This window comes from Mycobacterium talmoniae (genome assembly GCF_001854525.1).
Lineage (GTDB): Bacteria > Actinomycetota > Actinomycetes > Mycobacteriales > Mycobacteriaceae > Mycobacterium > Mycobacterium talmoniae.
The window spans coordinates 1-52,026 of the sequence record NZ_MLQM01000013.1 but is presented as its reverse complement, the minus strand read 5'-3'; the positions used below and the strand labels follow the sequence as shown (position 1 = coordinate 52,026).

At 69.8% G+C, this 52,026-nt stretch carries 51 protein-coding genes and 2 tRNA genes; 35 read left to right on the top strand and 18 right to left on the bottom strand.

Features of this window, described 5'->3' with window-relative positions; all coding sequences use genetic code 11:
• The 8 genes from BKN37_RS04780 to mnmA all read left to right on the top strand — a co-directional run.
• Window positions 1-1,562 (top strand): helix-turn-helix transcriptional regulator (locus BKN37_RS04780; RefSeq protein WP_131823521.1); only part of this gene is annotated, 1,562 nt, incomplete at its 5' end.
• Window positions 1,563-1,653: 91 nt separating this feature from the next.
• A complete protein-coding gene (locus BKN37_RS04775) occupies window positions 1,654-2,397 on the top strand; it encodes an SDR family oxidoreductase (protein WP_071022399.1) in 744 nt (247 codons plus the stop codon).
• Entirely contained in the window at window positions 2,394-3,119 is a 726-nt protein-coding gene (locus BKN37_RS04770) for an SDR family NAD(P)-dependent oxidoreductase (protein WP_071022396.1), read from the top strand. The genes BKN37_RS04775 and BKN37_RS04770 overlap by 4 nt, the downstream gene beginning before the upstream one ends.
• A gap of 144 nt (window positions 3,120-3,263) precedes the next feature.
• Window positions 3,264-4,082 carry a GNAT family N-acetyltransferase gene (locus BKN37_RS04765; RefSeq protein WP_071022417.1) on the top strand — a complete coding sequence of 273 codons (819 nt, stop codon included), beginning with the start codon at window positions 3,264-3,266 and terminating at the stop codon, window positions 4,080-4,082.
• On the top strand, window positions 4,079-4,921 hold the full coding sequence (locus BKN37_RS04760) for a lysophospholipid acyltransferase family protein (RefSeq protein WP_071022393.1): 843 nt from the start codon (window positions 4,079-4,081) through the stop codon (window positions 4,919-4,921). The genes BKN37_RS04765 and BKN37_RS04760 overlap by 4 nt, the downstream gene beginning before the upstream one ends.
• The gene (locus tag BKN37_RS04755; RefSeq protein ID WP_071022389.1) at window positions 4,872-5,432 is read left to right on the top strand and encodes a sugar O-acetyltransferase; all 561 of its coding nucleotides are present in this window, start codon (window positions 4,872-4,874) and stop codon (window positions 5,430-5,432) included. Before BKN37_RS04760 ends, BKN37_RS04755 begins: the two co-directional genes overlap by 50 nt.
• Window positions 5,433-5,485: 53 nt before the next feature.
• Window positions 5,486-6,664, top strand: a complete 1,179-nt coding sequence (locus BKN37_RS04750) for a cysteine desulfurase family protein (RefSeq protein WP_071022386.1) — start codon at window positions 5,486-5,488, stop codon at window positions 6,662-6,664.
• Window positions 6,661-7,737, top strand: a complete 1,077-nt coding sequence (mnmA, locus tag BKN37_RS04745; RefSeq protein WP_071022382.1) for a tRNA 2-thiouridine(34) synthase MnmA — start codon at window positions 6,661-6,663, stop codon at window positions 7,735-7,737. The genes BKN37_RS04750 and mnmA overlap by 4 nt, the downstream gene beginning before the upstream one ends.
• 61 nt (window positions 7,738-7,798) lie before the next feature.
• Here mnmA and BKN37_RS04740 read toward each other — a convergent pair whose 3' ends face one another.
• A complete protein-coding gene (locus BKN37_RS04740) occupies window positions 7,799-8,752 on the bottom strand; it encodes an aldo/keto reductase (protein WP_071022378.1) in 954 nt (317 codons plus the stop codon).
• Between the two features lie 90 nt (window positions 8,753-8,842).
• On the opposite strand from BKN37_RS04740, the gene BKN37_RS04735 reads away from it, so the two are divergent.
• From BKN37_RS04735 to BKN37_RS04695, 9 genes are all read left to right on the top strand, one after another.
• Window positions 8,843-9,418 carry a TetR/AcrR family transcriptional regulator gene (locus BKN37_RS04735; protein ID WP_071022374.1) on the top strand — a complete coding sequence of 192 codons (576 nt, stop codon included), beginning with the start codon at window positions 8,843-8,845 and terminating at the stop codon, window positions 9,416-9,418.
• An 86-nt stretch (window positions 9,419-9,504) separates the two neighbouring features.
• Entirely contained in the window at window positions 9,505-9,780 is a 276-nt protein-coding gene (locus BKN37_RS04730) for a type II toxin-antitoxin system Phd/YefM family antitoxin (RefSeq protein WP_071022371.1), read from the top strand.
• On the top strand, window positions 9,777-10,058 hold the full coding sequence (locus BKN37_RS04725; protein WP_242657079.1) for a type II toxin-antitoxin system RelE family toxin: 282 nt from the start codon (window positions 9,777-9,779) through the stop codon (window positions 10,056-10,058). The genes BKN37_RS04730 and BKN37_RS04725 overlap by 4 nt, the downstream gene beginning before the upstream one ends.
• Window positions 10,059-10,129: 71 nt before the next feature.
• The gene (locus BKN37_RS04720) at window positions 10,130-11,143 is read left to right on the top strand and encodes a uroporphyrinogen decarboxylase/cobalamine-independent methonine synthase family protein (protein ID WP_071022361.1); all 1,014 of its coding nucleotides are present in this window, start codon (window positions 10,130-10,132) and stop codon (window positions 11,141-11,143) included.
• A 75-nt stretch (window positions 11,144-11,218) separates the two neighbouring features.
• On the top strand, window positions 11,219-11,992 hold the full coding sequence (locus tag BKN37_RS04715; protein ID WP_071022358.1) for a hypothetical protein: 774 nt from the start codon (window positions 11,219-11,221) through the stop codon (window positions 11,990-11,992).
• A gap of 459 nt (window positions 11,993-12,451) precedes the next feature.
• The gene (locus tag BKN37_RS04710; RefSeq protein WP_071022354.1) at window positions 12,452-12,940 is read left to right on the top strand and encodes an SRPBCC family protein; all 489 of its coding nucleotides are present in this window, start codon (window positions 12,452-12,454) and stop codon (window positions 12,938-12,940) included.
• Window positions 12,937-13,257 (top strand): ArsR/SmtB family transcription factor, encoded by a 321-nt coding sequence (locus BKN37_RS04705; RefSeq protein ID WP_071022350.1) that lies wholly within the window; start codon window positions 12,937-12,939, stop codon window positions 13,255-13,257. Before BKN37_RS04710 ends, BKN37_RS04705 begins: the two co-directional genes overlap by 4 nt.
• Window positions 13,258-13,309: 52 nt before the next feature.
• Window positions 13,310-15,388 (top strand): NAD-dependent DNA ligase LigA, encoded by a 2,079-nt coding sequence (ligA, locus tag BKN37_RS04700; protein ID WP_071022347.1) that lies wholly within the window; start codon window positions 13,310-13,312, stop codon window positions 15,386-15,388.
• 137 nt (window positions 15,389-15,525) lie between these two features.
• Window positions 15,526-16,692 (top strand): DUF4878 domain-containing protein, encoded by a 1,167-nt coding sequence (locus tag BKN37_RS04695; protein ID WP_071022413.1) that lies wholly within the window; start codon window positions 15,526-15,528, stop codon window positions 16,690-16,692.
• Window positions 16,693-16,696: 4 nt separating this feature from the next.
• Here BKN37_RS04695 and BKN37_RS04690 read toward each other — a convergent pair whose 3' ends face one another.
• Window positions 16,697-17,365 (bottom strand): ACT domain-containing protein, encoded by a 669-nt coding sequence (locus tag BKN37_RS04690; protein ID WP_083341569.1) that lies wholly within the window; start codon window positions 17,363-17,365, stop codon window positions 16,697-16,699.
• 103 nt (window positions 17,366-17,468) lie between these two features.
• Between BKN37_RS04690 and gatC the strand changes: the two genes are divergently transcribed.
• From gatC to BKN37_RS04670, 4 genes are all read left to right on the top strand, one after another.
• Window positions 17,469-17,768 carry an Asp-tRNA(Asn)/Glu-tRNA(Gln) amidotransferase subunit GatC gene (gatC, locus tag BKN37_RS04685; RefSeq protein WP_071022340.1) on the top strand — a complete coding sequence of 100 codons (300 nt, stop codon included), beginning with the start codon at window positions 17,469-17,471 and terminating at the stop codon, window positions 17,766-17,768.
• Window positions 17,765-19,255, top strand: a complete 1,491-nt coding sequence (gene gatA, locus BKN37_RS04680; RefSeq protein WP_071022336.1) for an Asp-tRNA(Asn)/Glu-tRNA(Gln) amidotransferase subunit GatA — start codon at window positions 17,765-17,767, stop codon at window positions 19,253-19,255. Before gatC ends, gatA begins: the two co-directional genes overlap by 4 nt.
• 104 nt (window positions 19,256-19,359) lie before the next feature.
• On the top strand, window positions 19,360-20,391 hold the full coding sequence (locus tag BKN37_RS04675; RefSeq protein WP_071022333.1) for an ATP-dependent 6-phosphofructokinase: 1,032 nt from the start codon (window positions 19,360-19,362) through the stop codon (window positions 20,389-20,391).
• Window positions 20,392-20,508: 117 nt separating this feature from the next.
• On the top strand, window positions 20,509-21,498 hold the full coding sequence (locus BKN37_RS04670; RefSeq protein ID WP_242657078.1) for a MinD/ParA family ATP-binding protein: 990 nt from the start codon (window positions 20,509-20,511) through the stop codon (window positions 21,496-21,498).
• On the opposite strand, the gene BKN37_RS04665 is transcribed toward BKN37_RS04670, so the two are convergent.
• Window positions 21,499-21,885: a DUF2237 family protein gene (locus BKN37_RS04665; protein WP_071022329.1), complete on the bottom strand. Its 387-nt coding sequence runs from the start codon at window positions 21,883-21,885 to the stop codon at window positions 21,499-21,501. It lies immediately after the preceding gene.
• 61 nt (window positions 21,886-21,946) lie between these two features.
• Between BKN37_RS04665 and tenA the strand changes: the two genes are divergently transcribed.
• Window positions 21,947-22,615, top strand: a complete 669-nt coding sequence (tenA, locus tag BKN37_RS04660) for a thiaminase II (RefSeq protein WP_071022327.1) — start codon at window positions 21,947-21,949, stop codon at window positions 22,613-22,615.
• Between the two features lie 20 nt (window positions 22,616-22,635).
• Here tenA and BKN37_RS04655 read toward each other — a convergent pair whose 3' ends face one another.
• Both BKN37_RS04655 and BKN37_RS04650 read right to left on the bottom strand, forming a co-directional pair.
• Window positions 22,636-23,088 (bottom strand): hypothetical protein, encoded by a 453-nt coding sequence (locus BKN37_RS04655; RefSeq protein WP_071022324.1) that lies wholly within the window; start codon window positions 23,086-23,088, stop codon window positions 22,636-22,638.
• Between the two features lie 59 nt (window positions 23,089-23,147).
• Window positions 23,148-23,786 carry a hypothetical protein gene (locus BKN37_RS04650; RefSeq protein ID WP_071022321.1) on the bottom strand — a complete coding sequence of 213 codons (639 nt, stop codon included), beginning with the start codon at window positions 23,784-23,786 and terminating at the stop codon, window positions 23,148-23,150.
• A 68-nt stretch (window positions 23,787-23,854) separates the two neighbouring features.
• On the opposite strand from BKN37_RS04650, the gene gatB reads away from it, so the two are divergent.
• Window positions 23,855-25,357 (top strand): Asp-tRNA(Asn)/Glu-tRNA(Gln) amidotransferase subunit GatB, encoded by a 1,503-nt coding sequence (gatB, locus tag BKN37_RS04645; protein ID WP_071022320.1) that lies wholly within the window; start codon window positions 23,855-23,857, stop codon window positions 25,355-25,357.
• A 121-nt stretch (window positions 25,358-25,478) separates the two neighbouring features.
• On the opposite strand, the gene gjpA is transcribed toward gatB, so the two are convergent.
• The 4 genes from gjpA to BKN37_RS04625 all read right to left on the bottom strand — a co-directional run bounded on the left by gjpA (window position 25,479) and on the right by BKN37_RS04625 (window position 30,963).
• Complete coding sequence (gene gjpA, locus BKN37_RS04640) at window positions 25,479-26,522, bottom strand: outer membrane porin GjpA (protein WP_071022318.1); 1,044 nt, start codon at window positions 26,520-26,522, stop codon at window positions 25,479-25,481.
• A 417-nt stretch (window positions 26,523-26,939) separates the two neighbouring features.
• Complete coding sequence (locus tag BKN37_RS04635; protein WP_071022315.1) at window positions 26,940-27,695, bottom strand: glutamate racemase; 756 nt, start codon at window positions 27,693-27,695, stop codon at window positions 26,940-26,942.
• A complete protein-coding gene (locus BKN37_RS04630; protein WP_071022311.1) occupies window positions 27,692-29,614 on the bottom strand; it encodes a methyltransferase domain-containing protein in 1,923 nt (640 codons plus the stop codon). The genes BKN37_RS04635 and BKN37_RS04630 overlap by 4 nt, the downstream gene beginning before the upstream one ends.
• Window positions 29,615-29,835: 221 nt before the next feature.
• On the bottom strand, window positions 29,836-30,963 hold the full coding sequence (locus BKN37_RS04625) for a PQQ-dependent sugar dehydrogenase (protein WP_083341568.1): 1,128 nt from the start codon (window positions 30,961-30,963) through the stop codon (window positions 29,836-29,838).
• 160 nt (window positions 30,964-31,123) lie between these two features.
• Here BKN37_RS04625 and BKN37_RS04620 point away from each other — a divergent pair, with 160 nt between their 5' ends.
• Window positions 31,124-31,957: a DoxX family protein gene (locus BKN37_RS04620; protein WP_071022305.1), complete on the top strand. Its 834-nt coding sequence runs from the start codon at window positions 31,124-31,126 to the stop codon at window positions 31,955-31,957.
• A 4-nt stretch (window positions 31,958-31,961) separates the two neighbouring features.
• Here BKN37_RS04620 and BKN37_RS04615 read toward each other — a convergent pair whose 3' ends face one another.
• Window positions 31,962-32,351 (bottom strand): PH domain-containing protein, encoded by a 390-nt coding sequence (locus BKN37_RS04615; RefSeq protein ID WP_071022302.1) that lies wholly within the window; start codon window positions 32,349-32,351, stop codon window positions 31,962-31,964.
• Between the two features lie 290 nt (window positions 32,352-32,641).
• Here BKN37_RS04615 and BKN37_RS04610 point away from each other — a divergent pair, with 290 nt between their 5' ends.
• The 4 genes from BKN37_RS04610 (at window position 32,642) to BKN37_RS04595 (ending at window position 37,829) form a co-directional block, all read left to right on the top strand.
• Window positions 32,642-34,486: an acetolactate synthase large subunit gene (locus tag BKN37_RS04610; RefSeq protein WP_071022299.1), complete on the top strand. Its 1,845-nt coding sequence runs from the start codon at window positions 32,642-32,644 to the stop codon at window positions 34,484-34,486.
• Window positions 34,486-34,992: an acetolactate synthase small subunit gene (gene ilvN, locus BKN37_RS04605; RefSeq protein ID WP_071022296.1), complete on the top strand. Its 507-nt coding sequence runs from the start codon at window positions 34,486-34,488 to the stop codon at window positions 34,990-34,992. Before BKN37_RS04610 ends, ilvN begins: the two co-directional genes overlap by 1 nt.
• A gap of 32 nt (window positions 34,993-35,024) precedes the next feature.
• Window positions 35,025-36,026, top strand: coding sequence for a ketol-acid reductoisomerase (gene ilvC, locus BKN37_RS04600; RefSeq protein WP_242657080.1), 1,002 nt, complete (start codon window positions 35,025-35,027; stop codon window positions 36,024-36,026).
• A gap of 321 nt (window positions 36,027-36,347) precedes the next feature.
• Window positions 36,348-37,829 (top strand): biotin carboxylase, encoded by a 1,482-nt coding sequence (locus BKN37_RS04595; protein WP_071022284.1) that lies wholly within the window; start codon window positions 36,348-36,350, stop codon window positions 37,827-37,829.
• Between the two features lie 74 nt (window positions 37,830-37,903).
• Here the strand turns inward: BKN37_RS04595 and BKN37_RS04590 are convergent, their stop codons facing one another.
• The 3 genes from BKN37_RS04590 to BKN37_RS04580 all read right to left on the bottom strand — a co-directional run bounded on the left by BKN37_RS04590 (window position 37,904) and on the right by BKN37_RS04580 (window position 40,521).
• Window positions 37,904-39,337: a phytoene desaturase family protein gene (locus tag BKN37_RS04590; RefSeq protein WP_071022281.1), complete on the bottom strand. Its 1,434-nt coding sequence runs from the start codon at window positions 39,335-39,337 to the stop codon at window positions 37,904-37,906.
• The gene (locus tag BKN37_RS04585) at window positions 39,315-39,818 is read right to left on the bottom strand and encodes a DUF4262 domain-containing protein (protein ID WP_071022277.1); all 504 of its coding nucleotides are present in this window, start codon (window positions 39,816-39,818) and stop codon (window positions 39,315-39,317) included. The genes BKN37_RS04590 and BKN37_RS04585 overlap by 23 nt, the downstream gene beginning before the upstream one ends.
• Window positions 39,819-39,909: 91 nt before the next feature.
• Complete coding sequence (locus BKN37_RS04580) at window positions 39,910-40,521, bottom strand: TetR/AcrR family transcriptional regulator (RefSeq protein ID WP_194074165.1); 612 nt, start codon at window positions 40,519-40,521, stop codon at window positions 39,910-39,912.
• 70 nt (window positions 40,522-40,591) lie between these two features.
• Here BKN37_RS04580 and BKN37_RS04575 point away from each other — a divergent pair, with 70 nt between their 5' ends.
• The 3 genes from BKN37_RS04575 to BKN37_RS04565 all read left to right on the top strand — a co-directional run bounded on the left by BKN37_RS04575 (window position 40,592) and on the right by BKN37_RS04565 (window position 44,425).
• Window positions 40,592-41,716, top strand: coding sequence for an FAD-dependent monooxygenase (locus BKN37_RS04575; protein ID WP_071022273.1), 1,125 nt, complete (start codon window positions 40,592-40,594; stop codon window positions 41,714-41,716).
• Window positions 41,717-41,778: 62 nt separating this feature from the next.
• The gene (serA, locus tag BKN37_RS04570; protein WP_071022402.1) at window positions 41,779-43,365 is read left to right on the top strand and encodes a phosphoglycerate dehydrogenase; all 1,587 of its coding nucleotides are present in this window, start codon (window positions 41,779-41,781) and stop codon (window positions 43,363-43,365) included.
• Between the two features lie 49 nt (window positions 43,366-43,414).
• On the top strand, window positions 43,415-44,425 hold the full coding sequence (locus BKN37_RS04565) for a 3-isopropylmalate dehydrogenase (RefSeq protein ID WP_071022270.1): 1,011 nt from the start codon (window positions 43,415-43,417) through the stop codon (window positions 44,423-44,425).
• 87 nt (window positions 44,426-44,512) lie between these two features.
• Here BKN37_RS04565 and thpD read toward each other — a convergent pair whose 3' ends face one another.
• The 5 genes from thpD to BKN37_RS04540 all read right to left on the bottom strand — a co-directional run bounded on the left by thpD (window position 44,513) and on the right by BKN37_RS04540 (window position 49,237).
• On the bottom strand, window positions 44,513-45,415 hold the full coding sequence (gene thpD / locus BKN37_RS04560; protein ID WP_071022266.1) for an ectoine hydroxylase: 903 nt from the start codon (window positions 45,413-45,415) through the stop codon (window positions 44,513-44,515).
• Window positions 45,412-45,825, bottom strand: a complete 414-nt coding sequence (locus BKN37_RS04555) for an ectoine synthase (RefSeq protein WP_071022262.1) — start codon at window positions 45,823-45,825, stop codon at window positions 45,412-45,414. Before BKN37_RS04555 ends, thpD begins: the two co-directional genes overlap by 4 nt.
• Entirely contained in the window at window positions 45,825-47,099 is a 1,275-nt protein-coding gene (ectB, locus tag BKN37_RS04550) for a diaminobutyrate--2-oxoglutarate transaminase (RefSeq protein WP_071022260.1), read from the bottom strand. Before ectB ends, BKN37_RS04555 begins: the two co-directional genes overlap by 1 nt.
• Window positions 47,100-47,418: 319 nt before the next feature.
• Window positions 47,419-47,916: a diaminobutyrate acetyltransferase gene (gene ectA, locus BKN37_RS04545; protein WP_071022257.1), complete on the bottom strand. Its 498-nt coding sequence runs from the start codon at window positions 47,914-47,916 to the stop codon at window positions 47,419-47,421.
• 58 nt (window positions 47,917-47,974) lie between these two features.
• Window positions 47,975-49,237 carry an MFS transporter gene (locus BKN37_RS04540; RefSeq protein WP_071022252.1) on the bottom strand — a complete coding sequence of 421 codons (1,263 nt, stop codon included), beginning with the start codon at window positions 49,235-49,237 and terminating at the stop codon, window positions 47,975-47,977.
• 97 nt (window positions 49,238-49,334) lie between these two features.
• Between BKN37_RS04540 and BKN37_RS04535 the strand changes: the two genes are divergently transcribed.
• The 4 genes from BKN37_RS04535 to BKN37_RS04520 all read left to right on the top strand — a co-directional run bounded on the left by BKN37_RS04535 (window position 49,335) and on the right by BKN37_RS04520 (window position 51,933).
• Complete coding sequence (locus BKN37_RS04535) at window positions 49,335-50,114, top strand: fumarylacetoacetate hydrolase family protein (protein ID WP_071022249.1); 780 nt, start codon at window positions 49,335-49,337, stop codon at window positions 50,112-50,114.
• Window positions 50,111-51,574: a glutamate--tRNA ligase gene (gltX, locus tag BKN37_RS04530; protein ID WP_071022244.1), complete on the top strand. Its 1,464-nt coding sequence runs from the start codon at window positions 50,111-50,113 to the stop codon at window positions 51,572-51,574. The genes BKN37_RS04535 and gltX overlap by 4 nt, the downstream gene beginning before the upstream one ends.
• 142 nt (window positions 51,575-51,716) lie before the next feature.
• Window positions 51,717-51,788: transfer RNA gene (locus tag BKN37_RS04525), tRNA-Gln, on the top strand.
• Between the two features lie 72 nt (window positions 51,789-51,860).
• A tRNA-Glu gene (locus BKN37_RS04520) sits at window positions 51,861-51,933 on the top strand.
• The last annotated feature ends 93 nt before the right edge of the window (window positions 51,934-52,026 follow it).

Here is a 52,026-nt window from a genome sequence, read left to right as displayed (position 1 = left end):
CCGAACTGACCCCGGACGCGGCCGTGCGCGGCGCCCGCGCCCTGGACGCCGCCGAGGCCAACCGGGCGGCCGCCGAACTCGAGACCGCGGGCGAGCTGCTGGCCACCGCGGACCTTGCACCGCTGAACGACCTGCAGCGCGCTCGGCTGGCGCGCACCCGGGCGCAGCTGGCTTTCACCCGCGGCCGCAGCACCGGCCAGGCGCCCGCGCTGATCGAGTCGGTTCACCAATTTTTCGGTGCCGCAGCTTCTTTGGAGTCTCTTGCGCCGGCGATGGCGCAGGAGACGCTGCTGGAAGCGGTCAGCGCGGCGATGTACGCCGGCCGGCTGTTCGGGACCGGGGTGCGCGACCACGTCGCGGCGGCGCTAGCGGCCGGCCCGGATGCGGACCCGAGCCGGCCGACCGACCTGCTGCTGCGGGGTTTGACCACCCGCATCAGCGCAGGGTGTGCCGCTGGGGTGGCGCCACTGCGGACGGCCGTCGCGGCAATCACACCCGAAACGTGGTCGTGGCAGGCGTTTCCCATCGCGCACGAGGCCGCGGTGCACGATCTGTGGGACGACGAATCCTGGCACCGGATCGCTACTGCCGCGGTGCGGGTCGCTACCGACACCGGTGCGCTGGCGATGCTGCCGATGGCGCTGACCACCCGGGCCGGGGTGCACGTGCAGGCCGGCGAGTTCGCGTCCGCGCGGGCGCTGATCGCCGACGCCGGGGCGATCTCGGCGGCCGCCGGCCACACACCGGTGCGGTATCACGAGCTGGCGTTGGCGGCCTGGGCGGGCGACGAAGCCGAGGCGACGGTGTTGGTCGAGGCCGCCGTTCGGGACGGCGCCGCCCGCGGGGAAGGGCGGGTGACCGCCCTGGCGGGGTATGCCACCGGGGTGCTGCACAACGGCCGGGGCCACTATCCGGTCGCGCTGGACGCGCTGCGCCGCGCCTGCGAGTACGAGGATCTGGGCTTGTACGGGTGGAACCTGGTGGAGCTGGTGGAGGCCGCGACCCGGTCCGGGGACCATTCGACCGCCGCCGACGCCGTCGCGCAGCTCGAGGAGCGCACCGCGGCCGCCGGCACCGACTGGGCGCTCGGGGTGCGGGCCCGCTGCCGGGCTCTGCTCAGCGACGGAAACGACGCCGAGGCCGGCTACGTCGAAGCGATCGAGCGGCTGGGTCGTACCCGCATCGTCGTGCAGCTGGCCCGTACCCACCTGCTGTACGGGGAGTGGCTGCGCCGGGAGCACCGCCGCGCCGACGCGCGGGTGCAGCTGCGGACCGCGCACGAGGCGTTCACCCGGATCGGCGCGCAGGCGTTCGCCGAGCGCACCCGCCGCGAGCTGCAGGCCACCGGGGAGAAGACCGGCAAGCGGCCGTCGTCCGCGGGTGACGCGCTGACCCCGCAGGAGCGGCAGATCGCCGAATTGGCCGGAGCGGGCCTGACCAACGTCGAGATCGGCGCGCAGCTGTTCATCAGCGCCCACACCGTCGAATGGCATCTGCGCAAGGTGTTCGCCAAGCTGGCGATCCGGTCGCGCCGGGAACTGCGCACCGCGTCCCTGGGCTGAGCCCGTAGCAGACCACGGACTTTCCGGGGTTCGATTGCGGCCACCGGGGTGCCAGGGTTGTCCCATCACCACTACGACTGGGAGGCAGGCAATGAAAATCACCGTGATGGGCGCCAGCGGGCAGATCGGGTCCAAGGTGGTGGCGCTGCTGGGCGCCGCCGGGCATGAGACGGTCGCCGCCTCGCGCAACTCGGGGGCCGACGTGCTCACCGGTGACGGTCTGGCCGAGGCGCTGGCCGGTGCCGACGTGCTGGTCGACGTGGTCAACTCCCCGAACTTCGACGACGACCCGGTGCTGGACTTCTTCACCAAGTCCACCACCAACCTGGTGGCCGCGGCCAAGGCCGCCGACGTGGGCCACTACGTGGCGCTGTCCATCGTGGGCTGCGACGGCCTGCCCGACAGCGGATACATGCGCGCCAAGGTCGCCCAGGAGCGGATCATCGCCGAATCCGGGCTGCCCTACACGATCGTGCGCGCCACCCAGTTCCACGAGTTCGCCGACGGCATCACCGCATCGCTGACCGTCGACGGGACCGTGCGGGCACCCGAGGGGCTGATCCAGCCGATCGCCGGCGCCGAGGTGGCCGCCGAGGTGGCCCGCGCCGCCCAGGCCGCTCCGGTCGACGGCATCGTCAACATCGGCGGCCCGGAGAAGATGACCTTCGCCGAGCTGGCCGAGTTGGTTCTGGCGCACCGCGGCGAGAGCCTGCCGATCGCCGTCGACCCGTCGGCCGTCTACTTCGGCACCAAGGTCGGCGACGCCGGCCTGGTCACCGGCGAGGGCGCCGTGCTGGCCAAAACCCGCCTGGCCGACTGGCTGGCCGCGCAGTGACCGAACTGCACGGCCAGACCGCGTTGGTCACCGGGGGCACCGCCGGCATCGGGTTCGAGTCCGCCCGGCTGCTGGCGCGGCACGGCGCCGCGGTGATCATCACCGGTCGTTGCCGTGACCGCGGCGCCGCGGCGGTCGCCGAACTCGGCGCCCGGGTGCGGTTTGTCGCCGCCGACCTGGCCGACCTGGAGTCGGTGAAATCCCTTGCGCAGCAATGCGGGGAGGTCGACATCGTGGTGAACAACGCCGCCGCCTTTCCTGGGGCCCTGACCGTCGAGCAGGACGTCGCGTCGTTCGAGTCGACCTTCGACACCAACGTGCGCGGCGCCTACTTCCTGGTCGCCGCGCTGGTGCCCGGCATGCTGCGGCGCGGACGGGGCAGCATCGTCAACGTCACCACCATGGCCGCCTTCAAAGGCATTCCCGGCGCGTCGAGTTACAGCGCGTCGAAGGCCGCGCTGGAATCGCTGACCCGCACCTGGGCCGCCGAATTCGGGCCGCACGGCGTGCGGGTGAACAGCGTCGCACCCGGACCGACCGCCACCGCGGGGGTGGCCGCCGAATGGGGTGACACCAACGACGAACTCGGCCGGGCGCTGCCGCTGGGCCGCACCGCCGATCCGGCCGAGATCGCGCAGGCGGTGCTGTTTTTGGCCTCGCCGCGATCGAGCTTCATCACCGGCTCGACCCTGCACGCCGACGGCGGCGGCGCCGCCGCCTGACCGTTCCGCTTTCCCGCACGAGCAGACGCAGAATCGCATTCGCGGGGGTTCCCGCATGCGATTCTGCGTCTGCTCGGCCACTATTCACCCACCCGTCACGCGGTGATTGCCGTCGCGCCCAACGGCTGCGTCACCGTGCTGGCTATGAGCACTGGTTCTGTACTCATCGCCGCCGATCCCACCCCCTCCACCGACACCCCGCGTTACTCGCTGCTGCTGTCCACCGACCCCGCGTTGATCGAGGCCGCGCAGCGGCTGCGCTACGAGGTGTTCAGCACCGAGCCGGGCTTTGCCCTGACCGACACCGCCGACGGCGTCGACGCCGACCGGTTCGACGAGTACTGCGATCACCTTTTGGTCCGTGACGACAGCACCGGGGCCCTGGTCGGCTGCTACCGGATGCTGCCCCCGACCGGCGCGGTCGCCGCCGGCGGGCTTTACACCGCAACCGAATTCGACGTCACCGCACTGGACCCGCTGCGCCCGTCGCTGGTCGAGATGGGCCGCGCGGTGGTGCGGACCGGCCACCGCAACGGCGCGGTGGTGCTGCTGATGTGGGCCGGCATCCTGGCCTACCTGGACCGGTGCGGCTACGACTACGTCACTGGCTGCGTGTCGGTCCCGGTCTACGGCGACGGCCCGCCGGGCAGCCAGCTGCGCGGGATCCGCGACTTCGTGCAGCGCCGCCACGCGTCGCCCTACCGGCTGACGCCCTACCGGCCGGTGCGCATCGACGGGCGCAGCCTCGACGACATCGCGGCGCCGCCGCGCCCGGTGCTGCCGCCGTTGCTGCGCGGCTACCTGCGGCTGGGCGCCCGGATCTGCGGGGAACCGGCCCACGACCCGGCATTCGGGGTGGGCGACTTCCCGGCGCTGCTGGCCAAGAGCGACGCCGACACCCGGTATCTGCGCCGGCTGCGGTCGGTGGCCGCGGCCGCCGATATCGCCGCCCCGGCGATATGAGCCCGGCGCTGGACCACCCGTGGCTGCCGCGCGCGACCTGCACCACGACCGGCTGCGTGTGCACCGGCGCCGACCGGTCGACCCCGCTGGTGGTGGCGGCCCGGATCGCGCTGGCGGTGCTGCTGGTGCCGGTGCTGCCGCTGCTGGCGGTGCCGATGCCGGGCCGCGCCCGGCTGCAGCGCGGCTGCTGCCGGGCGGTGCTGCGCTGTTTCGGGGTCCGAATCGCGGTGTCGGGTGGGCCGATTCGCAATCTGCGGGGTGTGCTGGTGGTCAGCGGGCACGTGTCCTGGCTGGACGTCTTCGTCATCGGCGCGGTGTTGCCCGGCTCCTTTGTGGCCCGGGCCGATCTGCTCAGCTGGCCCGCGCTGGGGCCGCTGGCCCGGCTGATGCGGATCATCCCGATCGAGCGGGCCAGCCTGCGGCGGCTGCCGGGTGTGGTCGCTCTGGTGGCGGCCCGGCTGCGGGCCGGGCGCACCGTGGTGGCGTTCCCGGAGGGCACCACCTGGTGCGGGCGCGCCGCGGGCCGGTTCTATCCGGCGATGTTTCAGGCCGCCGTCGACGCGGCCCGGCCGGTGCAGCCGTTGCGGCTGAGCTATCACCACACCGACGGTTCGCTCTCGACGCTGCCGGCCTACGTCGGCGATGACACGCTCGGAGCCTCGATGCGCCGGCTGATCGTCGCGCGGCGCACCGTGGCGCGGGTGCACGTCGCGTCGCTGCAGCTGCCGGGCGCCGATCGCCGCGACCTGGCCGGGCGCTGCCAGGCCGCGGTGCGCGACGATCGAGGGCATGGACACTCAGCGCGAGCGGATGCTGCACGGGGAGTGGTACCGGCCTGACGACCCGGATCTGGTCGCCAGCCGCGCCGCATGCCAACGGGTCCTGGAGACGTTCAACGCCACCGGCGCCGAGGAGGAGCAGCGCCGCCACCAGCTGCTCGCCGACCTGCTCGGGTCGCTGGGGGCCGGGACGTCGGTCCTGCCGCGCTTGCAGTGCGACTACGGGACCTACATCCACCTCGGCGCCCACAGCTTCATCAACTACGACGCGATCCTGCTGGACTGCGCGCCGATCCGCATCGGCGACCACGTGCAGATCGGCCCGCGCGCGCAGCTGCTCACCGCCCTGCACCCCATCGACGACCACGACGCCCGACGCCACGGGTGGGAGTCGGCGTCGCCGATCACGATCGGCGACAACGCCTGGCTGGGCGGGGGAGTGATCGTGTGCCCCGGGGTGCGCATCGGCGACAACGCGGTGATCGGGGCGGGCAGCGTGGTCACCCGGGATGTGCCGGCGTCGGTGCTGGCCGTCGGCAACCCGTGCCGGGTGATCCGGGCGCTTCCGTAGCGACCATCGGCCCAGGTGGGGCCCGCGAGCTGCGCCGGTATCCTAGGCAGGTCATGGTCTACCTGGATCACGCTGCCACCACCCCGATGCACCCCGAAGCCATCGAGGCGATGACGGCCGCGCTGGGGACCGTCGGTAATGCGTCCTCCCTGCACACCGCCGGGCGGGCGGCGCGGCGCCGGATGGAGGAATCCCGCGAGACCATCGCGGCCCTGCTGGGGGCGCGCCCCTCGGAGGTGATCTTCACCGCGGGCGGCACCGAAAGCGACAACCTGGCCGTCAAGGGCATCTACTGGGCCCGCCGCGACGCCGACCCGCGGCGGCGTCGCATCGTCACCACCGCGGTCGAACACCACGCGGTGCTCGACGCGGTGACCTGGCTCGTCGAGCACGAAGGCGCCGAGGTGACCTGGCTGCCCAACGCCGCCGACGGGTCGGTGTCCCCGGCCGCGCTGCGGGCGGTGCTGCAGGACAACGACGACGTCGCGCTGGTGACGGTGATGTGGGCCAACAACGAGGTGGGCACCGTGCTGCCGATCCCCGAACTCGCCGCGGTCGCCGCCGAGTTCGCCATTCCGATGCACACCGACGCCGTGCAGGCGGTGGGCCAGCTGCCGGTGTCGTTCGCCGCCAGCGGCTGCGCGGCGCTGAGCGTGACCGCACACAAGTTCGGCGGCCCGCCCGGCGTGGGCGCCCTGTTGCTGCGCCGCGACGTCGCCTGCGTGCCGTTATCCCACGGCGGCGGTCAGGAACGCGACATCCGTTCCGGCACACCCGATGTCGCCGGTGCCGTCGGAATGGCCGCGGCGCTGCGGGTCGCGGTGGACGCCCTGGAGGTCAACGGGGCGCGGCTGCGCGGGCTGCGGGACCGGCTCATCGACGGGGTGCTGAGCCAGATCGACGACACCGTGCTCAACGGTGCCCGCGAGCCGCGGCTGCCCGGTAACGCGCACTTCACCTTCGCCGGCTGCGAGGGTGATGCGCTGCTGATGCTGCTGGACGCCAACGGGATCGAATGCTCGACCGGATCGGCCTGCACCGCCGGGGTGGCGCAGCCGTCGCATGTGCTGATCGCGATGGGCGCCGACCCGGCCAGCGCCCGCGGGTCGCTGCGACTGTCGTTGGGGCACACCAGCGTCGACGCCGACATCGACGCGGCGCTGGCCGTGCTGCCCGCGGCGGTGGCCCGCGCCCGGCAGGCCGCCCTGGCCAGCGCGGGGGTGTCCCGATGAAGGTGCTGGCCGCGATGAGCGGCGGCGTGGACTCCTCGGTGGCCGCCGCGCGCATGGTGGACGCCGGTCACGACGTGGTCGGCGTGCACCTGGCGCTGTCCAGCGCGCCCGGCACGCTGCGCACCGGATCGCGGGGCTGCTGCTCCAAGGAGGACGCCGGTGATGCCCGCCGGGTCGCCGACGTGCTGGGAATCCCCTTCTACGTCTGGGATTTCGCCGACAAGTTCAAAGAGGACGTGATCGACGACTTCGTGGAGTCCTACGCCCGCGGGGAGACCCCCAACCCGTGTGTGCGGTGCAACGAGAAGATCAAGTTCTCCGCGCTGGCCGCCCGCGCGTTGGCGCTGGGCTTCGACACGGTGGCCACCGGCCACTACGCCCGGCTGTCGGACGGGCGGCTGCGCCGGGCCGTCGATACCGACAAGGACCAGTCCTACGTGCTGGCGGTGCTGACCGCCGAGCAGCTGCGCCATGCCGCGTTCCCGGTCGGGGACACCCCCAAGCCGGCGATTCGGGCCGAGGCCGCCCGCCGCGGCCTGGCCGTCGCCGACAAGCCCGACAGCCACGACATCTGCTTCATCCCGTCCGGGGAGACCCGGGCGTTTCTGGGCGCCCGGATCGGGGTGCGCCGCGGCGCGGTCGTCGACTCGGCCGGTGCCGTGCTCGCCGAACACGACGGGGTGCACGGCTTCACCATCGGCCAGCGCAAGGGGCTGGGCATCGCCGGGCCCGGACCGGACGGCCGGCCCCGCTATGTGACCGACATCGACGCGCAGACCGGCACCGTGACCGTCGGCGCCGCCGCCGACCTGGAGGTGTGGCGCCTGGTCGGGGATCGGCCGGTGTTCACCTCGGGCACCGCGCCGTCCGGGCCGATCGACTGCCAGGTGCAGGTCCGCGCCCACGGGGACACGGTGCCCGCGGTCGCCGAATTGGCCGGCGAGCGGCTGGTGGTGCGGTTGACCGACCCGCTGCGCGGGGTGGCCCGCGGCCAGACGGTGGTCTGCTACCGCCCCGACATGTTGGCCGGCGACGAGGTGATCGCCAGCGCCACCATCGCCGAGACGGGTTGACCTACCCGCCTCATCGTCGCCGAGCGTGCGCTGGTGGCGGCTCTTCTCGCCGAGCGTGCACTCAGGACGAACATTCGCCGCAAAAGTCGGTCTGAGTGCACGTTCGGCGCGGATCGGCCAGCCCATCCAGCGTCGCGAGCGTGTCGGCGTCCAGGTGCAGCTCGGCGGCGGCGACATTCTCGGCCAAGTGCTCGGCGTTGGCGGTGCCCGGGATCAGCAGCACCCGCGGGTCGTGCGCCAGCAGCCAGGCCAGCCCGACCTGCGCGGGGGTGGCGTTCTGGGCGGCGGCCGCCGCGATCACCGCGGGATGGTCGGTGACCTTCTTGAGGCTGGCGAAGGCCTCGGCCGCTTGCGGGTTGGTCGCCGGCCCGGTTCCGACAAAGCCCGAGCCGAGCGGAAAGAACGGCACCCACGCCAGCTCGTGCGCGCGGCACACCTGCAGCAGCGGTTCGTCGGAGCGCTGCAGCACGTTGTAGTAGTTCTGTACGCACACGATGCCGGCGGGCAGCGCCTGATGCAGCTGGTCCAGGCTGACATGGCTCAGGCCGATCGCCGCGATCTTGCCCTCGTCGCGCAGCGCCACCAGCTCGGCGAGTTGCGCCGCGAGATCGACGCGCTGCTCGGCGGTGGCCAGCAGGCCGGGGCCGGCGTCGGCGCGACGCAGGTTCACCACCGGCAGCCGCTCGATGTCCAGTCGGCGCAGGTTGGCGTCCACCTGGGCGCGCAACTGCTCGGGCCGCTGGGCGAGCACTAGCCCGGTGTGCCCGTCGTGCACGGCGCCGACCTTGCTGACCAGCACCAGCTGCTCCGGGTAGGGGTGCAGCGCTTCACGGATCAGGCCGTTGACCACGCCGTCGCCGTAGAACTCCGCGGTGTCGATGTGGTTGACGCCCAGCTCGATCGCGCGGCGCAGCACGGTCAGCGCCGCCTGCCGGTCGGTGTGTTCCAGCTGCATGGCGCCGTAGCCGACGCGGGCCACGGTGTGGCCGGCCAGCTGACCGGTCCTGAAGTCCATCACTGGTGCGCTCCCGTCGTAGCATGTTCGTCAGTGATGCGGAGGATCCTCCGCATCAACACCGTAGCAGAAGCGGAGGTCCCTCCGGATATGGTTCGGGAGCGTGCCGACGCGCGGCGCAACCGCGAACGGCTCATCGAGGCCGCCGTCGCGGCGTTCTCCGGCGGGCAAGACACCGTGGCCCTGGAGGCCATCGCGCGCGACGCCGGCGTCGGTATCGGCACGCTGTACCGGAACTTCCCGTCCCGTGAGGCGCTGGTCGAGGCGGTGTACCGCAGCGAGCTGGCCCGGCTGTGCGACGGCGCCGGCGACCTGGTCGCGACGCTGGCACCCGATCGCGCGCTGCGCACCTGGATGGGGCGCTACCTGGAGTTCGTGGCGACCAAGCGCGGGATGGCCGAGGCGCTGCGCGCGGTGATCGCCGCCGGGGCGATCACGTCGCTGCAGACCCGGGAACGGCTCAACGCCGCGATCCAGACCCTGCTCGACGCCGGGGCCGCGGCCGGCAGCCTGCGCGCCGACGTGCCGGCCGACGACGTCACCGCCAGCCTGGTCGGTGTCGTGCTGGCCGCCGGTGCCCCGGATCAGCGCGAGCAGGCCAACCGGCTGCTGGATCTGCTCGTTGACGGGTTACGGGCCCGGGACGGACAGGGGGCGCGGCGGTGACGGCTCCGGCACGCATTGGGCCCGCCGCGACCACTGAGCATGGAATTTGGCTATAAGTATGGCTAAACCAGGGCTATTATCGGGATATGCGCTGCGTACCGCTGGGTGAGGCCAAAGACAAGCTCTCCGCTCTTGTCGACGACGCCGAATTGACGCACGACATCATCACGATCACCAAGCACGGCCGTCCGGCCGCGGTGCTGATGTCGGCGGACGACCTGGAATCGTTGCAGGAGACCGTCTATTGGCTCTCCCGGCCGGGGATCCTGTCCGACATTGCTCAAGGGGAGCGCGAATACGCCGAGGGGGCGACCGCCAGTGGTGAGGAGCTCCGCGAGCAATTTGGATTACCGCCACGGTGACTCCTCCGGCGGGTCGGTACCGCATCGAGGTCGACGCATCCGCGCAGCGCGATCTGGCACGACTCCCGCCCAAGATCGCCACGGCCATCGTGGAGTTCGTCACCGGCGCCCTCGCGGATAATCCGCACCGGCTCAGCAAGCCCCTGCGCGCCGAACTGGCGTCGTACCGCAGCGCCCGCCGTGGCGACTACCGGGTTCTGGTCCGCATCGACGACGATCACCACGTCGTGCTCGTCGTCGCTATCACGCATCGGGCGCACGTCTACCGGCCGCGCTGACCGGGGCGCCCTGCGCGACGCAACCCCGCCCGGCTCACCGCCGGTCACCGTGGTTCCAATACGGTTGCTCGGTGAGTGTTTTCGCAACCGCGACCGGCATCGGCTCCTGGCCCGGCACGTCGCCTCGGCAGGCCGCCGAAATCGTCGTCGGTGAGCTGGCCGGCACGCTGGCCCACCTGGTCGAGTTGCCCGCCCGCGGGGTGGGCGCCGACCTGATCGGTCGTGCGGGGGCGCTGCTGATCGATGTGGCGCTCGACACCGTGCCGCGCGGCTACCGCATCACCGCCCGGCCCGGCAAGGTGACCCGGCGCGCGAAAAACCTGCTCGACGAGGACCTCGACGCGCTGGAGGAAGCCTGGGAGACCGCGGGTCTGCGCGGCAGCGGACGCCCGGTCAAGGTGCAAGCGCCCGGCCCGCTGACCCTGGCCGCCGAGCTGGAATTGTCCAACGGACATCGGGCGGTCACCGACCCCGGTGCGCTGCGCGACCTGGCGGCATCGCTGGCCGAGGGGATCGCCGAGCACCGGGCGACGCTGTCGCGCCGGCTGGATACCCCGGTGGTGGTGCAATTCGACGAGCCGTCGCTGCCCGCGGCGGTGGCCGGTCGGCTGGCCGGGGTGACCGCCTTGCCCCCGGTGCCGCCGGTGGACGCGGCGGTGGCCAGCGGGCTGCTCGACGGGTGTGTGCACGCCGGCGGCACCGACGTCCTGGTGCATTCCTGCGCCCCCGATCTGCCGTGGAAACTGTTGCAGCAGAGTGCCGTTGGTGCGGTGGCGGTGGATGCGACGAGCTTGCGGCCCGCCGATCTCGACGGGATCGCCGAGTTCGTCGACTCCGGACGCACCGTCGTGCTGGGCGTGCTGGCCACGACCGCGCCGGCGCGCACCCCGTCGGTCGAACAGGTCGCCCAGGCGGTGGCCGCGGTGACCGACCGGATCGGGTTTCCCCGCGCGGTGTTGGCCGACCGCATCGGGCTCACCCCGGCCTGCGGCCTGGCCGGGGCCACCCCGGGCTGGGCGCGCACCGCAATCGAGCTGGTGTGCAAGGCTGCCGAGGCCATCGCCGCCGACGTCGACGCGGTGTGAGAAAGCCCACCGGCGGCCGGTTAGATTGAGGCCATGATGACGCGAGGCTGGCGGGTCGCTTGGATCCTCGGATGTGTGGGTCTCCTGATCGTGGGCTGCGGGGGTGCTGCGGGGCACGGATCGTCGGCCGCGCATTCCAAATCGGGCGGGGCGAATTCCGCGACCGGCGGGGATCCCAAGGAAACGCTGTTGGCCGCGCTGAAGAAGATGGACGGTCTCGACACCTACCAGGCCGAGCTGTCGATGCCGAACATGGACCTGGGCGGCGGGAGTCAAATGACGACCTCGAGCCACATGGAGGTCTCGGTCAAGGACAACGTCATCTATCAGGTGATGGAGATCAGCGGCGGGCCGATCGGGCCGACCAAACAGGAATCGTTGCTGCGCGGCTCGGAATACCTGGTGCGCGGGGGCATCTACAATCAGGCGTTCGGCGAATCCGATCCGTCGGTGACCGCCGACACCTGGTTCCGCGCCCCCGGCGGCGGTCAGGGCGGCACCATGGTCGTCTCGATGTACTTCGCGCCCGCGGCCCAGGCGATCACCACGGTCTCCGACCAGGGCAGCCAGACCGTGCGCGGCACCGAGGTCACCGTCTACCGCGCCGAGTTGGATCCCGCGAAGTTCCGCTCGGCGCTGTCGTCGGAGAACATCCCGGGTGGGATCCCCGCCGATAAGATCCCGCTGCCGACCACGATTGATTACGGCGTCGGCGCCGATGGTTACGTCCACAGCGTCGCGCTCGCGCTCGGTGATGCCGCGCCGCGCACCACATTTGAGCTGCACGACTACAACACGCCGTTGAACCTGCCCAATCCGACCCACGTCGCGGACCTGCCGACGAGCTGACCCGGCGCGGCCGTCGAGCCTGCGGTGGCGGCATCGAGTCTGCGGTGGTGGCATCGAGTCTGCGGTGAGGGCATCGACCCTGCGGTGAGGGCATCGAGTCTGCGGTGAGGGCACCGACCCTGCGGTGAGGCCGTGTTTTCGCGCCGATACTGGGCCTGAGCGCAGGCTCGGTGCCGTGAGCGCAGGCTCGGCGCCCTGGACGCAGGCTCGATGCCGTCACTGCAGACTCGGTGCCGTGAGCGCAGACTCGACGCCCTCACCGCAGGTTCGGTGCCATACGCACAGGTTCGATACCCGCCGCAGCGTTGAGATTGCGCCCCGGGGCTGTGCACTAGCGGCTGGGCGCAACCCCGAGCGCCGTCGCTACGCGGCAACCGCCGCGCCACCCACTTAGCGCAACCAAAAGGTTGCGCATCTACCGGAAGCGTGTTGTACTGATAAGCAACCAGGAGGTTGCGTATGAGTACCGATCGGATCGAGAAGCGGGTGGTGTTGCGGGCGCCGCTGGACCGCGTGTGGCGCGCGATCAGCGACGCGGAACAGTTCGGACGGTGGTTCGGTGTCCGGTTCGACGGGCCCTTCGTCGCCGGCACATCGGTGACCGGCACGATCACCCCGACCAGCGTCGACGCGGAGGTCGCCAAGCTTCAGCAGCCGCATGCCGGGAATCGGAGCACCTGGCAGATCGTGGCGCTGGAGGAGCCGCGGCGATTCGCCTACCGCTGGCACCCGTGCGCGGGCGAGCCGGACTTCGACGACGAGCCGACCACGCTGGTGGAATTCACCCTGGCCGAAACACCCGACGGGGTGCTGCTCACCATCACCGAATCCGGGTTCGACGCGCTGCCCGAACCCCGTCGATCGTCCGCCTTCGAGGCCAACAGCGGCGGCTGGGCCCACCAGGTCGAGCTGGTGGCCAAGTACCTGGCATCGGGGCAGCGAGTGTGACGGCGACGCTGGAACCGGCCCCGCTCTTCGATGCGCTCGGGGACCCGAACCGGCTGCGTATCGTGAGCCGGCTGTGTGACGGCGGCCCCTGCTCGACATCCCAAGTCACCCAGGCGATTTCGGTGAGCCGCCAGGCCGCCACCAAGCACCTGCAGCTGATGGAGGCGGTCGGCCTGGTCAGCAGCCACCGCCGTGGCCGCGAGCGCATCTGGACCGTGCAGACTCGGCAACTCGCCGAGGCCAGCGACTACCTCACCGGGTTGTCGCGACGGTGGGACGCCGCGATCGACCGGCTGCGCGCGTACGTCGAGGACTGACGCACGCGGGCATACCCCGCGGCCCGTCGGCGTCCAGCGATAACCTGCGGAGGTGAGCACCTCAGAGGCGGACAGCGTCGCACCGCAGATCCGACGGCAGTGGCAGGAACTGGCCGACGAGGTCCGCGAGCACCAGTTCCGCTACTACGTGCGCGATGCGCCGATCATCTCCGACGGCGAATTCGACGAGCTGCTGCGTCGGCTGCAGACCCTCGAGGACGAGCACCCCGAACTGCGCACCCCCGATTCGCCGACCCAGCTGGTCGGCGGCGCCGGGTTCGCCACCGATTTCGCCGAGGCCGCCCACCTGGAACGGATGCTGAGCCTGGACAACGTGTTCAGCGCCGACGAACTCACCGCCTGGGCGGCGCGGATCGCCGACGAGGTGGGCGCCGACGCGCACTATCTGTGCGAGCTCAAGATCGACGGCGTCGCGCTGTCGCTGGTGTACCGCGACGGTCGGCTCACCCGGGCCGCCACCCGCGGCGACGGCCGCACCGGTGAGGACGTCACGCTCAACGCCCGCACCATCGACGACATCCCGGAGCGGCTGACCCCCAGCGACGACTACCCGATCCCGGCCGTGCTGGAGGTGCGCGGCGAGGTGTTCTTCCGGCTGGCCGACTTCGAGGCGCTCAACGCCAGCCTGGTCGAGGACGGCAAACCCCCGTTCGCCAACCCCCGCAACAGCGCCGCCGGGTCGCTGCGGCAAAAGAACCCCGCGGTGACCGCGCGCCGGCGGCTGCGGATGATCTGCCACGGCGTCGGGCACACCGAAGGGTTCCGGCCGAGCACGTTGCACGACGCGTATCTGGCGCTGAAGGCGTGGGGTTTGCCGGTCTCCGAGCACACCACCCAGGTCGATTCCATGGCCGCCGTCCAGCAGCGCATCGACTACTGGGCCGAGCACCGCCACGACGTGATCCACGAGATCGACGGTGTGGTGGTCAAAGTCGACGAGATCGCGCTGCAGCGTCGGCTGGGCTCCACCTCGCGGGCGCCGCGCTGGGCGGTGGCCTACAAGTACCCGCCCGAGGAGGCCACCACCAAGCTGCTCGACATCCGGGTCAACGTCGGGCGCACCGGCCGGGTCACCCCGTTCGCCTACATGACTCCGGTCAAGGTGGCCGGGTCGACGGTGGGCCTGGCCACCTTGCACAACGCCGCGGAGGTCAAACGCAAGGGCGTGCTGATCGGCGACACCGTGGTGATCCGCAAGGCCGGCGACGTGATTCCGGAGGTGCTGGGGCCGGTGGTCGACCTGCGCGACGGCTCCGAGCGCGAATTCGTCATGCCCACCCACTGCCCGGAATGCGGTGCCACCCTCGCCCCGGCCAAGGAGGGCGACGTCGACATCCGCTGCCCCAACTCGCGGTCGTGCCCCGCGCAGCTGCGGGAGCGGGTATTTCACGTCGCCGGCCGCGGCGCCTTCGACATCGAGGCGCTGGGGTATGAGGCGGCCACCGCGCTGCTGGCCGCCGGGGTCATCACCGACGAGGGCGACCTGTTCACCCTCACCGAGGACGACCTGCTGCGCACCGACCTGTTCACCACCAACAAGGGGGTGGTGTCGGCCAACGGCAAACGGCTGCTGGCCAACCTCGACAAGGCCAAGGGCCAGCCGCTGTGGCGGGTGCTGGTGGCGCTGTCCATCCGCCACGTCGGCCCGACCGCCGCCCGCGCGTTGGCCGGCGAGTTCGGCAGCCTGGACGCCATTACCGAGGCCTCCACCGAGCAACTGGCCGCCGTCGAGGGGGTGGGGCCCACCATCGCCGCCGCGGTCACCGAATGGTTCACCGTCGACTGGCACCGCGCCATCGTCGACAAGTGGCGGGCCGCCGGGGTGCGGATGGCCGACGAACGCGACACCCGCATCGAACGCACCCTCGAGGGGATGTCCATCGTGGTCACCGGCTCGCTGACCGGGTTTTCCCGCGACGACGCCAAAGAGGCGATCGTGGCCCGCGGCGGCAAGGCCGCCGGTTCGGTGTCGAAAAAGACCGCCTACCTGGTCGCCGGGGATGCGCCCGGCTCCAAATACGACAAGGCCGTCGAACTGGGGGTGCCGATTTTGGACGAGGACGGTTTCCGCAAGTTGCTGGCCGAGGGGCCGCCGCAAGACCCGGCGTAACCGGCGGGCGATATTCGCGTCAACCGCAGTCTCAGCTCATGCTTACAATTCTCGTGTTTGTCGACCACAGCGCGCGCGGATGTGCTCCGATTTTCCGGTAGCGGTCCTCCCAACGGGTGCTGCTACAGGAGGTTGCTGTGACCGAAGGGCCGGGTTCGCAATTCGGGGGCAATCCCAACCCCGGTGAGGGTTGGGCCTCGCCCAACGCGCCCTGGTCGGGCGGCCAAGCGCAGCCGGGGCAGCCGGCCGCCGGATACCCGTACGGGGGTGGGTATGAGCCCGCCTACCAGCAGCCGGTGTGGTCGCCGACGGGCGGCCCGCAGCCCTACGGTGAGCTGGGCGTCCCGCCGCAGCCGCCGCGCAACCGTAAGCCGCTGATCATCTGGGGCTCGGTGGGCGGCGCGGTCTTGCTGGTGATCATTGTGGTGATCTCGGTCGTGGCGTTCAGCGGCGGCAGCGACAGCGGCACCGCGGGCGAGGTGGTGAAGGCCTATCTCGAAGCGTTGGCCAAAGGCGACGCCGACAAGGCGCTGTCCTACAGCACTGACCAACCCGCATCGAAAGAGCTGCTGACCGACGAGATTCTGCAGAAGCAGATCGACAAGTGGCCCATCACCGACATCAAGATCCTCGGTGACGACGCCACCTACGGCTACGGCCGCGTGCACGTGTCGGCGAAGTTCGGGGATCAAACCTCCGACGAAACCATCTCGGTGAAGAAATCGAACAAAAAGTGGCGGCTGGAGCACGCGGCGATCAAGCTCGACACCAGCCGCAGTTCGGTCAACAACGAAGCGATGAAGACCCTGACGGCGTTTGGCAAGTCGCTGTCCGAATCCCCGGTCTACGTCTTCCCCGGCTGGGTCGACCTGGGCAGCGAGAACCCCAACCTGACCGTCAACGTGAAAAAGCCGCTGCTGCTCAACGACCTGGGCCTGTCCGGCGAGGCCTACCTCGACATCGACTTCGCGGTCAGCGACAAGGGCAACAAGGCCATCTCGTCGGCGATCATGACGGCGCTGCAAAAATGCACCGCCAGCAACCAGCTGTCGCCGCCGGACTGCCCGCAGCGGGTCTACAAGTACGAGCTGGTCGACGGCACCGCCGCCTGGGGCACGCCGGACATCAGCGGCCTGAAGCTGGAGGCCTCCGGCTACGACCTGCAGGCCAGGATCAACGGTCAAATCGTGTTTCCGCTGACCGCGCGCACCCGCAGCGGCGACACCTGGAACGGCACCGTCACCCAGCCGATCTACGGCAAGGCCGACCTGTCCAAGGACCCGCCGACGGTGGACCTGAGCTGATCGCTCAGCCCAGCAGGGTCGCGACAATGCCGGCCAGATAGCCCAGCCGCGCGACCTCCGAGGGCCGAAACCCCGGCCCGCCCGGACGGCCCAGCAGCACCGCGGTGTGCGGATCGCCCAGCGGCGCGGCGGCCAACGCGGTGTCCATCTCCCGCCACACCGACGGCACCCAGTCGGCGGTGCCGTCCAACGCCTCGGCGCGGTCCAGCGGCAGCCAGGGCGCGGTGTCCGGCTCGGTTTCCGGCGCGCCGGGGCTGCCGACGATGCGCGCGAACCCGGTGGCCGACGCGCGGGGGCGGCCCAGCACCGTGCACCAGCCCACCCGCAGCACCCGCGGCGCCTCGTCGGCGAGCACCTGCAGCCGGGCTGCCCGGTCGCCGGTGGCGGCGATGTGGTCGACGAGCTCCAATTCGCGGTGCGCCTCCAACAGCCCGGTGTGCGGGCGCACGCTGTCCACCCAGATCCCGGTGAGGGCCTCGGCGGCCGTGATCAGCGTGTCCGGCATCGCCCCGGCCGGCAGCTCGACCACCAGATCGTCGACCGCGTAGCCCGGCCCACGGTCGATCACGTCCAGCGACAGGATGTCCGCGCCGACCGAACCGAGCGCTACCGCCAGCGATCCCAGGGCGCCCGGGCGGTCTTCGAGCTGGACCCGCAACAGATATGAAGGCACACGCAACACTGTCGCATAGCGGGTCGCGGCCCGCCGAACGTGAAGTTGGCATCACGCTGGCCGCTCAACGCGCGGACCCGTCGCCGGGCTAGGCTTTTCCCTCGTGTCCCAGATCTCTCGAGACGAGGTGGCCCATCTGGCCCGGCTGGCCCGGTTGGCGTTGACCGACGCCGAACTGGACAGTTACGCCGGCCAGCTCGACGCCATCTTGACCCACGTCAGCGCGATCCAGGCCGTCGACGTCACCGGGGTCGAACCCACCGACAATCCGCTCAAAGACGTCAACGTCACCCGCGCCGACGCGGTGGTGCCCGGCCTGACCCAGGAGCAGGCGCTGGCCGCGGCGCCCAAAGCCGCCGACGGCCGGTTCGCCGTCCCGCAGATCCTGGGAGACGAACAGTGAGCGACGTGATCCGGTCCGACGCCGCCACGCTGGCCGCGGCGATTGCCGCGGGGGAGCTGTCCTCGGTCGAGGTCACCCAGGCCTGCCTGGACCAGATCGCGGCCACCGACGAACGCTACGGGGCGTTTTTGCACGTCGCCGCCGATGAGGCGCTGGCCGCGGCGGCCGCCGTCGACGCGGCGCTGGCCGCCGGGGAGACGCTGCCGTCGCCGCTGGCCGGGGTGCCGCTGGCGCTCAAGGACGTGTTCACCACCACCGACATGCCCACCACCTGTGGGTCGAAGATCCTGGAGGGCTGGCACGCCCCGTACGACGCGACCGTGACGGTGCGGCTGCGCGCGGCCGGCATCCCGATCCTGGGCAAAACCAACATGGACGAGTTCGCAATGGGCTCCTCGACGGAGAACTCCGCCTTTGGCCCGACCCGCAACCCGTGGGACGTCGAGCGGGTGCCCGGCGGCTCCGGCGGCGGCAGCGCGGCGGCGCTGGCCGCCTTCCAGGCGCCGCTGGCCATCGGCACCGACACCGGCGGCTCGATCCGCCAGCCGGCGGCGCTGACCTCCACCGTCGGGGTCAAACCCACCTACGGCACGGTGAGCCGCTACGGGCTGGTGGCGTGCGCGTCGTCGCTGGACCAGGGCGGCCCGTGCGCGCGCACGGTGCTGGACACCGCGCTGCTGCACGCGGTGATCGCCGGACACGACGCGCGGGACTCCACCTCGCTGACCGCGGCGGTGCCCGACGTCGTCGCCGCCGCGCGCGCCGGGGCGGCCGGGGACCTGCGCGGGGTGCGCGTCGGGGTGGTGCGCCAGCTGCACAGCGGCGAGGGCTATCAGGCCGGGGTGCTGGCGTCGTTCAACGACGCCGTGGCCCAGCTGACCGCGCTGGGCGCCGAGGTGAGCGAGGTGGACTGCCCGCACATCGAGTACGCGCTGGCCGCCTACTACCTGATCCTGCCGTCGGAGGTGTCGAGTAACCTGGCCCGCTTCGACGCGATGCGCTTCGGGCTGCGCGTCGGCGACGACGGTGACCACAGCGCCGAAGAGGTGATGGCGGCGACCCGGGCCGCCGGGTTCGGCCCAGAAGTCAAGCGGCGCATCATGATCGGCACCTACGCGTTGTCGGCCGGCTACTACGACGCTTACTACAACCAGGCGCAGAAGGTGCGCACCCTGATCGCCCGTGACCTGGACCAGGCGTATCAGTCCGTCGACGTGCTGGTGTCGCCGGCCACCCCGACCACCGCGTTCCGGCTGGGGGAGAAGGTCGACGACCCGCTGGCGATGTACCTGTTCGACCTGTGCACGCTGCCGCTGAACCTGGCCGGGCACTGCGGCATGTCGGTGCCGTCGGGGCTGTCACCGGACGACGGGCTGCCGGTGGGGCTGCAGATCATGGCGCCGGCGCTGGCCGATGACCGGCTCTACCGGGTGGGCGCGGCCTACGAGGCCGCCCGCGGCGCGCTGCCGACGGCGCCCACTGTCTAGCGCGTCCTCTGGCGCGAGCAGACGCAGATTCGCATTACCCGCGCTGCTTTGGTGCGATTCTGCGTCTGCTCGCGGGGGAAGTCGACACCCGGCAAGATAGGGCTATGCGGATCGGAGTGCTTACCGGCGGCGGCGACTGTCCTGGGCTGAACGCGGTCATTCGCGCGGTGGTGCGCACCTGCGACGCGCGGTACGGCTCGACGGTGGTCGGGTTCCAGGACGGCTGGCGTGGCCTGCTGGAAAACCGGCGCGTCCAGCTGTACAACGACGACCGCAACGACCGGCTGCTGGCCAAGGGCGGCACCATGCTGGGCACCGCCCGGGTGCATCCGGACAAACTGCGTGCCGGCCTGGAGCAGGTCAAGCAGACGCTGGACGACAACGGCATCGACGTGCTGATCCCGATCGGCGGCGAGGGCACGCTGACCGCGGCGCACTGGCTGTCCGAGGAGAACGTGCCGGTGGTCGGGGTGCCCAAAACCATCGACAACGACATCGACTGCACCGACGTCACATTCGGCCACGACACCGCGCTGCAGGTCGCGACCGACGCCATCGACCGGCTGCATTCCACCGCCGAATCCCATCAGCGGGTGATGCTGGTCGAGGTGATGGGCCGGCACGCCGGCTGGATCGCGCTGAACGCCGGGCTGGCAACCGGCGCGCACGCGACGCTGATCCCCGAGCAGCCGTTCGACGTCGAGGATGTGTGCCGGCTGGTCAAAAAGCGGTTCCAGCACGGCTCCTCGCATTTCATCTGCGTGGTCGCCGAGGGTGCCAAACCGGCGCCGGGCTCGATGGAGCTGCGGCAGGGTGGCCTCGACGAATTCGGGCACGAGCGGTTCACCGGGGTGGCCGCCCAGCTCGCGGTGGAAATCGAGAAGCGGGTCAAAAAGGATGTGCGGGTCACGGTGCTGGGTCACGTGCAACGCGGCGGCACCCCGACCGCCTACGACCGGGTGCTGGCCACCCGGTTCGGGGTCAACGCCGCCGACGCCGCCCACGCCGGTGAGTACGGGATGATGGTGTCGCTGCGCGGGCAGGAAATCGACCGGGTTCCGCTGGCCGACGCGGTTCGCCAGCTGAAGTTGGTGCCGCAGAGCCGCTACGACGACGCCGCCGCCTTCTTCGGGTAGACCCCGCGGCGGTTACTCGGGCGCCGGTTCGTGTTCACCTGTGCGTCACGAATGTTTCACGCAATCAAGAACATTGACGGGCTTTCGGACCTGGGGACCGGTGTTACGGTCGAAGCTATGAGGCACCGCGATCCCTATTGCGGGGTGCTTGAGCAGTATCCTGCCAATCCGCCCGGTTCGGATCGGGTCACGACCCCCATCGCCGTCGCGCCCAGCCAGCGGATGCCCGGTGGGGCACCGCGCCCCCGCACCCAGGCCGGTTGGCGTGAACGGGTTTCCCGGGTCCCGGGGATCAAGCTGGGGCCGAGCAAAGCGCGGCTCTACGAACTCCAGTTGCGGGATCGGATCCGGGCGTCGGTGGACACCGTGTTCCCCGTTGCGGTTTTCAACCTGAAAGGCGATGTCGGCACCACCACGGTGGTGGAGGCACTCGGGTCCACCTTCGCCGACGTGCGCGGGGACCGGGTCATCGCGGTGGACCTCGATGCCGGCGACCTGGCCGACCGACACGGCGGCCGGAGCCCGCTGGACCTATTCGACCTGGTCACCGACCGGGCCGCCACCCGGTATCTGGACGTGCGGGCGCACACCCACATGAACGCGTCGGGTCTGGAAGTGCTCGGTGCCGGCAACGGCGGCCAGCGGGCGCGACGCGTCGAACGCGACGATTTTGCCAAAGCGTTCGAGAAGCTCCGCCACCACTACTCGGTGGTATTGACCGACTGCGGTAAGACCTTCAAATCCGGTCTGGTGACAGCCGCGTTGCGGCGGTCCCGAGCCATCGTCGTGGTCAGCAGCGCCGCTATCGACGCGATCACAAGAACTCGAACCACACTAGACTGGTTGCGCAACAACGGATATCAGTATCTGCTCGAGTCAATGGTGCTGGCGGTCAACCAAACCGAGGCAGGGGCGCCCGACGCCGCGGTAGGCACCGAGCTCGAGAAGATATCTCGGCAGTTCCCGGCCGCACGGTTCGTCGCGCTCCCGTTCGATCGGCATCTCGCGGAGGACCGGGGGCTGATGCTGGAGCGGTTGAGCAAGGACAGCAGGCGCGGCTACCTGGAGTTGGCGGCCGCGCTGGCCGAGCTGTATCCCGCGGTCTGATCACAGGCCGCCCAGGTCGTCGGGCACGTCGACCGCGTACTGCCGGAGCACCTCCAGGCTCACCACCTCGAGGGTGCGTTCGTGGGTGGCCGCCAGCACCACCGGCGCCGCGTAGCCGTCCAGGTGGGCACGCAACCAGTTGGCCGCGGTGACGCACCAGCGGTCGCCGGGCGTGAGCCCCGGAAATTGGTACGCCGGTACCGGCGTGGATAGATCGTTGCCGATTGAGCGCTGGTGCTGCAGGAACTCGCCGGTCACCACCGCGCAGATGGTATGCAGGCCGAGATCCTCCGGGCCCGTCGAGCAACAGCCGTCGCGGTAGAAGCCGGTGACCGGATCGGTGCCGCACGGTTCCAGCGGGCCACCGAGCACATTGCGATCGGGCATTGGGTCGATGCCCCCCTCGTCGGTTTGCGTTGCAGCGAATAGTAGCGAGTTACCGTGTGGCATGGCCGACCGCACACGGGATCTGCTTTGGGCCGACGTCACCGACATCTACCGGGGTATCTGCGCGCATCCGTTTGTCACCGGGCTCACCGACGGGACGTTGGGCCACGACCGGTTTCGCTACTACGTGGTGCAGGACGGCCACTATCTGCGCGGCTATGCGCGGGCACTGGCGGTGTGCGCGGCCAAAGCGCCCGGCGACACCGAGGCGGCGATGTTCGCCGACCACGCCGGCGCCGCCATCGCCGCCGAGCAGCAGCTGCACGCCGAACTGCTCGCCGCGCTGGGCGTGGACGCCGGCGAGGCGGTGTCGCTGCCGATCACCCCGGCCACCCAGGCCTACGTCAGCTATCTGTTGGCCACCGCGTACGGGGGTTGCTACGCCGAGGCCGTCGCCGCGGTACTGCCCTGCTACTGGATCTACGCACGGGTGGGCGAACATTTGCAGGTCGCCGGCTCGGATGATCCGCTGTATCAGCGGTGGATCGACATGTACGCGGGGCAGGAGTACCAAGCCGTGGTGGACGCGGTGTTGGAGGTCACCGACCGGATCGGCGCCCGGGCGTCGCAGCGGGAACTGGCGTTGATGCGTCGGCACTTCCACACCACGGCGCGCTATGAGTGGATGTTCTGGGATGCGGCCTACCGGATGGAGGACTGGCCGGTGTAACCGGGGCGGGAAGCGCCCGATCACTCCGGCGCGGCGTCGTCGTCGGTGTCGCCGGTCAGCCGGGTCAGCAGGCTCGTGATCTGGGTGAGCCCGGCCGCGGTGGCATCCAGCCGTCCGCGCATTTCGACAAACCCGTCGTTCATCTGCGTGCGCAGGTCGGTGAACTCGCCGCGCAGGTCGGTGAAGTCGTCGCGCATGGCATTGAAGCTGGCCGTTGTGGCTCGGTGGAAATCCCGCATCTCGCCGCGCAGGTCGCCCATTTCACCCCGCAGGTCGCCCATTTCGCCCCGCAGATCCTCCCGAAGATCGCGGATCTCCCCCCGCATCTCTTCGACGTCGCGATCGGCGCCGCCGGCCAGTACCCGCGCGGCCGCCGCGTCCTGCTTGGTGTGCTGCAACTGCTGGGTCAGTTCATTGACCCGCGCCTCCAGCGCACTCACCCGGCTTTCCAGGTCGCCGGAATCCTCGGTCACGTGTGGCAGCGTACCGAGCTTTCGATCGCGACACGCGCCGCTGTGCACAGTCGGGCCGCTTAGGCCGCGTTTGCGTTGCCGGCGACCCAGGCGGTGCGGACGGTGCGGGTCTGCGGCGGCGGGTAGTCGGCGGTGACGCTGGCAGTGGGGCCCACCTGCACCGTCCACGCCGCTGAACTGCGGTCGATCACCGGCGGGGGATTAGCGCCGGTCTTGCCGAGGACGCTGACATCGGCCGGGCAGCCGTAGGCCGCGGCGTAGCCGTCGCTGCGGGCACCCCACGCCCCGCCGTAGCGGATGCGGCATTGGGTGCCGTCGTCGAGGACCAGCGCAAACGGCTGCGGCGTAGCCAGCGGCCGCACCGGCGGCAGCGCGCCGGCGTAGGTCACCCGGTGCAGTTGCCGGTCCCACGGGGACGTCACGCACAGCAGCGCACCCGGGGGCGCCGGCCAGCAGCTGTGGGCGTAGGCCGCGTAGGGATAGCAGAAGTAGATGTTGTCGCTGACCGCCGACGGTGACGGTTTGGTGCAGTCGCTGACCTCACCGTCCGGCGGGCTCACCCGATAGCCGTTGATCGGCTGCCCGTGGCCATCGACGGCCGCGACGGTGACGACGTCGGTGGCCGGCGCGGCCTCGGCGCGCCCGGCCGCGCCCACCCCGATCAGCAGCGCAATCGACAGCGCCACCCCTGCCCGCATCACCCGCTGAGCGTAACCACGGCTCGGTGCCCCGACGGACGCTAATTGCCGCCGAATAGACTCGCGGCATGAGCACCGCCGCCGCCGACCTGCTGGACTACGACGACGTCCTCGCCCGCTTTGACCCCGTCCTGGGTTTGGAAGTGCACGTCGAACTGTCCACCGCCACCAAGATGTTCTGCGGCTGCGCCACCACCTTCGGTGCCGAACCCAACACCCAGGTGTGCCCGGTGTGCCTGGGGTTGCCCGGGTCGCTGCCGGTGCTCAACTCCGCCGCCGTCGAATCGGCGATCCGGATCGGCCTGGCGCTGAACTGCGAGATCGTCCCGTGGTGCCGGTTCGCCCGGAAGAACTACTTCTACCCGGACATGCCGAAGAACTATCAGATCTCGCAGTACGACGAACCCATCGCGATCAACGGCTACCTCGATGTGCCACTGGAGGACGGTTCGAGCTGGCGGGTGGACATCGAGCGCGCCCACATGGAAGAGGACACCGGCAAGCTGACCCATCTGGGCAGTGAGACCGGTCGCATCGAGGGCGCCACCGAGTCGCTGATCGACTACAACCGCTCCGGGGTGCCGCTGATCGAGATCGTCACCAAACCGATCGTCGGTGCCGGTGAGCGCGCCCCGCAGATCGCCCGCGCGTATGTGACCGCGCTGCGGGACCTGTTGCGCGCGTTGGGGGTGTCCGATGTGCGGATGGACCAGGGCTCGATGCGGTGCGACGCCAACGTGTCGCTGAAGCCGACGGGCGCCGCCGAGTTCGGCACCCGCACCGAGACCAAGAACGTCAACTCGCTCAAGAGCGTCGAGGTTGCGGTCACCTACGAGATGCGGCGCCAGGGCGCGGTGTTGACCTCCGGTGGCCGGGTGACCCAGGAGACCCGGCACTTTCACGAGTCCGGCTACACCAGCCCGGGCCGCACCAAGGAGACCGCGGAGGACTACCGCTATTTCCCCGAACCCGACCTGGAGCCGGTGGCGCCCAGCCGCGAGCTGGTAGAGCGGTTGCGCACCACCATTCCGGAGCTGCCGTGGTTGGCGCGCAAGAAGATTCAGCAGGAGTGGGACATCTCCGACGAGGTGATGCGCGACCTGGTCAACAACGGCGCGGTGGAGTTGGTCGCCGCCACCGTCGAGCACGGCGCCTCCAGCAAGGACGCCCGAGCCTGGTGGGGAAACTTCTTGGTGCAAAAGGCCAATGAGGCCGGTGTGCAACTCGATGAGCTGGCGATCACGCCCAAGCAGGTCGCCGAGGTGGTGGCGCTGGTCGATGCGGGCAAGCTGTCCAACAAGCTGGCCCGCCAGGTCGTTGAGGGGGTGCTGGCCGGCGAGGGCGGGCCCGAGCAGGTGATGACCGCGCGCGGCCTGGCGGTGGTGCGCGACGACTCGCTGATCCAGGCGGCCGTCGACGAGGCGCTGGCCGCCAATCCCGATGTGGCCGAGAAGATCCGCGGCGGCAAGGTGCAAGCCGCGGGCGCCATCGTCGGTGCGGTGATGAAGGCCACCAAGGGCCAGGCCGACGCCGCGCGGGTGCGGGAGCTGGTGCTGGCCGCGTGTAGCTGACGCGGGCCGACGGGCCGTTGCGGGCCGTCCGGGTGGGAAGCCTGGAACAACGATCGGCCCCCTCGGGGGGAAGGGGGCCGATCGCTGTTGGTACCTGCCTACCGGCAGGAGTCGGGGGGACTCAGAACAGGCTGGCCAGAATGTCCAGCGGCATACCGGTGCCCGACCAGCCGATGTCCATCGCGATGGCCTGGGCCAACTCCACCATCGACGCAATCGGTCCGACCGCGACGCCGGGCAGGTCGAACAGGTTGACCGTGCTGCCCAATAGATCGGCGTCCACACCCAGACCAACCGCGTCGAAAAGCGACCCCGCGGGGCTGAGCAGCCCACCGAAGTCCAAGCTGAGGTCCGAGATGTTGGTGTCCAACCCAAGCAGTGAAATGGACGGCAACGTGATTCCCAATTGCGTCAAGATCGGCAGCAGGTCTACCTCGCCGTAGCCGTTGAGGAACGCGTTGGTGAGGTTGGCCGGCATGTCAATCACGTCTTCGAACGCCGTCAGGGGGTTACCGCTGGTCAGCGCGTCAAAGATGCCGGTGATATCGCTGCCGAACTGCAGCATGGGACTGAGCGTCGTACCCAGTGCACCGATGAGGACACCGCTAGCCGGGGAACCGACAAAATCCAGCAGTTGAGCAACGATCGGCTCCAGGTTCTTATCGGTGATCAGGGACGGAAGCAGCCCCTGGACGAGCTGGAAAAGCCCCTCATGCGTGAGGACGCTGCCGATGAGCCCGGTACCTTTGACCACGTCGTCGAGCGATTGGTACAGGGTGTCGGTGGCGCCGCCCGCCGGTAAGAACGGCTCAAACGGGGTGGCGAGGGCTGACTCGAGGTTCTTGAAGATCTCGCCGGGAACGTTCGCGATGCTGGCGGGGTCCTTGAGAAACTCTTCGATGTAGCCGACCTGGTTGGCCAGGACCTGCTGCGCCACCGGGAACGGGGCCGCCGAGAAGTGATCCCAGATGCCGGTGGCGTTGGTAGACGTCGTCTGCAGGACGTTCTCCCACGTTCCGATGGGGTCGAAGTCGCCGGCGGCGGCGAGTTGGATGTCGGGGACCTGGATCTCGGGCAGGTGTGCCGCCACCGGGGTGACGGCGATGACGCTGGCGCCGGCGAGGGCGACACCGGCGGTGATCCAGGGGCGCGTTGCAAGTTGCATAGGTCTCCTTCAATGCCTGGCCGTGACGAGCACCACGACCAGACTGGGACGTTACCTGACAGTAGGTTAAGAAGAAACAAAAAGGTCCAAAAAATTGGACGGAATCGTCTCGGCGCCGGCCCCGGCTGGTGATGTTGCCGCAGGTCAGTGCAGCTCACGCCGGGGTCCGGTCCGTTGCCGCGGCGCCGGCCCTTGGGGGTGCACGGCCGCGTGGTCCCCTCCGGCTGTCCGCCCCGCGAGGTTTCGAGTGACGGCGAACATGGTGTGCGTACAGCGGTTTCGCATTCCAGGTGGGCGTGGATGCGGATCGGCCGCGCATCCACCTTAACTGAGAGCGGACTGAACGCGGTTAAGGGGTTTCTTCAGGATGGCGGAGTCGGGCCGTGCGCCGCGGCTCGGCGCCCAGGAGGCCGCCGTTCAGTGCCTGTGCACCCGAGCGGCCGCCACCTCGACACCCCACGCGGCCAACGCGGCGCGCCGCATCGCCTCGGGGTCTCCGGTGGTGACGAAGGTCCGCTCGGCCGGCCGCGGTGCACCGCGGGCCTGCGGATGGCGCTCGGCGACCGCGGCGGCCAACCGCTGCGCCGGGTCGATCAGCAGTGCGTCCGGCAGCGCGGCCGAAAACCAGCGGCGCGCGGCGGGGTAGTGGGTGCAGGCCAGCACCAGGGCCTCCACGCCCCGCAACGGGGCGAGAATCCGCGCCAGGTCGGCGCGGAATGCCGCCGAGCCGGTCCGGCCGGCCTCGATGTGCGCCGACAGCGGCTGGGCCACCCGGGACAGCACCACCCGGCCCGGGCGGGCCAGCCCGCGCCGGTAGTGGCCGGCGGCGATGGTGCGCCGGCCTCCGATGACCCCGACCGTGGCCGCGGCATCGGGCACCGACGCCACGCCGCAGTCGATGATGCCGTGTACCGGAATCGCGACGGCGCCAAGATGTTCCACCACGGTGCTGGCGGCGTTACAGGCCAAGACGGCTTCGCTGGCGCCCATCTCGCTCAGCCGGTCGAGCACGGCGGATAACCGCGCGGTCAACTGGCCGGTGCGCATCCGGCCGTAGGGGAGTGCTCCGGTGTCCGACCAGTACAGCACCGGCAGTCCGGGCGCCGCCTTCTCCAGCGCTTGCACCAACCCGATGCCGCCGATGCCCCAATCGACGACGCCCAGCGCCGTCATGGGTAGCTGAGCGGCTCGGTGCGTCCCTTGGCCAGCGGTCCCGAGTCGAACGCCACCACCCGCTGCGACAACGTCGTCGTCAACAGGTCCAGCCGCCGGCCCGGGAACCGGCTGGAGAAATACCACCGGTATTCGTGTTCGGCGCGGATCGGGTTGTGCCGCAGCATCTCCTGCCAGTCCGGGTGGCGGGTGAGCGCGGCCAGGTCGGCGGCGAAGCCCGGCCGGCGACGTGGCGCACGCCAGTGCGCGACCGCGGAGCGCGCCAGCGTGCCCAGCTCCGACCACCGCGCCGGCCGCTCGACCATGTCCACCACCCACAGCCGGCCGCCGGCGACCAGGACCCGCCGGATCTCGTCCATGACCGGGTCCCAGTCCAGGTACCGAAACGACAGGAACGACACCACCACGTCGACGTGGTCGTCGGGCAGATCCAGGGTTGGGTCGTCGACCAGGGCGAACCGCAGCCGGTCGCGCTCGCCGTTGCGCGCGGCGGCGCGGGCCAGCATCTGCGCGGAACTGTCCACACCGATCCCGGTGCCGAGGTGGCCCGCATCGTCCAGGGCGCGCAGCAACGCTCCGGTGCCGCAGCCGATATCGAGTATCCGCAGCGGCCGGCCGAATTCGGCGGCGGCCCGCGCGGCGCGGTCGGCGACCCAACGCCACTCGCGTTCGCGGACCCGGATATCGGCGTAGGCGCGGTCGTAGGGCTCGGCCACCCGATCATAGGAGCGGTCCGGCCGCGTTGCGGCGGGCCGGTATTCGACCAGCGGCTCGGCCGCGCCGCCGAGGTACTTGCGGACGGATCCGACCCAGCCGTGCGACTTTTTACCCGGCGTGGCGATCAGATAAAGATTCGGGCGGGCCTCCGGTCGGCGACCCGCCCACGCGAAATGGTCTTTGTGCGCCGACACGGTGGTGTAGTTGCGGTTGCCGTAACTGGGCACCCCGAACACGTCGGCGAAGAACGGGGCAAACCAGCGTGCCGTGCGGCAGGCGTGGAAGTAGGCTCGCCCGGTGGGGGAGAACGGAATCGGCATCGTTCGCCACTCATGTGGTGAGAACTGTTCGGGCCAGTCGGTGGAGCCGAACATCGGGCCGTACAGGCCGGCATGGCTGATCAGGTGCAGTTGGTCGATCACCCGCCCGGCATCGGCCAGCCGGGCCAGCTCGCCGACGAACTCGCTTTTGTGGTGCACGCCGGTGACGACCACCTCGGCGTCGGGATGCGCGGCGGCCAATTCGCGGGTCATGGTGGCCGCCGCCGTCGCGAACTCCGCCGAACCGCCGCGGTAGTGGGTGGTGTAGGAAACCCAGATCACCGGGACCGCAGCGTGTTTGGGTGCGATGTCGGCGAACGGCAGGCGCGGGTGGTCCCCGGCAGGAATCCAGGCGCCGTAGTCGCCGACCAGATCCAACGCCTCGGCGCGGTCCAGATCGAACACCCGCATCCGAGTCGGCGGCGGGCTGTAGCAATGCAGCGACAATCCCGTCGCGCCGGCCGTCATATCGTGAATCACGTCGGGCGTGATCGGAATCGGCGCGCCCTCGGCCCGCACCGCCGCCTCGACCGGCACCAGGCGCGGGCCCTCCCAGCCGAACCGCCGCTCGTGAAAGTCACCCTCGACCGCGACGACGAATCCGCCGGACCCGCCGTGGTCGTGCGGCGCGCAGCTCTGCCCCGGACGCCAGCGGGCGATCATGATCTCGACACGCTCGTCGGCGCGCAGGATGGTGCGCGAGTAGGGCTGGTCCGGGCCCGGCGCGCTGGCCAGCGCCGCCAACGCCGGCGCGGCGGCGGCCACCCGAGCCAGCAGGCCGGCGCCGGGCAGGTCGCCGCGCGCCGCCGTGCCGGCCAACGCGTCCAGCAGCGCAGCCACGGCGTCGACCCCGGCGCGCGCGTCGACAAGCAGCTGGCTCACGATGGTTCCCCCGAGTCCTGGTGGGCCGCGCTCCCCCAAGCGCGGCCCACTGCATCCGATCCTAAGGGCGCCGCATGGGGTCAGAACGCACCAATTTCGTCGGCGTGACGCGTCGCCACAATCGCGGTCCGGGCGTCGCCGAACGTGCACTGGTGGCGGGTTTTCGGCCCAAATCCCGCCCTCAGCGCACGCTCGGCGCAAAGGCCGCGGCGACGCCGCGATCAGGTCTTGTCGTCGTTGCTGCGTGGGAAGCCGCCGCCGCCCGCCGACAGCAACGGGAAGACCACGTCGTCGAGTTTTTCGGCGTCGCCGAAGCTCTTGTTCACCGTCGCGCCCCACAGGTTGCCGTCCGGGGCCAGCGCGATCGCCCAGGCATGCTTGTGGACGTCGTTGTCGCGCAACACCTCGGGTTCGCTGGTGACCGCGCCGGTGCCCGGCGCCAGCCGCACCGCCACCGTCTGCTTGGTGTTGACCAGGTTGACCAACACGGTGCCGTCCAACGCCGCGCAGCCGCCCACCCCGGGCTTATCGGGCCACGTCCACACCGTCGAGGTCTGCGACTCCTTGGTGATGCGCTGCAGCCGATCCCCGGTGGGGGTGCGGTCGGTGATGTAGAGCGAACCGTCGACCGGATCGATGCACATGCCGCCGCCGGCGCCCATCCCGGCCAGGGCCGTGGTCGGCGGCGCCGGGTCGACGGTGGTGGGCTGCTCGAGCCGCAGCACCTTGCCGGCGCGCGAGGCGGGGTCGGCCGCGGCGGCGGGATCGCCGGCGTCGCCGGTCAGCACCACCAGGGTGGTGCGGCTGGTGAAGATCAGCGCGCCGGAATTCCCGGTGGCCCCCTTGGGGATCCCGGTCAGGATGTCTTTGGGGACGTCGCCGTCGGCGATCCGGATGACCCGGTTGTCGGTGGGCGTGCTGATGTAGGCGTACATCAGCCGGTCCTGCGAATACGTCGGGGAGCGCACAATGTCCAACAACCCGCCGTCACCGGACGGGTCCACGCCGATGACCGTCTTGACCTTCGGCTCGGCGCTCAGCGAGATCTCCTTGATGGCGCCGGTGGTCCGCTCGGCGACCAGCGCCGACTTGCTGTCGCCGAGCATGATCAGCCCGCTGGTGCTCTCCAGGCAGCCCTGCATGACGTTCGGTGCCGGGCACTGCTTGGGGAACGGGGTGGCCGGCAGCGGCGGCGGCGGGGGAGGCGTCGAGGTGGCCGGGGGTTTGCGCTGCGGTTCGGTGGTAAACGGCTCCGACTGGGCGTCGTTGAAATGCGCGCAGCCGGTCAACACCAGCAACCCCGCGCACCCCACGACGGCCATCCGTCGAACCGCCCCGCGCATCCGCATGCCCGCCAGATTACGGACACCGCGGGTGGGCCCGCCAGGATGGCCGCCTTAACCACCGGTGGCGCCCCGCCGCGGCGACCCGGAACGCCGGCCCGGATTTGCCGGTGAAAGCGCCGCTCAAATCCCCAATCCAGCCCGTGATGCCCTTACCCTGACAAGGGTGACCAGCCAAGCGCACGATTCACCCTGGCAGCGACCGGACGGTTCGGCGCCGCCGAACCCGGGACGCCCCGGCTCGGCAAGCCTGGTCGATCCCGAGGATGACCTGCCCTCGGCCGACTACGGGGGCGATTTCGAGACCACCACGATCCCGCCCTACGACTCCCGCAATGGCGGCAGCACCGGATTCAGCCTGCTCGGCGACTCCGAGCCGCTGCCGTATGTCCAGCCGCAATCCAGTGGCCGGCACGCCGCGCTGGGACCGGCCGAGATCGACCCGGACGACGACGAGCGGTACGGTCCCGTCGACCGCCGCGGTACCCAAGACCTGGGCTTGTTGCTGCTGCGACTGGCGTTGGGGGCGCTGCTGGTGGTGCACGGCCTGCAGAAGCTGTTCGGCTGGTGGGGCGGGCAGGGGCTGACCGGGTTCAAGAACTCGCTGTCCGATACCGGCTACCAGTACGCCGACATCCTGAGCTATGTCGCCGTCGGCGGCCAGATCGTCGCCGGGGTGCTGCTGGTGCTGGGGTTGTTCACCCCGGTGGCCGCCGCCGGGGCGCTGGCCTACCTGCTCAACGGGGTGCTGGCCGCGGCCTCGGCCCACGGCGGGGTGCGGCATCTGGCGTTCTTCGGCCCGGACGGGCAGGAATACCAGATCACGCTGATCGCGATCGCCGCCGCCCTCGTGTTGACCGGCCCCGGCAAGTACGGGTTCGACGCCGGTCGCGGCTGGGCGCGTCGTCCCTTCATCGGGTCGTTTATCGCCCTGCTGCTCGGCATTGGCGGCGGTGTCGCGCTGTGGGTGCTGCTCAATGGCGCCAACCCGCTGAGCTAACGGCTCAGGCGTACGGGTTGGGGACCCGACCCCCGCTGGCTTCGGTCAGCTGCGGCAGCGTCGCGAAGGTGACCGCCGGCAACCGCAGTTCACCGCCGCTGGTGAGGTGGGCGCGGGCCCACGAGCCCTTGGTGAACCGCAACCCCTCGATGTCCTCCCAGCGCACCGACCGGCTGCCCAGCAGGGTGCGGACCGTCACGCCCCGGCCGTCGGCGACGGTGCGCAGCCGGACGATCAGCGCCGACAGCAGCACCGGAATCACCAGCAGCGGCGCCGTCGCCGGCCAGGTCAGCACCGGGATCAGCAGGCCCAGCGCCACGAAGCCGACCGCGAAGTGCGCCATCGGGGAAATCTTGATCACCGCGGGTGCGCTGGAAGCCACGCCGGCAATCATGCCTGACGGCCGTAGCGCCCGATGGTGCGGATTGATTCGCATCGTCCGAGGAGTCGCGGATCAAACCGCACGGTCGGCAGCGGGGCGCCCACGCCGCAAATTTGACGGTTGACCTGTGCTGACGCTACTGTCGGACGCTATGGACAACCGCGAAATGCTCGTAGTACTTGGTCGGCGCGTTGGCTGCTGACTAGACGTACCTAGCCGAGCACCAACGCGCAACCCTCGTGCAGCAGCTGAGCTGACGGGGGTTTTTTGTTGTCATCAGTGCCAGAGATGAAGAGGAAACCGTGAGCGCACCCACCACGCGACCAGCGGAGCGGTCGACGCCCCCGCAGCCGGCCAACGGCGCCCCGGCCACCACCGGATCCCACCGGGTCGCGCCGCAGCAAATGACCGGCGCCCAGTCGGTGATCCGGTCCTTGGAGGAACTCGATGTCGAAGTGATCTTCGGCATTCCCGGTGGCGCGGTGCTGCCGGTGTATGACCCGCTGTTCGACTCGCAGAAGTTGCGCCACGTGCTGGTGCGCCACGAGCAGGGCGCGGGGCACGCCGCCAGCGGCTACGCGCACGCCACCGGCAAGGTCGGGGTGTGCATGGCCACCTCCGGTCCCGGGGCCACCAACCTGGTCACCCCGCTGGCCGACGCGCAAATGGACTCCATCCCGGTCGTCGCCATCACCGGGCAGGTCGGCCGCCAGCTGATCGGCACCGACGCCTTCCAGGAAGCCGACATCTCCGGCATCACCATGCCGATCACCAAACACAACTTCCTGGTCAGTCGCGGCGACGACATTCCGCGGGTGATCGCCGAGGCGTTCCACATCGCGTCCTCCGGGCGGCCGGGAGCAGTTCTCGTCGATATCCCCAAGGACGTGTTGCAGGGCCAGTGTACCTTCGCCTGGCCGCCGAAGCTGGATCTGCCCGGCTACAAACCCAACACCAAACCGCACAACCGGCAGGTGCGCGAGGCCGCCAAACTGATCGCCGCGTCGCGGCGGCCGGTGCTCTACGTCGGCGGCGGCGTCATCCGCGGCGAGGCATGCGAGCAGCTGCATGAGCTGGCCGAGCTGACCGGCATCCCGGTGGTCACCACCCTGATGGCCCGCGGCGCCTTCCCGGACAGTCACCGCCAGCACCTGGGCATGCCCGGCATGCACGGCACGGTGGCGGCGGTGGCCGGGCTGCAGCGCTCCGATCTGCTGATCACCCTGGGTGCCCGGTTCGACGACCGGGTCACCGGCCAGCTGGACTCGTTCGCGCCGGACGCCAAGGTCATCCACGCCGACATCGACCCGGCCGAGATCGGCAAGAACCGGCACGCCGACGTGCCGATCGTCGGCGATGTCAAGGCCGTCATCACCGATCTGCTCGCCGCGCTGCGCCACGACCAGGTCAGCCTGGATCTGGCGGAGTGGTGGACCTACCTGCGCGGTGTGCAGGAGACCTACCCGCTGTCCTACGGGCCGCAAAGCGACGGCAGCCTGAGCCCGGAGTACGTGATCGAAGAGCTGGGCCGCATCGCCGGGCCCGATGCGGTGTATGTGGCCGGGGTGGGCCAGCACCAGATGTGGGCCGCGCAGTTCATCAAATACGAGAAGCCGCGCACCTGGCTGAACTCCGGCGGTTTGGGCACCATGGGCTTCGCCATCCCGGCGGCCATGGGCGCCAAGATGGGTCGCCCGGACGCCGAGGTGTGGGCGGTCGACGGCGACGGCTGCTTCCAGATGACCAACCAGGAGTTGGCCACCTGCGCGATCGAGGGCATCCCGATCAAGGTGGCGTTGATCAACAACGGCAACCTGGGCATGGTGCGCCAGTGGCAGACCCTGTTCTACCAAGAACGGTACAGCCAAACGGATTTGGCCACACATTCGCACCGCATCCCCGACTTCGTCAAGCTCGCCGAGGCGTTGGGGTGCGTCGGATTGCGGTGCGAGCGTGCCGAAGACGTCGAGGACGTGATCGCGCAGGCCCGGGCGATCACCGACCGGCCGGTGGTGATCGACTTCATCGTCGGCGCCGACGCGCAGGTGTGGCCGATGGTGGCCGCCGGCACCAGCAACGACGAGATCCAGGCCGCGCGCGGGATTCGCCCGCTGTTCGACGACGACGACAACGAGGGGCACGCCTGATGGGCACCACCACGCACACGCTGTCGGTGCTGGTCGAGGACAAACCCGGGGTGCTCGCTCGGGTGGCGTCGCTGTTCTCCCGGCGCGGCTTCAACATCGAGTCGTTGGCGGTGGGCGCCACCGAGCAGAAAGACATGTCCCGCATGACGATCGTGGTCTCGGTGGAGGACACTCCGCTCGAGCAGATCACCAAACAGCTGAACAAGCTGATCAACGTGATCAAGATCGTCGAGCAGGACGACGACAACTCGGTGGCCCGCGAGCTGGCGCTGATCAAGGTGCGCGCCGATGCGAGTACCCGCGGCCAGATCATCGAAGCCGCGAATCTGTTCCGGGCCAGGGTGATTGACGTCTCCCCGGAGTCGCTGATCATCGAGGCCACCGGTACCCCGGCCAAGTTCGAGGCGCTGCTGCGGGTGCTGGAGCCCTACGGCGTGCGCGAAATCGTCCAATCCGGTCTGGTGTCATTGGCCCGCGGTCCCCGCGGCATCGGCACCGCCAAATAACTAATAAGGAGAAAAGCCAAGTGGCAGTTCAGATGTTCTACGACGACGACGCCGACCTGTCGATCATCGCCGGCCGCAAGGTCGGGGTGATCGGCTACGGCAGCCAGGGGCACGCGCACTCGCTGAGCCTGCGCGACTCCGGGGTGCAGGTGAAGGTGGGTCTGAAGGAGGGCTCCAAGTCGCGGCCGAAGGTCGAAGAGCAAGGCCTGCAGGTCGACACCCCCGCCGAGGTCGCCAAGTGGGCCGACGTGATCATGCTGCTGGCGCCCGACACCGCGCAGGCCGAGATCTTCAAAAACGACATCGAACCGAACCTCAAGGCCGGTGACGCGTTGTTCTTCGGTCACGGGCTGAACATCCACTTCGGGCTGATCAAGCCGGCCGCCGACGTCACCGTCGCGATGGTGGCGCCCAAGGGGCCGGGGCATCTGGTGCGCCGCCAGTTCGTGGACGGCAAGGGTGTGCCGTGCCTGATCGCGGTCGATCAGGACCCGACCGGATCCGGTGAGGCGCTGGCGCTGTCCTACGCCAAGGCGATCGGCGGGGCCCGGGCCGGGGTCATCAAGACCACCTTCAAGGAGGAGACCGAAACCGACTTGTTCGGTGAGCAGGCCGTGTTGTGCGGCGGCACCGAGGAACTGGTCAAGGCCGGCTTCGAAGTGATGGTCGAGGCGGGCTACGCCCCGGAGATGGCCTACTTCGAGGTGCTGCACGAGCTCAAGCTGATCGTCGATTTGATGTATGAGGGCGGCATCGCGCGGATGAACTACTCGGTGTCCGACACCGCGGAGTTCGGCGGCTACCTGTCCGGTCCGCGGGTCATCGACGCCGACACCAAGGACCGGATGCGGGCCATCCTGCGCGACATCCAGGACGGCAGCTTCGTCAAGCGGCTGGTCGCCAACGTCGAAGGCGGCAACAAGGAGCTCGAGGCGCTGCGCAAGCAGAACGCCGAGCACCCCATCGAGGTCACCGGCAAGAAGCTGCGCGACCTGATGAGCTGGGTGGACCGCCCGATCACCGAAACCGCCTAGTCACCTGTTGCGCGAGCGTGCGTGTCCCCGGTCCGACACGCGGTGTCGGGACCGGGATCGCGCACGCTCGCCGGGCGGCGGCTCTGCAGGCCGTCCCTAGTGCGTCGACATTGAAGCCACGCAGGCGAAGTCCGAGAGGACGCCTGCGTGGCTTCACTGTCGCGGGGGCTAGTGGGGGAGCGGGCTTCAGCCACCAAGCTCCAAAGCCAATCCCACTTGCACCCGGCCACGGGCCGTGCACACTTGTGACATGGAGATCGGTGAGCTCATCGCGGTCGCACGGACCGTAGCACCCCGGCTGTCGTCGTCGACGCGGCCGGCGTGAGCGCGCGCACCGGCGGGCCTGAGCCGCAGCCGCGCCGCACGCTGCACGGCCTCTCGGACGTGCGGGCGTTCTTTCACACCAACACCGTCCCGCTGTATTTCATCTCGCCCACCCCGTTCAACCTGCTCGGCATCGACCGTTGGGTACGGAACTTCTTCTACCTGACCTACTTTGACTCCTTCGAGGGCGACCATCCGCGCGTGTTCGTGCCCCGGCGGCGCAACCGGATGGATTTCGACTCGATGGAGGACGTGTGCAATTACCTGCTGCGTGATCCCGAGACGCTTGAGTTCATCGCGCGGCGCGGGCCCGGCGGCAAGGCGTGCTTTGTGATGCTCGACGAGGCAACCCAGGCCTTCGCGCACGAGGTAGGTCTGGAGGTCATGCAGCCGTCGTGGGAGCTGCGCCATCGCCTGGGCTCCAAGATCGTCATGACGCGTTTGGCCGAGAAGGCCGGGGTGCGGAGCGTGCCGCACGTGATCGGGCGGTCCGGCTGCTACGACGACCTGCTGGCGCTCGCGCAGGGCGCGGGCCTGGGCGAGAACCTGGTCGTCCAAGCCGCGTACGGCGACGCCGGCACCACGACGTTTTTTGTGCGCGGTCAGCGCGACTGGGACCGGCACGCCGAGGACCTGGCCGGGCAGGAACTCAAGGTGATGCAGCGTATCCGCAACGTGGAGGTGTGCCTGGAGGGCGTGGTGACTCGGCACGGCACCATGGTCGGCCCCGCGATGACAAGCCTCGTCGGTTACCCGGAGCTGACCCCGAACAAGGGCGGCTGGTGCGGCAATGACGTGTGGCGCGGCGCGCTTTCGCCCGACCAGACCCACACCGCGCGGGCAATGGTGCGCAAGCTGGGCGGCCGCCTCGGCCGCGAGGGGTACCGCGGCTACTTCGAGGTGGACCTCTTGCACGACCTGGACTCCGACGAGCTGTACCTCGGCGAGGTGAACCCGCGGCTGAGCGGGGTTAGCCCGATGACGAACTTGACCACCGAGGCCTACGCCGACGTGCCGCTGTTCCTGTTTCACCTGCTCGAGTACCTGGACGTGGACTACGAACTCGACGTCGACGAGATCAACGCGCGCTGGGAGCGGGGCTACGGCGCCGACGATGCCTGGAGTCAGCTGATGATCTGGGAGACCTCGCCGCACGTCGAGCTGTTGACCGCCGCCCCCCGCACCGGGGTGTGGCGCCTCGACGACGACGGGCGCGTCTCGTTTGCCCGCCCCGGCAACGACTGGGCTTCACTGATGGACGAGTCGGAAGCCTTCTACATGCGGATCGCGGCGCCCGGCGATGTGCGCTGCAAGGGTGCCGAACTCGGTGTGCTGGTCACCCGCGGGCACCTGCAGACCAGGGACTATAAGCTCACCGAACGGTGCCGACGTTGGGTTGAGGGCATCAAGTCGCAGTTCCGCTCCACCCGGCTGACCCCGGGTGAGCCGACCGTGCCGCGGCTTGTCGCCCGGGCGTAAGCGGATTTACCCGCCGAGATCGACGTTATCGTGCGCCGCACCCGCGATATCGCGCGTTAACGTCGATCTCGCGGTCACGGCGCCAGGCTCGGCAGTTCGCGAATCCCGAACTCCCGCTTGAGCACCGTGCGCGCGGCGTAGTAGCCGGCCATGCCGTGCACCCCGGCGCCGGGCGGGGTGGCCGCCGAACACAGGTACACCTGGGGAATCGGTGTGGCCCAAGGGTTTACCCGCGGGGTCGGGCCGGTGATCGCCCGCCACGCGGAATTGCCGCCGGCGGCGATGTCGCCGCCGACGTAGTTGGCGTTGTGGTCGGCCAACCGGGCGGCGGGCACCCCGCGGGCGGCCAGCACCAGGTCGCGAAATCCTGGCGCGAACCGTTCGATGGTGGCGGTGACGGCCTCGGTTTGGTCGATCGGCGATCCGGCCGGCACGTGCGCGTAGGTCCACATCGGGCGCCGTCCTGCGGCGTCGATCCGGGACGGGTCGGCCAGGTGCGGCAGCGCCGCCAGCACCATCGGGGCGGCAGCGTGCCGCCCCGCGGCGACCTCGGCTTCGGCGTGCGCCATCTGGCGCCGGTCACCACCGAGGTGCAGGGTGGGGGCGGCCGCCAGCCGTGGATCGCGCCACGGCACCTCGCCGGACAGCACGAAGTCGACCTTGGCGACTCCGGCGCCGAAGCGGTAGCGGCGCAATGTCTTTGCGTAGCGGGTCGGGATCCCATCGCGGTAGATGTCCAGCAGCGCGGTGGGCGCGGTGTCGAAGATCGCCACCCCGTCCGGCGGCGTCGTCACCGCGGCGTCCGCGGTCACCTCGCCGCCGTGGGCGCGCAGATCGGCGATCAGCGCGTCGGTGATCGCCTGGCTGCCGCCCACCGGGATCGGCCAGCCCACCGCGTGCCCGAGGGTGGCCAGCATCATCCCCGCCCCGGCCGAGGTGATCGACGGCATCCGCGAAATCGTGTGGGCGGCAACACCGGTGTACAGGGCGCGGGCGTCATCCCCGGCCAGCGACAGATTCCACGCCGGGCTGCCCTGCCCGGCCATCCGTACCCCCAGCCGGTCTACGGTGGCCAGCCCGGACGGGATCGACCGCTTGTCGCCGAGCAGAAACCCGACCACCGCGTCGCAGCCGTCAACCAGCGGACCCAGCAGCCGCCGCCACGAGGCGCCGTGCTGCAACTCCGCGCAGGTGCGCTCCAGGTCCCGGTAGGCGATCGCCGCCGGGCGCTCATCCAGCGGGTTGGCGTAGGAGACCTCCGGCACCGCCAATCGCACGCCGCGCGCGCCCAGGTCGAACTCGGCGAAGAACGGCGACGCCAGCCCCAGCGGGTGCACCGCCGAGCAGATGTCGTGCGCGACGTCGGGAAACTCCGGGTCGGCGGCGGTGCGGGCGCCGCCGCCGAACGTCGGCTGGGCCTCGAGGACCTGCACGGACAGGCCGGCACGCGCGCAGATGACGGCCGCGGCCAGCCCGTTGGGTCCACTACCGACGACGGTGACGTCCATCCCGTGATGGTAAGGGCGGCCGCTCGGCGCGCAGCCCGAGCACCGGCTGACGGACCCGACCGCCGGAGAATTCAGGACACCATGGCTGGTGCCCCCGTTCGTCAGCCCACACCAGCTGCAGCGCCCGCAGGTCGGGGCCGTAGAACGCCACCGCCACATTCATATGCGCATCGGGATGCTCCACTTGGACGACCTCCAGCGGTGGCCCATCCGGTGTCGCGATCAGCTCGCCGGGTATCGGTTTTCCGCCCTCCATCAGGTAGGCGGCGAGGTTGTTGAGCAGCAGCGCCGTCGGCTGCGGCGCCAGGCCGGTCACCAGCAGTTCGGGTAAGCCGTGCTCATGCAGGCCGACCGTGTAGGCGTAGGGCGTGCGCTCGTCCTCCACGTATTGCACCGCCCAACCGCGTTTGTCCACCGTCTCGCGAATGGCGTCCAGCCATTCCTCGACGGTGCTATCCGGGTGATCACATTTCCAGCACATGGGTGCTTCTCCTCCCGTCGTCGTACTTACCGACAGGGTCCACCTGGGCACCGACAAGACACGGGTTCCCGCAAGGATGAGGCATGCCGGGCTACGGTTCGGCAGTGCGCCGGGAGCGCAGCAGCGGAAGGAAAATCGTGTCGACGATCTCCTCGATGGCCTCATCGGCCAGCGGCCGCAGCGTCATCAGGATTTCGTAGCGGAACAGGTCCACGGGCAGGCGAGCGATGCGTTCCGGGACCTGTTCCGGTTGGATTTCACCGCGGTCGATGGCCCGCTGGATTACCTCGTCGAGTGCCGGGTTACGGCCACCGTGCACAAACGCGCTGAGATCGGACAGGCTGGCGCCGGTCTGACGGTAGAAGCCGCCCAGCTGGGTGAACAACTGTGTCGCCAAACCGACCCGGACTTTGTTGGCTTGCTGCAGCAGCGCGATCACGTCGCCCCGCAGGCTGCCCGTGTCGGGGGCGGTCACCACGTCCTTGCCCACCTCATGCTGCAGCGCGGCCAACACCAGTTCCTGCTTGCCCGGCCAGCGCCGGTAGAGCACCGCGCGACTGGTGCCCGCCCGCGCGGCCACGGCGTCGATCGTGAAGTCGTCGTAGCCGCGTTCGGTCAACTCCGCCCACGCGGCATCCAGCAGGGCTTCCTCCAGCGCGCGGCCGCGGCGCCGCTGCGACACCCCGGCTGAACTAAGAGACATTGCGTTTCCTAACGCCACGGTCTAGATTTTGGGTACACCATGTATCTTACCGTCAGAAGGGGCGAATCCGATGCGCATTCTCATCTCCGGTGCCGGTATCGCAGGCCTGAGCACCGCGATCAACCTCGGGGCCGCCGGCCACGACGTCACCCTGGTCGAACGCGCCAACCACCTGCGGGTCAATGGGTCTCCCATCGACATACGCGGTGACGCGATCGACATCGTCGACCAGATGGGGGTGCTCGGACAGATCCGTGCACGGCAGATCGATATGACCGAACGCGTCCAGTTCGTCGACCGGCACGGCGCCGTCGTGGCCGAACCGCCTCTCGACCAGATCAACGACTCCGCGGACGATCTGGAGATCCCCCGCGAAGACCTCACCACCATCCTCTACAACCACCTCGGGCCCTCGGCCGAGCTGCGGTTCGGCGAATCCATCGCCGAACTGGGTGACGACGACCGCGGCGTCGACGTTGTCTTCGCCTCCGGCGAGCGGGACCGCTATGACCTGGTGGTCGGAGCCGACGGCATGCACTCGGCCGTTCGCCGGCTGGTGTTCGGTCCCGAGCGGGGATTTCTGCATTACCTGGGCTTCTATGTCGCCCTGGCCGAGCTGCCCGACTACACGCCGACCGGACGCGCCAACCCGATGTACAACTATCCGGGTCACCTGACCGGTATCGCCGCCTACAACGACAAAGCCTTGGCGGTCTTCACATTTCGGTCGCCGTGGATTGACTACGACTATCACGACCTGGCGGTCCAAAAGCAGATCCTGGCCGATGCTTTCGCCGGCCACAGCGAGTGGCGAATCCCTGAACTGATAGCGGCCGCGGTCGCAGACCCGGAACTGTACTTCGACTCGGTCAGCCAGATTCGGATGCCGGTCTGGCACCGCGGCCGCGTCGTGCTCGTCGGCGATGCCGCCCATTGCACCTCCAACCTGACCGGCCGCGGGACCAGCCTGGCCTTGACCGGCGCCTGGTCTCTGGCCCAGGCCCTGCGCGACCACCCCGGCGACCTCGCCCGGGCCTGGGCGCAATACGACCGTGACCGGCGACCACATGCGACCCGAGTCCAGGCGATGGCGGCGCCGGGAGGTGACCGCCTGGTCCCGGCCACCCAAGAGCAGATCGATGCGCGCAACCGAGAGTTCCAGGCCGGCATCGGCGCTCACACCGGCAACCGGTGACCGCTCGGCGACCCGCCGCGCCCGGCTGGGCCGCGCTCAATGCGGCCCACTACGCTGTCCGGGTGAGCCTGCCCGTTGTGTTGATCGCTGACAAACTCGCCGAATCCACCGTCGCCGCGCTCGGCGACCAGGTCGAAGTCCGCTGGGTCGACGGCCCGGACCGGGCGAAGCTGCTGGCCGCGGTGCCCGAGGCCGACGCGCTGCTGGTCCGCTCGGCCACCACCGTCGACGCCGAAGTGCTGGCGGCGGCCGCCAAGCTGAAGATCGTGGCCCGCGCCGGCGTCGGGTTGGACAACGTCGACGTCGACGCCGCCACCGCCCGCGGGGTGCTGGTGGTCAACGCCCCCACGTCGAACATCCACAGCGCCGCCGAGCATGCGCTGGCGCTGCTGCTGGCCGCCGCCCGCCAGATCGCCCCGGCCGACGCGTCGCTGCGCGAGCACGAATGGAAGCGGTCGTCGTTTAGCGGCACCGAGATCTTCGACAAGACCGTCGGGGTGGTCGGGCTGGGCCGCATCGGGCAGCTGGTCGCGCAGCGGCTCGCGGCGTTCGGCGCCCGCATCGTCGCCTACGACCCCTACGTGTCGGCGGCGCGCGCCGCCCAGCTCGGCATCGAGCTGCTGTCCCTCGACGAGCTGCTGGGCCGGGCCGACTTCATCTCGGTGCACCTGCCCAAGACCCCGGAGACCGCCGGCCTGATCGGCAAGGACGCGCTGGCCAAAACCAAGCCGGGTGTGATCATCGTCAACGCCGCCCGCGGCGGGCTGATCGACGAGGCGGCGCTGGCCGAGGCGATCACCAGCGGGCACGTCCGGGCCGCCGGCCTGGATGTGTTCGCCACCGAGCCGTGCACCGACTCCCCGCTGTTCGACCTGCCGCAAGTGGTGGTCACCCCGCACCTGGGCGCGTCGACCGCCGAAGCCCAGGACCGGGCCGGCACCGACGTGGCCAAGAGCGTGAAGCTGGCGCTGGCCGGCGAATTCGTGCCCGACGCGGTCAACGTCGGCGCCGGGGTGGTCAGCGAAGAGGTCGCCCCATGGCTGGATCTGGTCCGCAAGCTCGGCGTGCTGGTGGGGGCGCTGTCCGACGCGCTGCCGGTGTCGCTATCGGTACAGGTCCGCGGGGAACTGGCCGCCGAGGACGTCCAGGTGCTGCGGCTGTCCGCGCTGCGCGGCCTGTTCTCGGCGGTGATCGAGGACCCGGTCACCTTCGTCAACGCCCCGGCGATCGCCGAGGAGCGCGGGGTGGCGGCCGACATCGGCACCGCCACCGAAAGCCCCAACCACCGCAGCGTCGTCGAAGTCAAGGCGGTCGCCGCCGACGGCTCGGCCGTGACCGTCGCCGGCACGCTGTCCGGGCCGTTGCAGGTGGAAAAGGTCGTCGAGATCAACGGCCGCCACTTCGACCTGCGCGCCCAAGGCGTGAACCTGGTGATCAACTACGCCGACCAGCCCGGTGCGCTGGGCAAGATCGGCACCCTGCTCGGCGGCGCGAACATCAACATCCACGCCGCGCAGCTGTCCGAGGACGCCGAGGGTCCGGCCGCGACGATCCTGCTGCGGCTGGACCGCGATGTGCCCGACGACGTGCGGGCGGCGATCAGCGCGGCGGTGGGCGCCAACAAGCTTGAGGTGGTGGACCTCTCGTGAAACGCGTCCGCGACGATGCAGAGCGCAGCGATGAGAAGGAGCGGCGCTCGTGAAGTTAGCGGTCATCCCCGGCGACGGCATCGGCCCGGAGGTCATCGCCGAGGCCGTCAAGGTGCTCGACGCCGTGCTGCCCGGTGTCGAGAAGACCAGCTACGACCTGGGGGCGCGGCGCTATCACGCCACCGGCGAGGTGTTGCCCGACTCGGTGCTCGAGGAACTGCGCGCCCACGACGCGATCCTGCTCGGCGCGATCGGCGACCCGTCGGTGCCGTCCGGGGTGCTGGAGCGCGGGCTGCTGCTCAACGCGCGATTCGCACTGGATCATCACGTCAACCTGCGTCCGGCCCGGCTATATCCCGGTGTGACCAGCCCGCTGGCCGGTAATCCCAATATCGACTTCGTGGTGGTCCGCGAAGGCACCGAGGGGCCCTACGCCGGCACCGGGGGCAGCATCCGGGTCGGCACCCCGCACGAGATCGCCACCGAGGTCAGCGTCAACACGGCCTACGGGGTGCGCCGCGTGGTGCACGACGCGTTCAAGCGGGCGCAGCGGCGACGCAAACACCTCACCCTGGCGCACAAAACCAACGTGCTCAGCTTCGCCGGGCAGCTGTGGTGGCGCACCGTGCAGGAGATCGGCGAGGAATACCCCGACGTCGAGATCGCCTACTGCCACGTCGACGCCGCGACCATCTACCTGGTCACCGACCCCGGGCGGTTCGACGTGATCGTCACCGACAACCTGTTCGGCGACATCCTCACCGACCTGGCCGCGGCGGTGTGCGGCGGCATCGGCTTGGCGGCCAGCGGCAACATCGACGCCACCTTGGCCAACCCGTCGATGTTCGAGCCGGTGCACGGCAGCGCCCCCGATATTGCCGGGCAAGGCATCGCCGACCCGACGGCCGCGATCATGTCGGTGGCCATGCTGCTGACCCATGTCGGGGAGAGCGCCGCGGCCGCCCGCGTCGACCAGGCCGTCGCCGAGCACCTGGCCACCCGCGGTGATGCCAAGCTGTCCACCAGCGCGACCGGCGAGCGGATCCTGAGCCTGCTGTAAACGCACCCCGGCGTTGACTCTGCGTGTATGGCGCGGTCTTTCTCGAACTTTTGCGCCCTACACGCAGAATCAATGCAGGGCCGGCCCCTACACCGGGTCGAAGGTGCGGCTGGCGATGAAGGTCGGCCGCGGTGCCTTCGCCCCGAACGGCTCGACCAAGGTGTTCTCCACGCTGTTGTAGACGATGAACACATTCGACCGCGGGTAGGGCGTGATATTGCTGCTGGACCCGTGCATGCAGTTGCTGTCGAAGAACACCGCCGACCCGGCCGGTCCGGTGATCTGACGGATCCCCCGCTCGTTGGCCAGCCAGGTCAGGCTGGTCTCGTCGGGGGTGCCGATCTCCTGGCGGCGCAGTGACGAGCGGTAGTGCTCCGGCGGTGTCTCGCCCGGGCAGGACACGAACCATTTATGCGAGCCCGGCATGATCATCAGCGACCCGTTGTAGTCCCGGTTCTCGGTCAGCGCCACCGACACGCTGATCGCGCGGGGGGAAGGCATCCCGTCCTCGGCGTGCCAGGTCTCGAAATCGGAGTGCCAGTAGAACTCCTGACCGTTGAACCCGGGTTTGAAATTGACCCGGCTCTGGTGCACGTAGACGTCTGAGCCGAGCAGCTGGCGGACCGGGCCCACCAGCCGCGGATCGGCGACCAGCGCGCCGAACGCCGGGCTCACCTTGTGCACCTCGAAGATCGACCGGATCTCGCGGCTGTCGGGTTCCAGCACCGAACGCTCGTCTTGCGCCAACGCCGGATCGGTGCGCAGATTGTCCAATTCGGCCCGCAGATCGGCGACGATGTCGGGGTCCACCAGGGCGTCGACGGTCACGAAGCCGTCGGCGTCGAAACGATCGACCAGGCGCGTTTCGAGCGGGCCACTGACCCGATCGGGATCGCACCACACCGCGGGGTCGTGGCGTGGTGCAATCCCGATCTTGACGTTGCTGCGGGTCGGGTACCGGTCGTAGCGGTTGGTCGTGGCGGCGGTCACGAGGCCGCCTCGGCCTCCGCGCTGTCTTCGATGATCAGCGGGTAGGCTCCGGTCTCGTCGTGCACCTCGCGGCCGGTGACCGGCGGGTCGAAGACGCACACCATGCGCAGGTCCTCGCGGGCGATGATCCGGTGGTGTTCGTGGCCGTCGAGCAGGTAGAGGGTGCCGTCGCGCAGCGGGTGGACCTCACCGGTCTCGTCGTTGACCAGGTCGCCCTCCCCGCCGACACAGTAGACCGCCTCGACGTGGTTGGCGTACCACATGGCGGTCTCGGTGCCGGCGTACAGGATGGTCTCGTGCATGGAGAACCGCTGGCCGTCACGGGCCAGCAGCAACCGCTGGCTGTTCCAGGTTTCGGCCTGGACATCGCGGTCGGTGCCCTTGATTTCGGCGAGGGTGCGGACGATCACTAGCTGCTCCTTCCGGCGGCACCGGCCAGTTCCCGGCCGGCGACAGCCTCGATTGATTCGGCGGTAATGGTCAGGCCCCGGGCTAGATCCTCCTCCTCGATCACCAGCGGCGGCATCAACTTGACGACCTCGCTTTCGGGTCCGGACGTCTCGAGCAACAGCCCGCGGCTGAACGCTTCCTTGCAGACCGCATCGGCGAGTTCGGGACGGTCGAAGGCCACGCCGCGGATCAGGCCGCGGCCGCGCGTCTCGACGCCGTCGAGCGGGTCCACCACCTCACGCAGCGCGCGTTCGACCAGCTCGCCCTTGCGCATCACCTGCTTCTCCAGCGAGTTGTCGGTCCAAAAGTTCAGCGCCGCCTTGCCCGTGACGAACGACGGGTTCTGACCGCGGAACGTGCCGTTGTGCTCGCCCGGCTCCCAGACATCGTGTTCGGACTTGAACAACGTGAGGGCCAGCGGCAGCCCGTAGCCGCTGATCGACTTGGACATGCAGACGATGTCGGGCACGATGCCGGCCGCCTCGAAGCTGAAGAACGGCCCGGTGCGCCCGCAGCCCATCTGCACGTCGTCGACGATCAGCAACAGCTCGTGGCGGCGGCACAGCTCGGCCAGACCCTTCAGCCACTCCAGCCGGGCCACGTTGACGCCGCCCTCACCCTGCACGGTTTCGACGATCACCGCGGCCGGGTCGTTGAGCCCGCTGCCGCTGTCCTCCAGCAGCCGCTCGAACCAGATGAAGTCGGGCACGGCGCCGTCGAGGTAGTTGTCGTAGGGCATCGGGGTGGCGTGCACCAGCGGGATGCCGGCGCCGCCGCGTTTCATCGAGTTGCCGGTGACCGACAGCGAGCCCAGCGTCATGCCGTGGAAGGCGTTGGTGAAGCTGATCACGCTTTCCCGGCCGGTGATCTTGCGCGCCAGCTTCAGCGCGGATTCCACCGAGTTGGTGCCGGTGGGGCCGGGAAACTGGACCTTGTAGTCAAGCCCGCGAGGTTTGAGGATCACCTCTTCGAACCGCTCCAGAAACTCGGCCTTGGCGACGGTGTTCATGTCCAGGCTGTGCACCACCCGGTCGGCGGTCAGGTACTCGAGCAGGGGCGCCTTGAGGTCGGGGTGGTTGTGGCCGTAGTTCAGCGCACCGGCACCGGCGAAGAAATCCAGGTACTGCCGACCGTCGGTGTCCCAGATGTGGGCGCCGGCGGCCCGGTCGAACACCACCGGCCACGATCGGCAATAACTGCGTACCTCGGATTCGAGGGTTTCGAAAATGGTCATGCTTCCTCCGTCCGTGTGCACAACGGAACGAAACGGCAGGTCGCGAACAAAGCTGGACAATGCGGCCCGGGGCTGGGCGTTCAACGGCGGCGGCTGCAATGCACGCCAGCTCCGATCCCGCTGCATGCGGCCAACTCAGACGTTTGTCGCATGCAGTTGTCGATCGATGTCGCTCGACCTACCACCCCGCTCGGGAGGCCCCAACTCGGTCTGCCGGGGCTCACGTTTGCGCGGACGCGACCTTACCGAGGATCGGTGGCCGATCTCAACCTCCGCGCTCGGAGTGGCGAGATCAGACGCCGACCCAGACCACACCCGCTCAACCCCGCGGGGGTACCCGCAGCGGGCCGATCCGAAACAGCTCCTCGGCCAGGTGAGCGTCGGGAAACAGCGCGGCGCCGAACAGCTCGGAGCGCTCCACGGCGGCCTCCCACCGGCGCGCGAACGCCAGGAACAGCCGCTGGCTGGCCTCGTTATCGGGTGTGATCGAGGTCTCCAAATGGGTGACCCCGTCGCGCAGCGCGCGGGTGAACAACTGGTCGAGCATCCGGCTGGCGAGCCCGACCCCGCGGTGGGCGTCGTCGACCGCCACCTGCCACACCAGCAGCGTCGCGGTTTGCTCGGGGCGACGATAGCCGGTGATGTAGCCGGCCGGGCGGCCGTCGACCTCGGCGATCACCGAGCTGGCGGCGAAGTCCCGGCACCAGATCAGGTAGGCATACGGCGAGTTGACGTCCAAGGTGGCGCTGTCCTTGGCCAGCTGCCACAGTGCGGGCCCGTCGGCCACGGTCGGGATGCGGAACTCGATAGCGGTCATTGCGACGACGGTAGTGCCGGTCTTCGCGGGCGCATCCGGCGACCGGTGCCGCTGCTGGCTACACCGGCGGATCCACCGTCGGCGGTTTCGGTGGCACCCGCAGGGTGCGCAACGCTTCCAGCGCGGGACGGCCCGGCGGTTCGGCGGATACCGGTACCACCGGCAGGGCGACCAACGGGAACAGTCCGCACAGCGCAAACGCGAGGGGATAGCCGACGGTCCCGATCAGCGCCCCGAACAGCGGGGGAGCCACGCCGGCGGTCAGACGCTGGGTGGTGTTCTGGATGCCCAGCGCACGCCCACTCCAGTACGGCCCGGCCCGCTCGGCCACCGAGGTGGAGGCCAACCCGTTGTCGAGCACGGTGATCACCGCCGCGACGACCATTGCCGCCTCGGCCAGCTGCGAATGCAGGTGATCGGCCAACCCCGTCGCCAGCATCGCCGCGGCGCCGGCGGCGGCCAGCGTGCGGATCGGCCGCAGCCGGGTGGCGACCCGGTCCGACCAGCGGCCCACCATCACCCGGGCCAGCGCGCCGAGCAGCTGCGCGATGGTCACCAGCCCGCCGGCCGACCCGGTGGCCCAGTGGTGGCCGCCGATCAGCCAGACCAGCATGAACGTGGCGATCACACACTGCGGCACCATCAGCAGCGCCGAGGACAGGTGAATCCGCCACAGCACCGTGGACCCCTGGTACGGGCTGACCAGCTCATGGGCGGGGGCGGTGTCCCGGGGCGCCCGCGGCGGATCCAACACCCCGATGGCGCACGCCACCGCCGCCACCGCGCACACCGTCGCCGGAAACATCAGCGCCCGCGACAACCCATGCTCGGCGAGTTCGGGAATCACCGCGGCGCCCAACGCGATTCCCAACGGCTGCGCGGTCTGGCGGATGCCCATCACCAGTCCGCGCTGATGCGGCGGGAACCAGCCGGTCACCAGCCGGCCGCTGGCGGTGTTGGCGCTGGCGGCGGCCATCCCGCCCAGGAACAGGAAGGCGCCCACCGCGACCAACGACTGCATCGAGGCCGCGGCGTAGGTTGCCACCGCGGTCAGCGCCGAGCCGGCCGCCAGCACGATCCGCTCACCGATGCGGTCCAGCAGCGCACCCCAGGCGAACAGGGTCAGCACCATCCCGAAGCTGGGCATCGACGCGAGCAGACCGGCCACGGCCAGGTTGGTGTCGCGTTTGGATTCCAGCATCGGGATGACAAAGGCGACACCGTTGATGAACACAAAGGAACACAGCGTCGCCAACAGCGCGATGACCACGATCGACCAGCGCGCCGCGGTGCTGATCGAGTCCGCAGACGCTCGAGTCACCCGCTTATCGTTTCACATGCGTTTCATAGAACGCGGGAAATCCGGAGGTGCTGGTCACCGCGCGCTCGGTCGCCGGACACCCAGTACCCTCAGACGAATGCGCCTTGGCCGAATCGCCAGCCCGGACGGTGTCGCTTTCGTCAGCATTGACGGCGAGTCCGGCGACATGACTGCCCGTGAGATCGCCGAACACCCCTTTGGCACACCCACCTTCACCGGTCGGTCGTGGCCGCTGGCCGATGTGCGGCTGTTGGCCCCGATCCTGGCCAGCAAGGTGATCTGCATCGGCAAGAACTACGCCGCCCACATCGCCGAGATGGGGGGTGCGGCTCCGGCCGATCCGGTGATCTTCCTCAAACCCAACACCGCCATCATCGGGCCCCACGTCCCGATTCAGCTGCCGGCCAACGCTTCGCCGGTGCATTACGAGGGCGAACTGGCCGTGGTGATCGGCCGGCCGTGCAAGGACGTGCCGGCCGCCCGGGCGGCCGAGAACATCCTGGGCTACACCATCGGCAACGACGTGTCGGCCCGCGATCAGCAGCAAGCCGACGGCCAGTGGGCCCGGGCCAAGGGGCATGACACGTTCTGCCCGGTGGGCCCGTGGATCGTCACCGACGTCGACCCGGCCGACCTGCAGGTGCGCACCGAGGTCAACGGCCAGGTCAAACAGGACAGCCGTACCTCGCTGATGATCCACGATGTCGGTGCCATCGTGGAGTGGATTTCGGCGGTGATGACGCTGCTGCCCGGTGATCTGATCCTCACCGGCACCCCCGACGGCGTGGGCCCCCTCGAGGACGGCGACACCGTCGCGATCACCATCGAAGGCATCGGTACGCTGTCCAATCCCGTTGTCCGCAAAGGAAAGTCGTGAGCACCAACGTTCGGGTTCGGTTCTGTCCGTCGCCCACCGGCACCCCGCACGTCGGGCTGATCCGCACCGCGCTGTTCAACTGGGCCTACGCCCGGCACACCGGCGGCACCCTGGTCTTCCGTGTCGAGGACACCGACGCCGAACGCGACAGCGAGGAAAGCTATCTGGCGCTGCTGGAGGCGCTGCGCTGGCTGCACCTGAACTGGGATGAGGGCCCCGAGGTGGGCGGACCCTACGGTCCCTACCGGCAGTCGCAGCGCAAAGACCTGCACCGGGACGTGGTGGCCCGGCTGCTGGCGGCGGGAGAGGCCTACGAGGCCTTCTCGACACCGGAGGAGGTCGAGGCCCGCCACGTGGCGGCCGGCCGCAACCCGAAACTGGGCTACGACAACTTCGACCGCGAGCTGACCGAGCAGCAGCGCGCGGCGTTCGCCGCCCAGGGCCGTAAACCGGTGGTCCGGTTGCGGATGCCCGATGCGGACGTGTCCTGGAACGACCTGGTGCGCGGGCCGACCACCTTCCCGGCCGGCACCGTGCCGGACTTCGCGTTGACCCGAGCCAACGGGGATCCGTTGTACACCTTGGTCAATCCGGTCGACGACGCGCTGATGAAGATCACCCATGTGCTGCGCGGTGAGGACCTGCTGCCGTCCACCCCGCGTCAGATCGCGCTGTATCAGGCGCTGATCCGCATCGGGGTGGCCGACCGGATTCCTGAATTCGCGCACCTGCCCAGCGTTTTGGGCGAGGGCAACAAGAAGCTGTCCAAACGCGATCCGCAGTCGAACCTGTTCGCCCACCGCGACCGCGGCTTCATTCCCGAGGGATTGCTGAATTATCTGGCATTGCTGGGCTGGTCGATCGCCGACGACCGCGACGTGTTCAGCATGTCGGAGATGGTGGCCGCATTCGACGTGGCCAACGTCAACTCCAACCCGGCCCGGTTCGACCAGAAGAAGGCCGACGCGATCAACGCCGAGCACATCCGGCTGCTCGATCCGGCCGATTTCACCGCCCGGCTGCACGCGTTCTTTGCGGGCCACGGGCACAGCACCGGGTTGGACGACGCGGGGTTCGCGGTGGCCGCCGCGCTGGTGCAGACCCGCATCGTGGTGCTCGGGGACGCCTGGGAGCTGCTGAAGTTCTTCAACGACGACGAGTACGCGCTGGATCCGCGCGCGGTGGCCAAGGAGCTGGGGCCCGACGCGGCCGCGGTCCTGGACGCGGCCATCGCGGCGCTGGGCGAGGTGGCCGACTGGACCACGGCGGGTATCGAGGCCGCGCTCAAGGACGCCCTGCTGGTACGGCTGCAGCTCAAACCCCGCAAGGCGTTCGGCCCGATCCGGGTGGCCGCCACCGGCGCCTTGGTCAGCCCGCCGCTGTTCGAGTCGCTGGAGCTGCTCGGCCGGGACCGCAGCCTGGCTCGGCTGCGCGATGCGCGGGCGCGGATCGAGCCGTGAGGGGTTCGGTCGAAATCTTTGGTAGTCTGCACGTCGGCCGACAACGGCTGGCCGCAGCGGCGACGCGGTGTTCCGCCCCGCTCCTCCCGGAGCTGGTCAGAGCACCTCGTAAGCGCTCTGACCAGCGGTTTTAGCCAGCCAATGGGGTATGGTGTAATTGGCAACACAGCTGATTCTGGTTCAGCCATTCTAGGTTCGAGTCCTGGTACCCCAGCAAAAACTGTCCACCCCAAGCGATTAGGTGGGCATCGGCAGTTGAGCTATGCTGACTGCTCGGATCAGTTCTGGCCCCGTCGTCTAGCGGCCTAGGACGCCGCCCTCTCACGGCGGTAGCGTGGGTTCGAATCCCATCGGGGCTACTCATCCGGCTCGCCACTCGTGGCGAGCAGACGCAAAAGCCCCCAGTTTCGTGCCGAAACGGGGGCTTTTGCGTCTGCTCGCGGGGGTGGGGG

Excerpts from the sequence above, each read along its gene's own strand:
- BKN37_RS04615 (WP_071022302.1), bottom strand. The coding sequence starts at position 32,351 with ATGATTGCCGGCGTGGCTTCCAGCGCACCCGCGGTGATCAAGATTTCC.
- BKN37_RS04585 (WP_071022277.1), bottom strand. The coding sequence starts at position 39,818 with ATGTGCTGGAAATGTGATCACCCGGATAGCACCGTCGAGGAATGGCTG.
- BKN37_RS04760 (WP_071022393.1), top strand. The coding sequence starts at position 4,079 with ATGAGCCCGGCGCTGGACCACCCGTGGCTGCCGCGCGCGACCTGCACC.
- mnmA (WP_071022382.1), top strand. The coding sequence starts at position 6,661 with ATGAAGGTGCTGGCCGCGATGAGCGGCGGCGTGGACTCCTCGGTGGCC.
- BKN37_RS04675 (WP_071022333.1), top strand. The coding sequence starts at position 19,360 with ATGCGGATCGGAGTGCTTACCGGCGGCGGCGACTGTCCTGGGCTGAAC.
- BKN37_RS04740 (WP_071022378.1), bottom strand. The coding sequence starts at position 8,752 with ATGGACTTCAGGACCGGTCAGCTGGCCGGCCACACCGTGGCCCGCGTC.
- BKN37_RS04735 (WP_071022374.1), top strand. The coding sequence starts at position 8,843 with ATGGTTCGGGAGCGTGCCGACGCGCGGCGCAACCGCGAACGGCTCATC.
- BKN37_RS04635 (WP_071022315.1), bottom strand. The coding sequence starts at position 27,695 with ATGACGGCGCTGGGCGTCGTCGATTGGGGCATCGGCGGCATCGGGTTG.
- BKN37_RS04755 (WP_071022389.1), top strand. The coding sequence starts at position 4,872 with ATGGACACTCAGCGCGAGCGGATGCTGCACGGGGAGTGGTACCGGCCT.
- BKN37_RS04590 (WP_071022281.1), bottom strand. The coding sequence starts at position 39,337 with ATGGACGTCACCGTCGTCGGTAGTGGACCCAACGGGCTGGCCGCGGCC.
- ectA (WP_071022257.1), bottom strand. The coding sequence starts at position 47,916 with ATGACCGCTATCGAGTTCCGCATCCCGACCGTGGCCGACGGGCCCGCA.
- ilvN (WP_071022296.1), top strand. The coding sequence starts at position 34,486 with ATGGGCACCACCACGCACACGCTGTCGGTGCTGGTCGAGGACAAACCC.
- BKN37_RS04665 (WP_071022329.1), bottom strand. The coding sequence starts at position 21,885 with ATGCCCGATCGCAATGTGCTCGGTGGCCCGCTGGAACCGTGCGGCACC.
- BKN37_RS04730 (WP_071022371.1), top strand. The coding sequence starts at position 9,505 with ATGCGCTGCGTACCGCTGGGTGAGGCCAAAGACAAGCTCTCCGCTCTT.
- BKN37_RS04650 (WP_071022321.1), bottom strand. The coding sequence starts at position 23,786 with ATGCGGGCAGGGGTGGCGCTGTCGATTGCGCTGCTGATCGGGGTGGGC.
- BKN37_RS04535 (WP_071022249.1), top strand. The coding sequence starts at position 49,335 with ATGCGCCTTGGCCGAATCGCCAGCCCGGACGGTGTCGCTTTCGTCAGC.
- gjpA (WP_071022318.1), bottom strand. The coding sequence starts at position 26,522 with ATGCAACTTGCAACGCGCCCCTGGATCACCGCCGGTGTCGCCCTCGCC.
- ilvC (WP_242657080.1), top strand. The coding sequence starts at position 35,025 with ATGTTCTACGACGACGACGCCGACCTGTCGATCATCGCCGGCCGCAAG.
- BKN37_RS04580 (WP_194074165.1), bottom strand. The coding sequence starts at position 40,521 with ATGTCTCTTAGTTCAGCCGGGGTGTCGCAGCGGCGCCGCGGCCGCGCG.
- BKN37_RS04710 (WP_071022354.1), top strand. The coding sequence starts at position 12,452 with ATGAGTACCGATCGGATCGAGAAGCGGGTGGTGTTGCGGGCGCCGCTG.
- gatB (WP_071022320.1), top strand. The coding sequence starts at position 23,855 with ATGAGCACCGCCGCCGCCGACCTGCTGGACTACGACGACGTCCTCGCC.
- BKN37_RS04575 (WP_071022273.1), top strand. The coding sequence starts at position 40,592 with ATGCGCATTCTCATCTCCGGTGCCGGTATCGCAGGCCTGAGCACCGCG.
- BKN37_RS04775 (WP_071022399.1), top strand. The coding sequence starts at position 1,654 with ATGAAAATCACCGTGATGGGCGCCAGCGGGCAGATCGGGTCCAAGGTG.
- tenA (WP_071022327.1), top strand. The coding sequence starts at position 21,947 with ATGGCCGACCGCACACGGGATCTGCTTTGGGCCGACGTCACCGACATC.
- BKN37_RS04750 (WP_071022386.1), top strand. The coding sequence starts at position 5,486 with ATGGTCTACCTGGATCACGCTGCCACCACCCCGATGCACCCCGAAGCC.
- ectB (WP_071022260.1), bottom strand. The coding sequence starts at position 47,099 with ATGACCATTTTCGAAACCCTCGAATCCGAGGTACGCAGTTATTGCCGA.
- BKN37_RS04765 (WP_071022417.1), top strand. The coding sequence starts at position 3,264 with ATGAGCACTGGTTCTGTACTCATCGCCGCCGATCCCACCCCCTCCACC.
- BKN37_RS04670 (WP_242657078.1), top strand. The coding sequence starts at position 20,509 with ATGAGGCACCGCGATCCCTATTGCGGGGTGCTTGAGCAGTATCCTGCC.
- BKN37_RS04625 (WP_083341568.1), bottom strand. The coding sequence starts at position 30,963 with ATGCGGATGCGCGGGGCGGTTCGACGGATGGCCGTCGTGGGGTGCGCG.